We start from the raw sequence: 57,268 nt of genomic DNA, 5'->3' as shown, positions 1-57,268 counted from the left end.
ATAAAGGTCGAGGTCGTGGCAGCACTTTTCCAGCATGAAACTGCCAGAATAGCGCTCGTAGCGGCGCCAGTCTCGCATGAAGAAGGCGCCGTGATAGGGCTCGATATGTTCGCTGGCTTCGATGGAAACGATATGGCCGAGCTTGCCTGCGGCCTGAATGGCGCGCAGATCCTTGTAAAGCGGCGAGTAGCGCAACACGAGACCGACCATCAGCCGCTCATGGCCGAACTTCGCCATCAGGTGAGCAAGTTCGATGCTCTCGCCGATTGTCGTAACGATCGGCTTTTCGCAGAAGACCTTGAGGCCAGCCTCGAGACCGAGGCGAATATGATCGAGATGCATGTGGTTGGGAGAGCCGATCATCAGGAGATCGAGCTTTTCTGAAGCGAGGAGCTCTTGCGGCGAGTCATAAGCCTTGCCGACGGGGATGCCTTTTTCCGTCAGTCCGGGAAGTCCCGCAGGGTCGGGATCGAAGTAGCCGACAATCTCGAAGCTGTTGTCGATAGTTTTGAAAACATGGCCAAGATAGCCGAGCCGGAAGCCTAGCCCAATGATTCCCACTCTCATGCCAAAATGTTCCCAACTCGTAATTTATTTTCTTCAAGTTGGGACAAAAAACGAAGCCCGTCAACTAAAAATGGGGTTAGAGCGGAAATGATGAAATTAATTTTCATCATCGATGATGTAAGCGTTATTTTGCGGCGAGACGCAAGTAAGACGTGCAGCGGCACAAGCACCAGCGCCTTTCGCGTGAGAAGTGTTCCTGGGCAGGACAAGCAAGCTCGCCCCACGGATGGCCGCCCTTCTTCCTGGAAATGCACCCTAATCCCTTCAGTCAGTTCAGAGCGACGCGCGGTAATGTCACCACGATGAAGATATTCGACAGTATCGATAGCGGCAGGATCAACCATTCTGTTCCTGTTGGAATCCTCGCCAACGCGGCCGCCGCGCGCGGAGGAATCGATTTTTGCTGTGCTGCCTGCGGCGCAGGCAAGATTGGGGGTGCCGCGATGTCCTCAACGGCGGAACGGAGGGCGCAAAATGGAAAGTCAGAGAGGTAAATCCGCGCCCTCAAGGGACGCGGCCGCTTGCCATCATCGATGGCCAGACACGTCGGCCCCGCATCCGCAAGAAGGCTGGAAGCGGCTTCGATACCGGCTCCGAAGCCCATGTTTCGGAAGGCCCCGCCTCTCCGGCGGTGCCGGCTCGTGTCAGTCCTGGCTGACGTGGCGCGACCAGATCAGGCCGGCAGCCGAGCAGCATTCACTCATTGCTCACGTCCAAACTAGTCGGCCCCTGGCGGCTACTCCGACATCTCTGCCGCTATCCAACTGGATTTGGAGGTGGAAGAGATGCACTCCCCACAGGCGCTCAGCCGGATCAGCAGCTCTCCCTCGGGATAAAGCGCCACGGTGTGAAAAAACGCTTCGGTGAAGATGGCTCGTTCGTTAAGAGGCAGTCGATGAGATATTGGCCGGCTTCCTCCAGCGGCAACCATTCCGGGCCGATCGTCGAAAGACGTGGCTGGCAATAGTAGCCCTCCTCCGCATTGCCGCAGCCGACGACGGCAATGTCGGTCGGAACCTTGACGCCAAGCCGCGCGAATTCCTCGATAACCGTCACGGCCGTAAAGTCGGATTCCAGCAGGACGGCGGTCGGACGTTTGCGCATCTTCGCAATGTCCTGGGCACAGCTTGCAGCCGCGGCCCGGCTTTCGGCTCCCAACATCGCCTTGATGCTGACGGAGACACCGGCGCGTTCAGCACTATTCAACATAGCGACGAGCCGTGGGTTTTCATCCGCACCTGCGTTCTGAATATAGGTGAAATCCCTGTGGCCCTTGGCGAGCAGCGCGTCGAATGCCGCTTCGAGGGCGGATACGAGGCCGTTGTTCAGCACGCTGAAAGACGATGGGCGGGCCGTTGCGTGGATGACCAGACATTTTCTGGTAAGTCCGCTGAAGACCTCCTCGACCTCCTCTTCGGTGAGATAGCCGACATCGGCGACAACACCATCAGCCAGACCGGCTTCAACTTCACCCAGCACCTTCTGCAGTTCAGCTACGCTTGAGGCGGTTGATACGATCGGCAGCAGACTACTTGCGACGGCAGCGCGACCGAGATCCTGGATCATCTTATCGGCATAGGGAATGCCAAGCTTCGGAAGGATGATGCAGAGCCGCTCACTTTTGAGGCGACGCAGATGCCGGGCGGTCTTGTTTGGTACATAACCCAGCACATCGACGGCAGCACGGATGCGTTCCCGCGCTTCCGCTCCGACGCGTTTCAAATGTTCCGCCCGGTCACTGAAGTAAAATGAGACCGCAGCTGTCGAGACATTGGCGAGACGCGCGACATCCGCAACGGTCGCCGATCGTTCATGTCGAGTAGGAGCGGAACGATCAGTCATGCTTGCGTACTCATTCAGATCGGAACAATCTCAGGTCGAGGCTCTCCGGCCTCGACAATGCGACGCGACAGGTCCCTTCGCAAGATCTCGCGTACATCAGCATATTCTCCATGCCGGCACAGGTTGTCCAGTTCGTATGGATCATTCTCCAGATCATAGAGATGTGTTTCCACGTATCGCGACGCGTTCTTGTCATCCCAGCCGCTGAGCTCAGGCGCCCCAACCTCATATTTCCATCGTCGCGTGCGAAGCGCCCTCCCGACATGGTGTTCGCTGATCTGTATGAAGACGGCCTCATCGTCAGAGACCTTCCTGCCCAGAATCGACTGACCCTGCATCTCTGGCGGAACCGGAAGGCCGGCGGCCGCAAGCAAGGTCGGTGGCAGATCGATCAGGCTGACCAGGCCTTCATGCGGTCCACGGCCCATGAAGCCGGGGCCGTGAAAGAATGTTGGCACCCTGATCGACGCCTCGTGGCAGGAACGCTTGTATTCGCTGTTGCGGGTCTTGAAGTGACATCCGTGATCGGACGTGAAGAGGATGATCGTATTGTCGAGCTGGTTGAGACTGATCAAGGCGTCGACGAGGCGTCCGAGTGCTTCGTCGAGCCGTTGGATCATTCCCATATAACCGGGGTAATGCTGATCGGACGATCCGCCGAGCGCGGCGAGATCCATCGGCAGTTGCATCTGCTTGCGGATCCGGTCTTCGTAGCCGACCGGTGCCGGATAATTGTCGAACTCGTTCTGGTGATGCGGCTCGATAAAGGACAAAAATAAGAAATAGGGATTCTCCCGCGGCCGCGAGATGTAACGGATAGCGGCGTCCGCCAGTGCGTCGACGCGGTATCCCGGCAGCTTGACCGGTTGGCCTGCCGCGTCAAACATCGTCGTATCATAGGCATAGGAGGTGAACTCGAGAATGTTCGAGGCCAGCCAATGCTGATAACCACCACGCTGATCCGCTGGCACCGGCTCCTGCGACGCCAAATGCCATTTGCCGATGTAACTCGTCTCATAGCCGCCCTCGGCAAACCGGTGAGCCAGAGTCTTCTGCTCCTTCGGCAGCGGAATATCGTTGCGGTAGCATCCGGTAGTGGTGGGATAAAGTCCGGTCTGCAGTGCGGAGCGCGCCGGAGCACAGACAGGCTGGCAGGTAAAGGAATTCGGTACAAACATGCCGCCTTGAGCCAGACGGTCGAAATTCGGCGTCAGCTTCAACGGGTGACCGTGCAGGCCGACAGTATCCCAGCGCTGCTGATCGGTGAAGAAGACGATGACGTTCGGAGAGCTCTTCATGGATTCCTCATCTTGACTACTTCATGCCGGACATCATCACCGACTGGACGAAAAAGCGCTGCATGAACACGAAGAGCAGCAGGCTCGGAACGAACAGGATTACCCCTCCCGTCGCCGTGAGGTTCCACTGGGTGAAGAATTCCGAATTGAACAGGGTCAGGCCCGTTGTAATGGGCCGCATCTCGACCGAGCTGACGACGACCAGCGGCCAGAGAAACTCGTTAAACTGGAAGACGAAGGTCAATAGTCCGAGCGTAGCCATCGGCGGCCCGAGTTGCGGCAAGACGATGGCGCGGTAGATCCGCCATTCCGATGCCCCGTCAAGCCTTGCCGCGTCGAGAAGATCGACCGGGATCGGGCGGATGAACTGCCGCATCATGAAGATACCATAGGCGCTCATCGCAAACGGCATGATGAGCCCTTGATAGGTATCGAGCCAGCCAAGCTCAGCCGTCAGAATGTAAAGCGGGATCATGCGGATGAAGAAAGGCAGCATCAGCGTCGACAGAAGGGACGCGAACATGAAGCGCTTGCCGGGAAATTCGAGCTTCGCAAAGACATAGCCGACGAGCGGATCGAAGAGCAGGTGAAGAAACGTGATGCCGCCGGCGATCACAAAGCTGTTGACGATGAAGCGGGCGAATGGCGCCTTGTCCCAGATCGTAACGTAGTTGGAAAACTGCAGCTGCGAGGGGATGATGACTGGAACACCGCTGAACAGGTCGGCATCGCTCTGCAGCGATAGCGATAGCATGTAGAAGAACGGAAACAGGGCGAGAAGGACGAACACGCCGAGGACCAAGTAGGTCAATATCGATATGGCGGGGGGCCGCCGGTTCACGACACGCGTCATCAGTAGGTAATCTCCCGGTTCAGAAACTTGAACTGGAGGGCAGTCACAACCAGGATCACGATCAGCATCAGGAACGAAAGCGCCGAGGCATAGCCGATGTTGAGCTCGACGAAAGCGGTATTGTAGACGTGCAGCGCGTAGAGACGCGTTGCCTCTGCCGGTCCGCCTCCCGTCAGAAGATAGGGAGCAGACAGATCCTGCAGATGGGCAATCATGCTGATGACGGCGAGAAACAATGTCGTCGGAGTAAGGAGCGGCACCGTAATACGTACGAACTTCTGCAGTGGCGACGCGCCGTCGACGTCGGCCGCCTCATAGAGATCCTTGGGGATGGACTGGATGGCGGCGATATAGATCAGCATCGCATAGCCGATGTCCTTCCAGACGGTCATACCGATGATGACGGACAATGCAGTCGAGGGCGTGCTCAACCAGCTCTGCATAGGCAGGCCGAGGGTGGCGAGGACCGCATTGAGCATACCGGTATAGGGATCGAGAATGCTCTTCCACATCAGCGCGACGATGACGAAAGAGATGATATACGGAAAGAAGATGATCGCACGGATTGTCGTGGCCGCCTTCACGGGGCCACTCAGGATCGCCGCCAGACCTAAGGCAGGTAACAGAGTGAAGATGGTCCCACAGGTCGCAAAGATCGCGGTTCTGAAGAATGCGTCACGGACACGTTGGTCCGTGAGCGCCTGTATATAATTGTCGAAGCCGGCAAACTGGGACTCCCCGATCAGCGGCTGTCCCCGATAGAAACTGGCCCAGAGTTCGACCGCAATCGGGTAGAAGAAATAGATGACGAAATAGAGGATCGCCGGCGATAGAACGATGTAGGCAAAGGCTGCCTGACGGCCGCTATGACTTGCAAAGAACTTCATGCCGACGAACTCCGTCGTTGGTTTCGATCACTTCTTTTGAAGTTCCGCGTTTGCCTTGGCGGCATAGTCCGACAGCACGGCCTGCGCTGGCTTGTTGTTGTAGAGGATGTCCTGGACGGCTGCCGTAAAGAGGTCCTGCACGCTGGCGTTTTTGCCGGTAAGCGAAATATCGGCACTGTAATCGACGGCATACGGGAGGCACTGGCTGAATTTGCCGAGCACCGGATCTGCCTTGACCTTCGGATCTGCAGCCCAGGATTTGCGCGGCATTGTCATCCCGTTGGGGATGGAAGCGGCAAGCTCGGTGTCAAGCGCGACGAAACGCTTCAACAGATCCCATGCCTCGGCAGGATGCTTGGCATCTTTCGGAATGAAGAGACTGACGCCACCGGACATCGTCGCCTGACGCTTCTCCGTCAGGGACGGGGCAACATCCCAGTGAAGATTCGGATTGCCGGTTTTGATCGGACCGACGTCCCAGGGACCGGTCAGGATCATGGCGGCACGGCCGGCGGTGAAAAGTTTTTGCGGCCCTTCGTAGTCGGCACCGGCGACCGGAGCGGTCGCAGCCTTGTCCTTGTGGATCAGATCGGCAACGAACTGCAGCGCCTCGGCCGATTGCGGACTATCGAAGGCAACTTTATTCGATGCCCTGTCGTAGAACTTGCCGTCATTCTGATAGATCCACGGCGTGAAATAGGCGGCGACCTGATTGGGCGCAAAACCAAAGCGCCCCGTCTTGGTCACAGCGATCGCCGCATCGCGAAATTCCTGCCAGTTGGATGGCGGCTTCTCGATCCCTGCCGCCTTCAGGAGGTCGGTATTATAGACGAGGGTGGCGCAGGTCAGATGCAGCTGGATGCCATAATATTTGCCGTCGATCGTATTTCGGGCGACCGAAAAATCTTGCCAATCGTCGGGATAGCCCATCGCCTTCCCGTCCTTGGCGATATAATCGTTGAGTGGCGTTATTTTTCCCTGAAGGGCAAATTCCGGAACCCAACCACCCGGTTCAGCGACAAGATCCGGTGCATTACCCACGGAAAGGTCCGCCACCAGCTTGGTGCGCAGGTCGGGCCATTGGAACCGCCCCCACTCGACGTTCCATCCCGGATGATCCTTCTCGAACTGCTTTATGACATCGGCGTAGGCCGGATAGGCGTGGCCAGCGTTCCAATAGATTTTTAAAGTCTCGGCCTTTACAGTCGTTGCGACACTTGCGAGCGCGAGCCCGAATGCGCCGACCATCAGTCGTTCAGCGAGTTTCATGCTATCTCCTCCCTAGCATATGGCAAGCCGCTACCGGACCGGTCACCCCTCCTCAAGAATGCCGGAATGCCAATAAGTTAATGGATTAACTTAGAAACATTGAAAAGTCAATTCTTCAGCCGACTCAGAAATCTCGAGCGCGTGGGATAACCGCAGATTGGACGCGCAATCAGTTAATCAGGCCGGATGCTGCTGAACGCTCAAGCCGCCATCGACGGTTAGGCAGGTAGCGTTCATAAACGGGCACTCGTCGGAGATCATGAAGACGGCCGCCATGGCGATCTCCTCCGGCGCGGCAATTCGCCCGCCAGGATGTAGTTTCATAGTCTCGGCTTTGGCCGCTTCCGGATCGGGAAAACCGGCCCAATAGTCGATGACTTTCTGGGTCGCGACATAGCCAGGAGCAAGCGCGTTAACCCGGATGTTCTTCGGTGCATATTCGAGCCCAAGAGACTTGGTCATGCCAAGAAGCGCGTGCTTGGCGAGCGGATATGGGAACGTATGCGGGATGATCGTGAAGGAGTGCGTCGAGGTAATATTCAGGATCACGCCGCCGCCCTGTTCGATCAGCCCGGGCAGCACGGCTTTCGAGCAGTTCCACGCACCCTTGAGATTGATATCGAAACAGCGGTTCCATTCCTCGTCGCTGGTCTCCAGCGGCTCGGCAAAGACGTTGACGCCGGCGTTGTTGACGAGCGCGTTAATCCGTCCGATCTCTGATTGCGCCTGGGAGACGGCAGCGGCGATGGCTTTCGCGTCGGTGATATCAGCCGCTTGAGCGCCGACGCGATATCCCTCGTTCTTAAGCTTTGCAGCCTCTTGGTAAAGCAGAGTCTCATCGCGATCGATGAGAAAGATGCTCGCGTCCTCGCGGACAAAAGCATTTGCGATCGCAAGACCAATTCCTTGGGCCGCGCCTGTAATCAGGATGCGTTTGTTGCTTAGGCGCCTCGACATAGGACCCTCTCTTCTCACCATTCGGCAAAGCTGCCGTCTTCATGACGCCAGATCGGATTGCGCCAGCGGTGGCTTTGCTTGGCGCGCTCGATGACATAGGCTTCGTCCACTTCGACGCCGAGGCCGGCGCCTTGCGGAATGGAGACGAAACCGTCGGCATATTGGAAGACGTCCTTGTTGGAGATGTAGTCCAGAATGTCATTGCCCTTGTTGTAGTGGATGCCGAGGCTCTGCTCCTGAATGAAGGCATTATAGGAGACGGCATCGACCTGCAGGCAGGCAGCAAGTGCGATCGGCCCGAGCGGGCAGTGGGGCGCCAGCGCTACATCATAGGCCTCGGCCATGGCGGCGATCTTGCGGCATTCGGTAATGCCGCCGGCATGCGACAGATCCGGCTGGATGATGTCGACATAGCCGTCCGACAGGACCGACTTGAAGTCCCAGCGCGAATAGAGGCGTTCGCCGAGCGCGATCGGCGTCGAGCAATGGTTGGCGATTTCCTTCAGGGTTTCGCGGTGTTCGGAGAGAACCGGCTCCTCGATGAACATCAGCTTGTAGGGCTCGAGTTCCTTGGCGAGAACTTTTGCCATGGGCTTGTGCACACGGCCGTGGAAATCGACGCCGATGCCGATATGCGGGCCGATCGCCTCGCGGATCGTGGCGATGGTCTCGACCGCCTTGTCGATCTTCTCGTTGCTATCGACGATCTGCATTTCCTCGCAGCCATTGAGCTTGATGGCTTTGAAGCCGCGGGCGACGACATCCTTGGCGTTGCGGGCGACATCGGAGGGACGGTCGCCGCCGATCCAGGAATAGACCTTGATGCGGTCGCGCACCTGGCCGCCAAGCAGCGAATGAATCGGCTGGCCGAGCGCCTTGCCCTTGATGTCCCAGAGCGCCTGGTCGATACCCGAGATCGCTGACATGTGGATCGCGCCGCCGCGATAGAAACCACCGCGATACATCACCGTCCAGTGGTCTTCGATTAGGAAGGGATCCTTCCCGATAAGGTAATCGGCGAGTTCGTGGACGGCGGCCTCGACGGTCAGCGCACGGCCTTCGACGACCGGTTCACCCCAGCCGACGATGCCTTCATCGGTTTCGATCTTCAGAAACAGCCAGCGCGGCGGGACGATATAGGTGGTCAGCTTGGTGATTTTCATCTTGGAACCTATTAGCTAAGGATCAGGTCGGCGGCCTTTCCGGCCGCCGCCATAACGGCTGCGTTGGTATTCCCGCTGACGATTGTCGGCATCAGCGAGGCGTCGACGACGCGCAGACCGCGCGTTCCGCGAACCCGAAGATTGGTATCAAGCACCGCCTCCGGATCGGCGTCAGTCCCCATCTTGCAAGTCCCGACCGGATGGTATCCCGTCTTTACGGTCCGCTTACAGTGAGCGGCGATCGCCTCATCGCTGGTTACGTCTGGACCCGGGAATATCTCCTTGTCGATGAACTCCTTCATGGGCATCGCCTCCAGCACCGTTCGAGCGAAACGGAAGCCAGCCATTGTCAGACGCAAGTCGTCCGGATGGCCAAAAATCTGGGTATCAACGATCGGATCAGCGAATGGATCACTGGAGGCCAAGGTCACTGAGCCGCGCGCCTTGGGACGAAGCAGGAGCGAATTGATGGTCACACCGTCACCCGGCTCTGTCCCCATGACGTCACGGTCTAGATAAACGGTTGGCACGCAGAACATCTGGATCGTTGGCCGGTCGTTGTTTCCATCGGGATCGTAAAAAGCGCAGGTCTCGACTCCAGTAGTCGAGACAGGTCCCGACTTGAACATGAGATACTGCAATCCTGCCTTGATCATTGGCCATCCGCGATCCTGCCCGTAGTAGCCGAACGAGCCCCTGGTGGTCGCGACGACCGGGCATTCGTAGTGATCCTGCAGATTTTTTCCGACGCCTGGCAAGGCGACGGTAGTTTTTAAACCGTGGCGCTTCAGGTCCTCCTGCGGGCCGATACCGGAAAGCATCATCAGCTTGGGAGTTTGATACGCACCGGCAGCAAGAATGACTTCGTTGCCGGCCTTGGCTTGCTTCCGCGCACCCTTCTGCACATAGAAAACGCCCACGGCGCGGTCACCATCCATTTCAAGAGACGTGACGGTCGCCTCAGTCTCGATCGTCAGCAACGGGTCGTTGATGACGGGAGCGAGGAAAGCGTCGACGGCGCTCGAGCGCTTTCGTGTCGTCCAGTCGATCGTATGCTGCATGAATCCGACGCCGAACTGATGCGCGCCGTTGAAGTCGGGATTGTACGGTATGCCCATTGCCTGAAGCGTTTTCACATAGGTTCGCGTCATCGGGCTGGTGTGACCGAGATGGGAAATCTTGAGCGGCCCACCAACCCCGTGAAATTCGTTGGCGAGATGGTCGTTGTCTTCCTGGGCCTTGAAGTATGGGAGCAGATCGGCGTAGGACCACGCATTGTCATTCGATCCTTCCGGCTTGATCAGCGCGTTCCAGAGGTCGAAATCTGCTGCCTGCCCGCGCATATAAACCATGGCATTGACCGTGCTGCCGCCGCCGAGCACCTTACCTTGCGGGACGATCGGGCCGCGTCCGTTCAACTGCGGCTGCGGCTTCGTCTGATGCATGGACAGGTAGGTGTCTTTGGCAAGGAACTTCATGTAGCCGGCAGGAAAATGCATGATTGGGCTTGCCTTGGCGGGTCCCCGCTCAAGCAGAAGGACTTTCGCCTTTCCTTCTCGAACAAGCTTAGCCGCGACCACACAGGCGGAGCTTCCGCCGCCAACGATAATGTAGTCGTAACGGTCTTCCGTAGACATTCATGAACTCCGATATGGATATCTGTTAGATATTTTCGGGATGCAATCGGACACTTCCGGACAGGTGCCCGCCCGGGCCAAGAACCTTCAGGCCGCCAAGATCGGGAAGGTTATGGCCGTTGGCCAGATGCGTCATGGGCTCGAAGCAGAAGTAATCACGCTCGAAGTTCGGATCGAAGGCCGTATCAGACACGAAAACAAACGCATGCTTGAAGATCGGATCCGCCGAAAGCCTCAGCGCGGTGCGGCGTTCGGGCCATGCGATCCTCGCCTCGCCATTCCAGTCCTCGAATCCGTTATTGACCCATCGATGCGGCAATTCGGCAGGTTTGCTGAAATCAAGATCGGCCGGAATATCGGTGTGCTCACCTGGCAACCACTCGTCCACTTCGGTCCAGAATTTCTCCGATCGAGCCTGAAGCGTTGTTTCCGGCGTCATCGGGAAATACGGATGCCAGCCAAGACCAAACGGCATAGCCCGTTCACCAAGGTTCTCGACTATAAGCGTCATCGTGAGGCCGTCGTCGTCCAGCACAAAACTCTGGCTCGCGCGGTAAGCGTAAGGCGTATTGCCTCCACGGTGGAGGAAACTCATTTCGACTGAAGTCTCTGTTTGCCCGTCGATCGACCAGTCCGCCTGCCAGCCTTCGCCGTGCAGGTAATGCTTATCCCACTTGGTATTTGGCTCGAACCGATATTCGATGCCCTCAAACGCGAACCGGTTGCCTTTGACACGGTTGCCAAAGGGGATCAATGGATAGCAGGAGGACGAGAGTGCATCAGCCTCGGCCGATGGCGCAGGCCGCAATAGCGGCACTTTGCCGACATCTGCTTCTTTCCAGAAACCCAGCACCAGCCCACCCTTCGATGAAACACGAAGCGAGAGCGGTCCGGACTGCAGGTCCACGATCGTCATCGCCCTCACCCCCTGTTGCGTGACATGCTGCGCTTGATCGCCTGGATATTGGCGAGAACGGCGATGACGATGATGAGACCACGGACAACCTGCTGGAAGAACGGGTTGATACCGAGAAGAACCAGGCCGTTTCCAATCAGGGTGATGACGAGAACGCCAAGCAGCGTGCCAAGCATCGACCCGCGTCCGCCCGAAAGCGAGGTGCCGCCCACGACGACAGCCGCGATGACGTCAAACTCCAGTCCCGTTGCTGCCGTGGCATTACCAGAGCCCAGACGTGAGACAAGAAGGATGCCCGAGATTGCAGCCATTGCTCCCGCGATCGCAAAGAGCGCTACGCGGATGCTCGAGACTCTGATACCGCTCAGAAAAGCCGCATGCGCATTGCCGCCGATTGCAAATACGGAGCGGCCGAATGCGGTTTTCCGGCTCACAAAGGCAAAGATCGCGAACAAGACCAACATGATGATTGCGGCTGGCGGTATCCCCAGAACCGAGCGATCGAGGGCGTCCAGCGTGTCGTTTCGACCGATGGAAACTGGCAGCGCGTCCGTTACGAACAGAGCCGTGCCCCTGAGCGCGCTCCAGAGCCCGAGCGTCGCGACGAATGAGGGAACGTCACAATATGCTCGCAAGGCTCCGGCGATGGAGCCGAGCAATGCTCCAACCACGATCGCAAAAGCAAAGGAAATTGGTGTCGGCACACCCCATTGAAGCAGGAACGCCAGCACGACCGAAATAAAGGCGACCATGGGGCCGACGCTGACGTCGATTTCGCCGGCGATGATGATCAGCGTCGCCGCCCAAGCCGCAATACCAATCGTGGCCGCATCACGCAGGATATTGATCTGGTTATTGAAGGAAAGGAAACCATTGGCAGTCGATGTGAAGACCACGTAGAGCACGAGGATTGCCACAAACAGGCTTAGCTCGTTCATGTGCTGCGAAAATGTAAAACCCGATTTCTTGGAAGTCCGGGCGGATGTGGGCTTTGCAGCCTGGTCGAGTGACATCATATGTCTCCCTCAATGTCCGGCGATGCAGGCAGCCATCAAGGCATCCTGATCGATGTTTGGCGATTTGAATTCTTCGCGAAGCCTACCGTCCCGGAGCACCAGCACACGGTCGCAAACGAGTGGCAATTCTTCGATTTCGCTGGAGACGAAGATGATGCTGCGTCCTTCAGCCGCCAACTGACGGATGATCGCGTAAATCTGCGCCTTCGCCTCCACGTCAACGCCTCTGGTGGGCTCATCGAGCAAAAGGACGCGGCTGTCAGCGTAGACCCAGCGCCCGATGACGACCTTTTGCTGGTTTCCGCCTGACAGCGTGCCGATCGGAGTATTTGTCCGCGCCGTCTTGACGTGCAGCCTTTCGATAACCCTGCGTGTCGCATCGGCCATCATCCTGGCGGAGAGAATCCCGCTCCTGCTCACTCCGGAAAAATTTGTCGCCAGAGTGTTTTCGTCGACACCCAAAAGTGGGATGATGCCCTCCTCCTTCCGGCTTTCCGGCGTGTAACCGAAACCCCTGGAGATCATCCGCTTGTAGTGCCCTGGCCTAACCGTAACACCATCGACCAGCACGTCGCCTTGGTCTTGCGTTCGCACCCCCATGATAGCCTGGAGCAGTTCGGTCCGGCCAGCGCCGAGAAGACCTGCAATACCGAGAACCTCACCCTCCTTGAGCTCGAAGGATACCGAGCTCAGTTTCGGGGCAAGCGCAAGGTCCCTGACTTCAAGCACGGTCTTCTCAAGGCTTCTGTTTTCCAGCCCATCGGCTTGCGAAGCGTCCGACCCGAGCATGAGCCTGACGATCTCGCGGGTATCAGCACCCTTCACATCGACCGTGTCGATGATGCGCCCGTCCCGCATGATCGTCGCGGAATGCGCGATCTGGCGTATCTCGTTCATCCTGTGGCTGACATAGATGACCGCGATGCCTTGCGAAGCGATCCGTTTCACGGCCGCCATCACCTTCTCGGCCTCCGCCGCTGCGAGCGAGCTCGTCGGCTCATCAAGAATAACGAGTTTGGGTTTTCCGAGCAGGACACGGGCGATTTCCAGCAACTGACGCTCTGCGGGGCTTAAGCTCGCAACCAGCGTATTGGGAGCTCGATCGAGACCAAGGCGGCTCATTGCCTCGGATGCCTCAGCTTCCATATCGGCATATTGGATGACGCCAGCCCTTCCCGGCCATCGCCCAAGGAACAGGTTTTCGGCAAGCGTCATTCCAGGCACCAGGCTTAGCTCCTGGTAGACGACGCGGACACCTTTGTCGAACGCATCCTGAGCACGGCTCGAACCGCTGTGCCGCAGCTCTTCGCCATCGATCTCCACGGTTCCGGCATCCGGAATTTCGGCTCCTGTCAGCAGACGAATGAGCGTCGATTTGCCAGCGCCGTTTTTGCCAAGTAGCGCCCGCACCTCACCGCCGGCCACTTCAAACGTCGCATTGTCAAGAGCAAGCACACCGGGATACTGCCGGGTGCAGCCTCTAACCGATGCAAGTGGGCGATGCGGCCCTTTGCTCGAACGGGATGTCTGCATAATACCTTCCACCGATCAGACGCGCCGCCGGTTTCCCGGCGGCCTCAATATATGACCTTCAGACGGGGCCTCACGGAATTCCGTCGGCATGAGCCTTGAGCCAAGCCTTGCCATCTTCCGATGACTTGTACAGATCGATGTCGTAAGGAACCTTGATGTCGGCGGGAGCTTGGCCATCGATCGACTTGATTGCCTGCGCAAGCGCGAGCTTGCCAAGACCCTGACCCGAGATGTCGACGACAGCCTTGATGACCGTAAAGTCTGCGAGTTCCTGGGCGATCTCGGTCGTCATGTCGCCGCCGAAGACCACGACCTTACCGGTTTTGCCCTGGCTCTTGACGGCCCTAGCTGCGCCAAGCGTGGCACCGCCGGCTTCGCCAAAGAACGCATCGATGTCAGGATTCGAGGACAACATCGTGCTGGCGACCGAGACCGCCTTGTCGAGAATTGCGCCTTCCTGATTGGCAACGATTTGAGCGCCTGGAACCTTTGCCTTCAGTGCGTCTTCAAAGCCCTTGCGGCGCGTTACGCAAACCTCGACGAACTCGCAGTTCAGGACCGCGATCTTAGGTGCATCCTTCTTCTCAGCGACGAAGTAGTCGGCCGCGGCATCGCCGAGCTTGTGACCAAAATCGTATGGGTCGCCGACGGCGTAAGCGGAGATGTATTGCTTCATGTCGGCATCGTTCAGGCACGTATTGTAGCACACGACCGGGATGCCCGCGTCATGCGCCCGGCGGATCGCGCGATAGGAGCCGTCCGCCGAAACCGGGGAGACGATGATCGCCTGCACGCCTGACGAAATCAGCGAGTCGATAAACGAAGATTCTTTGCTGACATCACCCTGAGCGTTGGTCTCGACAATGTCCAGCTTCCGGCCGGCATCGCTCGCTCCGGTCTGAATACCCTTGCGAACGCCGGCATAAAAGCCTTGAGCGTCCATATAGATCGCACCCACCTTGAGGTCCTTATCCTGCGCAAAGGCAGGCGTTGCGCCAGCTGCTACAAGTGTTCCCAGCGCCAGCATGGCGGCGCGCGTGATGAGCTTCATCGCTCCCTCCCTTTAAGATCGACGGCATCATTGAACTCGGACGCATCCGGTCCCTCCAGCCGGACCCACCATAGTCCGGGTCGTATCAATGTCAATATAAGTACGATTTATTTTTTCAAACGTGTGGTTTTTGGTTGGATTTCTATGATAAATGATTTCTTAGAATGGAATGCGCGTGGAGATACATAATATTTTGGCACCAGCGCTTGACTGGCCTCCGGCCGGAAGCAAGTTGGAGCCAACCGAATGGGGAGGGAAATCGGTGGCGATTACGCGAACTGATTGGAAATTGACTGAAGGCGGAGATGAGATTCTCTCCCGAGGAAAAAGGACAGTTCGCGAATCCCTCCTGTCCCGCTTCGTTCACATGATTGTGGCGGGGGAGTTCGTCGAGGGATCAACGCTTCCCAATGAAGCCGAGTTGGCCGAAAAGTTCGACGTCAGCCGGACGAGCCTGCGTGAAGCGATGCAATATCTGGCCGCTCTCGGAATGGTCCGGTCTCGCACGAGAGCAGGGACAATCGTTCTGCATCGGGAGAACTGGAACTACCTCGACCCACTGGTGCTCGACGTTATGCTTTCAATTGGCGGCGACGAAGCATTCTACACTTCGCTGATCGATGCTCGCCAGCTTCTGGAACCGGCCGCAGCCGCACAGGCGGCGGCCAAAGCCACGGCCAAGCAGCTGGCGCGAATTGCCCAGGCGTTTGAGGACATGGTTGACGCAAACGCGCGCGATAACGAAGAATGGAGCCGGGCGGACCTCGAGTTCCATACGGCAATTATCAATGCCAGCGGCAATTGGGTGTATCGCCAGTTTGCCAGCGCAATACGCGCAGCGCTCCTTGCAAGCTTCCGCCTGACAAATCGCGCCAGCCAATCGCACGAGCAGGCGATCCAAAAACACCAGGACGTTTTAGAAGCCATTCGCATGCGCAATCCTGAAGATGCAAGGCACGCAATGGAAGTCCTGATCGGGGTTGCCCGCGCCGAAATCACAGACGCCCTCAAGCGAAACATCTGAATTGCGATGATGTCGCGCGTGGGAAGGTCATGGCAGCGCATCAAAAGGACACTGACGTTCCGGACAACTGGGCGCTCGACGGCGATGGGAAACCAACCACAAGCCCCGGCAACGCTTTGAATGGTTCGATGATGCTGCTTGGCAAAGCGAGGGACACTGCACTGCGCTTATGGCGAAATCCTTGCGGCGGGCATTATCGGCAGCAATTACTGCTTTGAAGCTACCTCTCTCTTCGATGACCGCGGCAACCGCCTGAGCTTGGGCAGATGATCTTCGCGATCGATCGCAAGGCAACGGGCGGCGCCGGGACGGTCCCCCGCCTTACTCTGCTTGCGTCTGCGATTACGGCCGATCCGAAGGTCAGCCTGCCGGCCCGACGCAGCCAATGGTCCGCTGACTATTCGAAGAGAATGAGGCTTGCCGGAGTTGGCGGCATCGGTTTGACCATGACGCCGGCAAGGCCAGCCAATCTTGCCATCTCTGTCAGTTCGCTCTGCGAATAGGCCTGACCTGCAGGCGTGCCGGCGAGCATCTCCCAAGAGAACGCCGCGGGAAAAGGAGGCGAAACGCCATCTTCATTCGGCACGAAATCGACCGCGACAATCCGACCATCCTCTGCAAGGCTCGCTCTGATCTTTCGTAAGAGCTGGGCACATGTTGGCAGATCGAAATGGTGCAGAAAATTCGGAAGCAGGACGAGATCATAACCCGTACCCCATTCCACATCGAAGGCACTGCCGGTGATCGTCCGGTACCGGTTAGCCACGCCGGCTTTTTCCGCATTCTGCTTCGACAGCTCCAATACGGCCGCCCAGTCGACGGCGACGATCTCGGCAGACGGAAAGGCCTTCGCAATTTCGATCCCGAAAACACCTGGACCTGCAGCGATGTCTAAAACCTTTTGGGGAGGCTTAGTCCAGCCGGAGATTTCGTCCGCCAGTATTTTGGCGCTTAGACCCGTAAAGGAGCCCATGCCGCGCGCAAACTTCACCCAGACGGGGTTGTCTGGCGACATGTTCGCAAGCCCGGCCGAACCGCCGTTTCGCACAACGGCGGCCGGATCGCGCAAAAAGTTATCCAATATTTCGGGCGCGGCTGTGAACTCGACGGCAGCGCCCATATAAGCCGGCGAATTGCGATCCAGGAACATTCTGGTCGAGGGCGTCATTCGGTACTGCCCGCTATCCTTTGTCAGAAAACCATGGACCACGAGGTAGTCGCACAGGATGCGCACCCCACGCTCCGAGGCGCTTATTGCCGCTGCCAGCTGCGCTGCAGACTTGCCCTCGCCAATATGAGTGAAGAGATCGAGCTCGATGGCCGCCCTGATCGCTGCAGTCTTTCGACATGCAAACAGTGCATCGACCACGAGTTCCGGTGACACGACGCCCGCATGGGCATCCTCAACGATTGTTTCCATGAGACCCTCCCAGAGCTCTCGATTGCTCTTGCCTGGCAGCGCCAGCCCGAGAAATTATGCGTGCATTCGCATATTCTACAATACTTACCGAGCTAACCCTATCTGGTACCCCCTCGTCCGCATAAACTACTAGTCTGATCGTACCACGTTGGCGTGTGCCGGAATCCATTCCGTTTGCGATAGACGCCGCGGCAGCTCTTCGCCTGGCGGCTGCCGCGCCCATCGATAATATGGACGACGTCGCCGGCGCTACCAAACATATGCCTTTCGTGCGATGAAAAAAGGAATCGCAACACAGGGTAGTATTCGCGTATGATTTGATTTAGCGAGCACTAAAGGGAAAAGCCGATGACCGCGATCGTCCAGACAGTGAAGAAGCTCGATCTCGAACATCTAAAAGTCTCGCCGGAGCAGATCAGGACCTGTCCGTGCCGCACGAAGTATTGATAGCGGAAGAGTAGACGGGGCGCCTATGTCGACCGTAATTGCCATTCTCGGCGGCGTCGGGCTGTTTCTGCTCGGGATGACCGTCATGACCGACGGACTGAAGGCGCTGGCCGGCTCGGCCCTGCGCTCGGTCCTCGGCAAAGCGGCGGCCAACCCGTTCACAGGCGCCTTCTGGGGCGCCCTCATCACGCTGCTCGTGCAATCGTCGAGCGCTGTGACGATGACGACGATCGGCCTCGTCAATGCCGGGCTCCTGACCTTCCCACAAGGGCTCGGCCTCGTGCTCGGAGCCAATGTCGGAACGACGGGCACCGGCTGGCTCGTGGCGTTGCTGGGTGTGCGCGTCTCGCTGTCCGCCTACGCCCTGCCCATGATCTTCGCCGGCGCGCTGGCCAAGCTGTTGGGCGGCGGGCGGACTGCGGCAGCGGGCGGCGCGGTCGCAGGCTTTGCGTTGGTGCTCTACGGGCTCACGACACTGCAGCAGGGCATGGGGGGCCTTGCGGAAAGCCTGCACCCATCCGATTTGCCTGCTGTGCTGGGTGTGCCAGGAGTTGGCTGGATCTCAGGCTCGATCGGTCTCCTGACGCTGATCGTCGTCGGCCTGGCGATGACTGCGGTCATGCAGTCATCGACGGCTGCCATCGCCGTCACCATTGCGGCTTTCTATGCCGGAGCAATCAGCCTCGAGCAGGGCTCTGCCCTGATCATCGGCCAGAATATCGGAACGGCGACGAGCTCTGCATTGGCAGCCATCGGCGCCAGCTCAACGGCCAAGCGCCTGGCGCTTGCCTATGTGCTGTTCAAGCTCATAGCCGCACTCATTGCAATTATCTCCTTTCCTTTTACTGCGAGTGCGATGAAGGCATTTGCCGCGTCCGCCGACGGGACGACGCTCCTGGCCGCCTACCACACGGCCTATAATATCGTCGGTGTCGCGGTTCTCCTTCCGGCAACGCAATGGTTCACCCGTGTCGTGGAGCGACTTCTGCCTTCCCGGGAGACGCCGCTCGAGCGTGCACTCGATCCAAGCGCGCTCGTCAATCCGGTGATCGCGGTCGAAACCACACGACGCGTCGTGGCGGAAATCCTGAAGACATCGGCTGCTTCAATCGCCGCCGCCCTTTCGTCCGAGGGCGGCCGCGGGATGCAGGATACGGCAGCGGCAGCCGCCGCACTCTCACAGGCACGGGATTTTCTGTCCGAGCTGAAAGAACCACCCGAGACGGAAGAGGAGCGGCTGCGCATGACGAGCACGCTGCACGCGCTGGAACACGCCTCCAGGCTCGTGGAGATCCTCGGCGAAGGCGGAATCCCTGGACGAACGCCCGGTGCTTCCGACGATCTGAGCGCTACTGAGCTTTGCAGACAGGCGATGCGGGCGACGCAGATGGTCAGTGATTCGATTACCGCCGAGTCTGCACTCACGGCACGAGCCGAGCCGATCGGCTGGACCGTTTCGGCCGAGGTTGACGCCTCGTTCGCAGACATTGAACGCGCGGCGAAGGATCTTGATGCCAAGCAGCGCGATCACCGCGCCGAAACTCTCGCCGCCGTTGCGCCCGGAAAATTGACCGCTACCGAAGCCTTTGCCCGCGTCGACGCTGTTCGGCGGCTCGATCGGATCACGCATCATGCCTGGCGCTCGGCGGCGCATCTCCTCGGCCGACACGAGGCGATCGATCCCTGAACCTGGCAATCGAGACCAGTGGCCCGACCTGAAACCCAGCAACAGGAAGGGAAGACGATGCGTCAGGAGAGACGATAGCGATAGGTTCGGAGGCCTAACGTCCTCTGGTTTCCCGTGATGCCGGCAGCGTCGTGCTTTCCCAATGCCATTCGACATTTCCGGGTACAAATCCGAGCTTGGGGTTCCTGCGGCCGATAATTCGACGGCTTCCGGTATTCGGCGCCAGGTGATCGACGTCGATCAGAAAGGCGTCAAAACTGTCGCGCCAACGTGGATCGATGTGGTGGTCGGACGCAAGCATGCGTCGATACTGTTCCCGCAGGAACTTGTGTTTATGAGTTTTTGGCATGGCGCTCAGGTGGGATGCTGGGAGTGTCGAAGCAATAGTGAGCGGGCCGTATAATTTGAGTTTACACGCGTTGTAAAGTGCCTCTTTTCGACGAGATGGGTTAGCCGCCGCTTTCGTCGGGCTCGCTGCGTCCCGCTGAGTCTGGCCGCGAGGCGACGTATGCAGCGCAAGCCAGGATGAATGCACCGACGATGATCGCGAGAAGAAGAGAGGGTCCCGCGGTCACAAGGAAAATCGCGTATCCAGCCAACATCCCCACCAGGGCCAGCATCTTGGATTTCCGGGAAATTGCGCCATTCTCACGCCAGTCACGTAACGAGCTGCCGAAACGACTGTCCATCAGATAGGCCTCCAGACGAGGCGATGACCGGCTGAAGAACCACGCGGCCAGGATGAAGAAGATCGTCGTCGGCATGAGCGGAAGGATGGCACCAATAATTCCAAGGCCGACCATCAGGAGACCAAGGCAAATGTAGATCGCTCGTCGGAGCGAACTGCGCGATGGACTTGGTGTAGAATTCAATTCGCGCACTCCTCATCGGGATGATTGACATCGACGCTCACCTGGTTGACGCGTAAGCTCATCGAACCACAGGATCGCTTCGCGCAAAACATTCCAAACATCTGATCGGAACATCTACAATGACGACCCACCATTTCGTCGCAACCGCCTTTTACAATGTCATTGGGACCATGCCTCCGGCCTTGGAGATCGCGAGCGGCGACACCGTCGTGACCCGCACTATCGATGCATGGGGCTATGATGAGAATAACGTGCAGCGGGCACACGGCCCCAACCCCATGAACGGGCCGATCTTCGTCGAAGGTGCGGAGCCTGGAGATGCCCTCAAGGTCGAAATCCTGGAAATGAAACCCACCAGGGATACCGGCTTTACGCGAAGCGTATTGGCGGCAAATGTCATTGATCCGGAGGCGGTTCGCGATCTTCCAAGGCCAGAGAAGACGCTTTGGGACATCGACCGGCAAGCAATGACTGTGAAGCTCAGGGAACCCGTTGCCGGCATCGAAAACCTTGTGCTGCCGCTGTCGCCGATGATCGGATGCTTCGGCGTAGCGCCGAGCCATGGCCAGGCGATCTCGACGGCGACCAGTGGCGCCTACGGTGGAAACATGGACTACCGCCTGCTGGGCCCGGGCGCAACAATCTGGTTTCCGGTCTCCGCGCCCGGTGCCTTGTTCTTTCTCGGCGATTGCCATGCAGTCCAGGGAGATGGAGAAATTGTCGGCACTGGCGTCGAGACCACGTTCGAAGTTACCGTCCGTCTGACCGTTGAAAAGGGAAGGCCGATCTCCTGGCCAAGGGCCGACGTTGCTGACGATATCGTCACTATCGGCAATGCGAGACCGCTGGATCAGGCTCTGCAGCATGCAACGAGCGAAATGCTGAACGTGCTTGTCGCCGACTACGGTCTGACGAAGGTCGCGGCCAGCCATTTGCTCGGCCAGGTCGTCCGCTACGACATAGGCAACGTCTTCGACCCCGCCTATACGGTTGCCTGCCGGGTTGCAAAGAAATGGCTTCCAGTGCGCTGATTAATCCAGATAGATCGGTGCCGAACTTCCGAGCCTTCATCAGGGAGCCAGACCAGCCCATGCGGGAAAGTGATTTCGTCAGCGGCTTCGCCCGCGGCCTCAAAGTGATCGAAGCCTTCGGCGAAATGCACCGCCGGCTGTCTATCACCGATGCCGCAAAGCTGACCGGCCTCGATCGGGCAACCGTCCGCCGTTCGCTGCTGACGCTTGCTGAACTCGGTTATGCCGACTACGACGGCAAGTTCTTCACCCTGACGCCCAGGATCCTGCGGCTCGGTCACGCCTATCTGGAAGCGACACCGCTGCCGGTGCTGATCCAACCGCATCTCGATGCGCTCTCCGAAAAGGCCGGCCAAAGCGCCTCGGCCTCGGTGCTTGAAGGCACAGAGATCGTCTATATCGCCCGCGCCTCGCAGCGCCGCGTCATGTCGATCAATCTGACACCTGGCAGCCGGCTTCCCGCCTATTGCGCTTCGATGGGCCGGGTCCTGCTTGCCGCTTTGCCTCAAGCTGAAGCCCTGGCCGTTCTTTCCAGGAGCGAACTGAAAGCGAATACGCCGAAAACCAAGACCGATATTCAGGAACTGATGGCTGAGCTCCATAAGATTCGTGCGCAGGGCTACGCCTTGATCGATCAGGAACTGGAGCTGGGCCTCTGCTCCATTGCCGTACCGGTCCAGAACGAGCGTAGCCAGACAGTTGCCGCGATCAATATCGGTGCGCCGGCCGCTCATGTGCCGGCAAGCGAGATGGTCGCGCGCTACCTGTCGCTGTTGCGGGAAGCCCAAGTCACCCTGCGCACAGTGCTACGCTAGATGATGAAATGTTCTAAAAATGCCGGACCATCCAGCCGGCGGAAATCAGGGCGCCGTTCCAGATCAGACAACCGAGGAAGGTGGCGATCGCAAAGCGGGCAGCATCGATCGTGACAACCGCCGAGGCGAGGCCTGAGTAGACGCGGGCGGCCGGCACGAGCTGCACCAGCGCCATGCGCGTCACGCTTTCCGAGTACCAACCCGAAGCCTGCCGCACGGCCGAGAAGCGCCCAAGCCAGTTCGACAGCAGCCGCAACTGTGGATGGGCGCCCGAGAACCGGGCCAGATAATACCAGCAGAGCGAACCCGACATCGAGCCAAAAGCCGAGATGACGATGAGCGGCACCACCGCGGAAAACTCCGAACCCGCCGTCAGCCCGAAGAGGAGATAGAGGCCGAAAGAAGGGACGACAGGCACAAGCTTTTCCAGCATAGCGACGATCATCACGCCTCCGAGCCCTGTTGCGAGCAGGCAGGTGACGAAGTTCGGTAAGACCATCTTCGCTCACTCCTCTATGCGCGAGATACGGAAGACGCTTGCGGGCGGGAGATTCAGGCGCACCCGGCCGAGCCTCTCCGCCCGCAGGCCGAGTTCGCCGAGCACATCTGACGGCACCGAACAGGATTGTCCGTAGGTGAACTGGTAGAAGGCACCGCCACGTTCCAGCAGACTGAATCCACCGCCGACGATGGCGGTAATGACCTCGATCGGCATGTTACGAAAAGGCAGACCGCTGACGATTGCCACCTGTAACCCGAGCTCAGCCCTGCAGGAGGCAAGTTCGCGCGCATCCCGCTGAAGAACGGTCACATTCGGAAAGCGCTGCTGCAGCGGAGCGATGAAACGGGTTTCGAGCTCCACCAATGTCAGGTCTCGGGCCGGCAAGCCACGTTTGAGAAGTGCCGCTGTGAAAACCCCCGTGCCCGGGCCAAGCTCCAGCACTTTACCTGCCGTGGGCTCGATCTCGCTAGTCATCAGCCGCGCCAGCCGCCCTCCGGAGGGCACAATCGCGCCGATTTTCCTGGGCTCGGCGAGAAGTGCGCCAAAGAAGGCGGCCAGCGGCGGCTGTTTCATGCAGTTCTCCGGTATCGATCGGTCGACGCCCGATATCAGCTCTTCAAATGATGCGAGCATGACGCCCTTCCTCAGCGCCAAAAGATTTAAGCATTCTGGATCGCTGGTTCGAAGCTCATATTGAACGCCGCTCCGCCGCCAGCCGCATCCGATACCCACACCCGCCCGTGATGTATTTTGACGATCTCACGCACAAGGTGGAGGCCGAGGCCAATACCCTGGCCGCCCGCGTTGGCGCGCTGGAAGGGTTCGAAAATCCGCTCCCGGTCTTCCGGCGCAATGCCTAGGCCCTCATCGCTGACGCAAATCTGCGCCGGACGCTCCACGGCAATGGTGATCGTGCCGCTCCTGCCGCCGTGCTGAATAGCATTCTGCACCAGATTGGCGATTGCCCGTTCCAGCGCGGTCTCGTCGCCGAGAATGCGTTCCGGCATCGAGCGCAGCTCGAAATTGGCCTGATAGCCGGCAGCGATGATCAGCGGCGCAAGCTCCGCTGCCTGTCGTCTTGCGACCGACGCAAGGTCGATCGTGCAGTTTGGCACCGGTTCCTGATTAAGCCGCTGCAGGTCGAGCAATTGCTGGGCTAACGTCGAGAGGCGAGCGACATCCTCCAGGAGCCGATTGGTCGCGTCCGTTGGCGGCATGGTCTCCAGCCGGTTCTGCAGGATGGCAATCGGTGTGCGCAATTCATGGGCAGCGGCCAGCATGAAACGCCTCTGTTTGTTGTGATCATCGTCGAGGCGCTGTAGCGTTTCGTTCATGGCAATGACCAGCGGCGCCACTTCCTCCGGCACGTTTTCGAGCGGCAGGCGATAGCCGCGTGTCGTTCCGTCAATACCTTGTGCTGCCTGCGCCACCTCATTCAATCCTTGGTGGATACCGCGCGCAACGAAGGGCGTAACCGCCAGTGTGATCAGACCCGTCAGCAAAATGACCGGCAGAACAACACCGGAGGCGATCGCCACGAAGACGACAAGAAGTTTTCCGGCCGAGAGACTGCCCTGACGTCCGACGATGACGAGGAGATCACCGTGATCGGTCTTCACCTTTTGGAGGCGCGCGGCAATTGTCGCCGGATTGTCCTCATCACCGTTGAAACGCGCCTCGGCGATATCCGTGCCCGAGTTCGCTATGGCTAGATATTGCGCCGGCACATTGCCGTCTGTCAGCACCTGCCCCTGCTGATCACGCACCAGGAACCAGAAATCGGCTGCTTTGTCGCGCTGGTAATCCAGATCATCCGTGTTGGTGATGCGCATCGAACCATCGGGATTCCAGGCTAGCGATTGCGTCACCGCGTCGATTGCATGTTCATCTGGAGCGAAAATCCCGCTCATGCCCGAGATCCAGAAGACGAAGGCGAAGGCAATCGCGATCAGCACAAGCGTCGCGGCCTGCAACGCCACCAGCCGGCGGATCAACCGCCATTTTAGCGAGTAGAACTTCATCTTCTTCATGGCCGGGCCTGTCGGATCAGGTAGCCCACGCCACGGATCGTATGGATTTCGACACGCGCGCCTGCCGTATCGAGCTTGCGGCGCACACGGGAGACATGCGCATCGAGCGCATTAGACTGGATCTCGTCATCCATGCCGTAGACTGCCTCTTCCAGGCTCGATCGCTCAACCGTACGGCCGGCGCGGCGCATAAGCGCTTCCAGCACCAGCAATTCACGCCGCGGCAATTCCAGCGGAACGTCGCCGACACGCGCCTCGCGGTTACGCAGGTCGAAATATAGCCGGCCGAGGCAAAGGCTCTCGATCTCGATGTTGCCCGGGCGGCGTAGGATGGCTCTCAGACGCGCCATCAGCTCCTCGACGGCGAAGGGTTTGGCAAGATAATCGTCGGCGCCGAGATCGAGCCCCTCGATCCGGTCCTTCAGATCGCCGCGCGCCGTCAGCATAATAACGGGAACGGCGGCCTGAATGCGGCGCGCTTCGGCGATCAGTTCGAGCCCATCACCATCGGGCAGGCTGCGATCGAGCAGCAGGGCATCGTAGCTGTTCAGCCGTACGGCCTCCTCGGCCGCCTCAATGGTTGAAACGTGGTCCGTGATGATATTGTTGTTACGAAGCGCCGCCGTCAGCACGGCGGCCATTTCCGGTTCATCTTCCGCCAGCAAGACGCGCATTCGATCGTCCAACTTCAAAAGCCGCTCTCTGCACAGACAAGATTGCGTCAGCATGACGCGAAAGACTAGAGCCACGCGGCGTTTCAGTCTCCGAATGGCAGCTTCAGTTCTTCCGTCCGGGCTTCGAGGGCGTAAATGACGGCCGCCATGTCCTCGCGCCCGAATCCTAGGCTTTCGGTTTCGGCGTAGAGCTGATGACAGGCATCGAGCAGCGGCGAAGCAATGCCCGCCTGCCGCGCCGCTTCGGCCACCAGCCTGTTGTTCTTCAAAACGTCCGATATTGCCGCCTGCACGGAGAAATCCCGTTCGACAAGCTTGCCGCTCTTGATCCGCGATATGCCGCTTGCCATCTGGCCGGCATCGACCACCGCCTTGAAAAGCCCCATATCCAGCCCCTGGCGGCCGGCAAAGTGTGCTGCTTCGGCAAGCCCCGTGACCGTGCTGATCAGGAAGATATTGACGGCAAGCTTCATCAGAAGTGCATTGGGCACGGCGCCGCAGACGACCGTCTCCCGGCACATCGGCCTCAGGAGCAGGTTGAAGCTTAGTGCTCAGGCGCGGGCTCGCCTGAAATTTCCAGCGCCGCCTCGCGGATCGTCTGCATGAGGATGGAAAGCGGAAGCGAGGGAATGGAATCGGCGCGCATCGTCAACCCGACAGGCCCTTTCGTTTCACCGGTATCGATCGGAAGAGCGGCAAGCACGCCATCGGCGATATCCCGCGCGACCACACCATTGGAAATGATCCAAATCGCGTCGCTATCGCGCACGAAAGCGCGCCCGAAGGCATCGGAAACGGTTTCGATCTGACTCGGCAGGCTGGCGACACCATTGGCAATGAGGAAATTCTCGACAACCGGCCGGATAATCGAACTGCGGGTCGGCATCAGGAGCGTATAGCGACCAAGTTCGGCAAAGAGCGATTTTCTGGCGTTAAGCAACGGATGGCCGGCGCGCACGGCAAAGACAACTTGTTCGGAATACAGATGCTCGAAGGAAAAGCCTGCCATCCTTTCCGCTCCCGCCAGGCGCCCGACAACGAGATCGAGATCGCCAACACGCAACTGCTCCAGGAGCACGGCATTGTCACCAGTGACGATCTTCACCCGGCTCCAGGTCTTTTCCTTCAGAAACAGATCCATCGCCCGCGGCATGATGCGCGTCGAAACCGTCGGCAGCGCGCCGACACGGATCGGCGGGGCGTCACCGAACTGCTCCTGAGAGACGGAGTCGAGCCCTTGCCGAAGCGCCGTCAGCGCAGCACCCGCATGGCGCAGGAAGACTTCCCCGTGACGAGTGATCCTGATGCCACGCCCCTCGCGCTCGAAGACGCCGACGCCGAGCGCCTGTTCCAGCTCACGGATCGTCTTCGTCACCGCCGGCTGGCTGACATGCAGGAGTTCAGCCGCCTTCATGACGCTTTTCTGCCGCGCCACCTCGACAAAGGTCTGGAGATGGCGAAACTTGATGCGGCTATCGATCATTGCTTTCATAACTCATGAGTTATCGGAAAGCCAAGAAATATCATTTTACTTAACCGGATCAACTCATCAAAATTGGTGTCGAGGAGATTTAAAGTGCAGTTTGCCCGTATCAACGATGTAACGATCCACTACCAGCTCATTAGTGCGCCGGCGGACCGACCGGTTATTGTCTTTGCCAATTCGCTCGGCACCGATTTCCGTATCTGGCGTGACGTGATCGTGCGTCTTGCCGGCGATTTTGGCATCATCCTATACGACATGCGCGGCCACGGTCTCTCCGACGTTGGCCAGGTGCCCTACGCCATGGAGGATCATGCCACCGATCTTGCCGGCCTGCTTGATCTGCTTTCGGTCAAGGATGCCCTCATCTGCGGGCTCTCGGTCGGCGGCCTGATCGCCCAGTCGCTCTACCAGCGCCGCCCGGATCTGGTGAAAGCGCTCATCCTCTGCGACACCGCCCACAAGATCGGCACCGCCGATAGCTGGAACAGCCGTATCGCCGCCGTCGAGGCGAATGGCATTGCCAGCATCGTCGACATGGTCATGGAACGGTGGTTCACGCCGGCGTTCCGCAGACCGGAGAACATCGCCTATGCCGGCTATTGTAACATGCTGATCCGCCAGCCCGTTGAAGGTTACAACGCGACCTGTGCGGCGATCCGCGACGCTGATTTCACCGAAGCCGCGGCCAGGATCAAGGTGCCGACCATCTGCATCGTCGGCGATCAGGACGGCTCGACGCCACCGGATCTGGTGCTCTCTACGGCCAAGATGATCCCGCACGCGCGCTACGAAGTCATCAAGGATTGCGCCCATATTCCGCCCGTCGAGCAGCCTGAAGCGCTCACCGCAATCATCCGCGCCTTCCTCTCATCCATTGGAGACAAGAGCCCATGAGCGACACAGCGTCCGAACGCTTCAGGCAGGGCATGGCAACCCGTCGTTCCGTTCTCGGCGATGCCCATGTCGACCGCGCCCAAGCCGCTGCGACCGAATTCGACAAACCGTTCCAGGAGCTGATCACTGAGGCCGCCTGGGGCCATGTCTGGTCCCGTCCGGCACTGACGAAGCGTGAGCGCTCGATGATCACGATCGCGCTGCTTGCCGCGCTCGGCCAGGACGACGAGGTGGCCATGCATGTGCGCGCCACCGCCAATACCGGCGCCTCCCGGGAGGATATTCGCGAGGCGCTGTTGCATGTGGCAATCTATGCCGGCGTGCCGGCAGCCAATCATGCGATCAAGATCGCAAAACAGGTTTTCGAGCAGATGGACGCCGGCAAGGCGGCCTGAGGGGGAGCGAATGTCCGACTTACCGAACCGCAAGCCAGAAACCGGCGCCTTCTTCGCCCGCGACCGCGCCTGGCATCCGCCAGCCTATGCGCCGGGTTACAAGACCTCCATCCTGCGTTCGCCGCAGCGCGCGCTGCTGTCGCTGGACGGCACCATCTCCGAAATCACCGGCCCGGTTTTCGGTCACTCGATGATCGGCGAGATGGATAACGACCTGATCCATAATTTTGCGCGGCCCGGCGAGAGCGCCATCGGTGAACGCATCATCGTGCACGGCAGAGTGCTCGATGAACGCGGCCGTCCGCAATCCGGCGTTCTGGTGGAATTCTGGCAGGCCAATGCCGGCGGCCGTTATCGCCACAAGAAAGAGACCTATCTTGCCGCCATCGACCCGAATTTCGGCGGCTGCGGCCGCTTCGTCACCGACGAGGAGGGCCGCTACTTCTTCCGCACCGTGCGCCCCGGCGCCTATCCCTGGCCGAACGGCGTCAACGATTGGCGCCCGGCCCACATCCATTTCTCGATCTTCGGCCATGGCTTCTCGCAGCGCCTGATCACCCAGATGTATTTCGAGGGTGATCCAATGATCTGGAAATGTCCGATCGTCGGTACGATCCCTGACAAGGCGGCGATTGAGCAGCTCATTGCGCCGCTCGATTGGGGCAATACGATCCCAATGGACAGCCGCGCCTACAAGTTCGATATCGTGTTGCGCGGTCGCCGCTCGACCATGTTCGAAAACAAGATGGAGGGGAACTGACATGCAGGAACTCGGCTACCTCAAAGAAACCCCGTCCCAGACCGCCGGCCCCTATGTGCATATCGGCCTGACGCCGAATTTCTGCGACATCACCGGCGTCTATGACAGCGATCTCGGCACGCAGATGGTCAATGACAAGACGCTCGGTGAGCGGATTACCGTCAGCGGACGTATCTTCGACGGCGCCGGCGCCCTCGTTCGCGATGCCGTCGTCGAGATCTGGCACGCCGACAGCGCCGGTCTCTACAACAGCCCCTCGGAAATGCGTGGCACGGCCGACCCGAATTTCACCGGCTGGGGCCGCTGCCCAACCCGCGCCGAAGACGGCGTCTACTCTTTCGAAACCATCAAGCCCGGCAAGGTCCCGTTCAAGGACGGCCGCAAGATGGCGCCGCACATCACCTTCTGGATCGTCGCCCGCGGCATCAATATCGGCCTGCACACACGCATGTATTTCCCGGAAGAGCAGGATGCCAATGCGGCAGACCCAATTCTGGCGCGGATCGAACACCGCGAGCGTGTGGCAACGCTGATTGCCGCTCGCGATGGCGCGAAGCTGAGCTTCGATATCCACCTGCAGGGACCGAAGGAAACGGTGTTCCTGGATATTTAAGCGATCTCGACTGGCGACTTGCCCGCGGTCCGTCGGGCAAGTAGCGTCGGCTTCGCCCTTCCGTGTTTGGGTCGAGATAAGCCGACGAGTGGACGGGGATTGCCATGAAACGAGTTGCCACATGACCACATCCCCTTTCGACCATCCCTTCCTTTCCGGCCTGCTCGGCGACGCTGAAATCGCCGCCTATTTCTCAGCCGAGGCTGATATCAGGGCGATGCTCTCCTTCGAAGCGGCACTTGCACGCTCCGAGGCAACGCATGGTATCATTCCGGCGGAAGCCGCGCTAACGATCGGCGAGGCCTGCGCTGGCTTTACCGCAGATATGCAAAGCCTGAAGGTTGCAACGGCCAGAGACGGTGTCGTTATTCCCGACCTCGTCAAGCAACTGAGAGAAGCGGTCGGCAACGAGGCGGGCGAGCATGTCCATTTCGGCGCGACCAGCCAGGATGTCATCGACACCAGCCTGATGTTGCGGCTGAAATCCGTGACCTTCCTGTTCGGCGGACGGTTGCATGCCATCGTCACGAAACTGGCAGCGCTCGAGCGGCAGCTCGGCGCCAACCGCCTGATGGGCCACACGCGCATGCAGGCGGCAATCCCCATTACCGCCGCCGACCGCATCGCCGCCTGGCGGATGCCGCTGGAGATCTATCGCGACCGGCTGACGGAGCAAACTTTCCCCGTGCAATTCGGCGGTGCTGCCGGCACACTCGAAAAGTTAGGAGCCGAGGCGTCCGCTGTGCGCGCCTCGCTGGCGCAGGAACTGGGATTGACCGATGAGCCGCAGTGGCACAGCCGCCGTAGCCGCATTGCCGATCTCGCCAATCTCTATTCCTTGATCTCAGGCAGTCTCGGAAAATTCGGGCAGGATATCGCATTGCTCGCCGAAGCCGGAGGCGAGATCGAGCTTGCGGGTGGCGGCACGTCCTCGGCCATGGCCCACAAGCAGAATCCGGTCGCCGCCGAAACGCTTGTTGCGCTCGCCCGCTTCAACGCCACACAGCTTTCTGCCATTCACCATTCGCTTGTCCACGAACAGGAACGCTCGGGGGCAGCCTGGACGCTCGAATGGCTGGTGCTGCCGCAGATGGCCATGGCGACTGCAGCCTCGCTGCGGCTGGCGGCGGAACTTATCGGCAATATCAAGCGTCTGGGGGCAGGCTGATCGCCTTTGCAAGAAAGCGGCAAAACCGGCTATGCAGGGGCGTTGATTTCAGGAGTGATCCCGTGACCTTTCCCCTCTTCGATCTTTCCGGCCGCCGCGCACTAGTGACGGGCTCCAGCCAGGGCATCGGTTATGCGCTCGCACTCGGGCTTGCTGAACACGGCGCCTCCATCATCATCAACGGCCGCAACGCCCAGAAGGCGGAGGCTGCCGCCGAGACGATCCGCGAGCACAAACATCACGCCGTCAGCGCTGCCTTCGACGTGACCGACGCCGAGGCCTGCCGCTCGGCAATTGCCTATATCGAAGCCGAGATCGGCCCGATCGATATCCTCATCAACAATGCCGGCATGCAGTTCCGCACGCCGCTGGAGAGCTTTCCCGTTGAAAAGTGGGACGAGCTCTTCCGCACTAATGTCTCCAGCGTCTTCTACGTCAGCCAACCGGTCGCGCAGGCGATGATCAGCCGCGGTCGCGGCAAGATCATCAACATCGCCTCGGTGCAGGCCGAGCTCGCCCGGCCCGGTATCGCGCCCTATACGGCAACCAAGGGTGCCATCCGCAATCTCACCCGCGGCATGGCAACCGACTGGGCAAAGCATGGCCTGCAGGTCAATGCCATTGCGCCTGGCTATTTCAAGACGCCGCTCAACCAAGCCCTCGTCGATGATCCGAAATTCTCGGGCTGGCTTGAAAGCCGCACGCCGGCTGGCCGCTGGGGCGATGTCGAGGAGCTCGTCGGCGCGGCCGTCTTCCTGGCCTCCGACGCGTCGTCCTTCGTCAACGGTCATACGCTGATGGTCGACGGTGGGATTACGGCATCGCTCTGATGTTAATCGCCTCCTCCGTCACCGCCGCCATCACCTCCATCGTCGCAGTCAAAACTCACTTCGAGGCCGCCCTCGCCTTGGCCAAGAACGAAACGCCCTGGAATACGAAGGCTCCTCCACCAGCTAGGGTTCCAAGACAGGAATACGGCAAATGCGACGATGAGGATGGAGACGACCGCGAGGCCTATAAGGATCTCCGTGACAGGAGCCATGTTCACTCCAAAGGTTGTGCGAGGAAATTATCTCAGCAATTTCCGCGAGAAACAAGAACGTTTCGATGTCGCTCGCGCCTCAATCCGCAACCATATTGCCGCGGCGCATCAGCCCCATCAGGATCAGTGGCAGCAGCGTGGTAATGCAAATGGCGATGAAGGCCATCGCCATGCCAAGGCCGATCGAGCCTTGCTCGAACTGACGCCAGATGAAGGTCGCGATCGTCTGCATGCCAACGGGTGCGACGACGACGGAAGCGACGAGTTCACGGGAGGCAAGCGCAAACACAAGCAGCATGGAGGAGGCAAGGCTCGGGAAGACGAGCGGCAACAGGATACGACGGAAGGCCGTGACTCCGCTAGCACCGCAAACGCGGGCAGCCGCCTCCAGATTGTCGCCGATCTGCTGGAAAGCTGCGGTGGTATAGCGTACCGGCTGCGGCAGCAGGATGCAGCAATAGGCCAAGAGCAGGATGAAAGCAGTATTGTAGGGCGTGATGGGTAGGCCCGGCATGTTCCAGGCGAGGATGAGGCCGACAGCAACGACGATACCGGGCAGAGCATTCGGCAGGACGGTCATGACATCGATCGCCATGCGGCCGGGCATTTTCGTCTTCACGCCGGTATAAGCGGCCGTGACCCCGATCAGGCCCGTTATCAGCGCCGTGCCGATACCGAGCGAGAAGCTGTTGACCAGCGCCGTCACGGCGCCGGCACTGTTGCCGAACACTGCCATGAAATTGTCGAGGCTGACATTGTCGAAGGATAGGCCACCGGAGATCGTGCGCGCCAGCGCCGTTGCGAGGATCGCAAGCAACGGCACGCCGGTCGCAAGGAAGGCGACGACGCTGAAAGCTATCATCACGGGCGCCTTCAGCGCGCCGAGCGGTCGCTTGTCTTTCGCCGTCGGCTTGCCGCTGACCGTCTGGTAGGAGCGGCGCGCGAGAATCCAGCGCTGCAGCAGGAAGGCGGCGAGCGACATGGCGACCAGCACCAGCGACAGGATGGCCGCACCTGGCAGGTCGATCGGCCAGTCGGTAACCCGCAGGTCGATGCCGGTCACCAGCACCTGGAAACCAGCGCGGCGGCCCAGCGCTGCCGGTGTGCCGTATTCTTCTATCGCGGCGGCAAAGACCAGCATTAGGCTTGCCGTCAGGCCCGGTGCAGACAACGGCAGCGTGATGCGCCAGAAGGCGCGTGCCGGCGAGGCGCCAAAGACGCGGCCGACCTCGGCATAACGCGCACCGACGGCCTCGACCGTGCGCGATACGGCGAAATAGACGACCGGAAAAGTATTGAAGGCCATGACGAGCGTCATGCCAAAAATCGAAAACAGGAAAGGTGCCAGATTGAAGCCTGCAAACTGCTGCAGATAACCGCGCGGCTGCAGGGTCATGATCCAGCCGAGTGTGGCGATATAGGGCGGGATCATGAAGGGTACGAGCAGAAGCACGTCCCAGAGAGGCGCAAAAGGAATTCTATAGAGAGCGCGAAAGACACCGAGCGGCACAGCGAGGAGAGCCGAGGCAAGCACGACGCAGGCACCGAGCAGGATAGTGTTCCCACCCATGCGGATCAGCGAACTGTCGGCAAGCGTCGCATAGAGTGAAGAGAAAGGGCCTGCAAAGGAGCCCTGTCCGAGTTCAGGAAAAATTCCTTGCAGCACCACCGCGATAAAGGGAACGGCAACGACGAGAACAAGACCCGCTGTTGCCAGCCAGGCGGCCGGAGCCGTGCCGCCGATGCCGTTTCCTCTCATATGCCAAGACCTTACTTCGCGCCGTAGAGATCGGCGAAGGCCTTCAGCGTTTCCTTGCGCTTGCCGTAGACAGCAGCCGTGTCATACTTCAGCAGCGTCAGGTCGCCGATCAGCGGACGGCTGGCAGCTACGTCGGTGCGCGACGGCATCAGCATCTCGTCGGCAACCAGCTTCTGGCCTTCCTCAGAGAGCATGTAGTCGATGAACTTCTTGGCGTCGTCCTGGTTCTTGGACCAGTTCATGATCATGGCCGGGCGCGGGGCGATAACCGTGCCGGACTTCGGGAACACGACTTCGATATTCTCGCCCTTCTTCTGGGCGGCGAGAGCGATGTAGTCGACGGCGCCGAAAACAACGGCCTTTGCGCCCTGCAGAACCGGGTTCAGGGCGTCGGCGTTGGCGCCGGCAATGATTGCGCCGTTGGCCTGCAGAGACTTGAAGAGCTTCCAGTCGTCCCGGCCGGCGAGAGCGGCGGTCAGTTCGAAGGAAGAGCCGGACTGTGCCGGATCCGGAATATTGACGAGGTCCTTGTATTCCGGCTTCGTCAGGTCAGCCCATTCGGCCGGCTTCGGCGTACCGCTCTTGGTGTTCCAGACGATGCCGAGAGCAGAGATGCCCTGAGCGACAGCGCCTTCAGATTTCAGAAACTCGGGAACCTTGGCAGCGTTGGGGCTGGAATAGTTGACGAGCCAGCCGCGCTTGGCGAAATCTTTTGCCGTATCCCACGAAGCCGAAATGACGACGTCAACAACCGGGTTGGCGGCTTCGGCCTCGATACGGGCCATGACCTTACCGGTCGTTGCCTGGAAAACATTGACCTTGACGCCGGTCTGCTTGGTAAAGCCGGCCGACAGCTTGTCGATCAGGCTCTGCGGGCCAGCGGTGTAAACGGTGACGTCGGCATGGGCGACGCCTGCCATCAGGGCGGCGGCGACGATGCCAAAAGTAATGCTCTTCAATGACTTAAACATGCTCCAGCTTCTCCTCTATGGATTGGGGTATTTTTTGTCGAAACCAGCGGATCTGTGCAGCGTCGATCGCTAGGCCGATCGTCTCACCGGCACGCAGCTTAACTCGGCTCAGAACCTGCAATTTCAGGCCCGGCAAACCGGGGAGCGAAACGCTTGCCAGATGCCCGTCGCCGCGAAACTGCGAGCGAAGCACTGTGGCCGCGAGCCGATCGGAAGAGGCCTCGCCGGCCGAGATCGAGGCGACCGGGATCAGCACGCGAGCGGTGGCTCCCGCTATGCCTTCGGCTTCGGAGAGCACGATGTCGCTGCCCTTGAAATGCCAGGCTGGTCCGCGCCGCTCGACTTCGGCAAGGCAGCCAAGCCGCAGGAAATCCGCGACCTCAGGCGTTGCAGGCCGTTCGATAAGATCGTCGGGTGAAGCAAGTTGCTCGATCAGGCCGGCGCGCATGACAGCGACCTCATCGGCGAGCGTCAACGCTTCGCTATGGTCGTGTGTCACATAAATGGCCGTCAGGCCGAGCGAGGAGATGAGCTCGGCAAGCTCGCCCACCATGTTTTCCCGCAGTTCGCGGTCGAGATTTGAGAGCGGTTCGTCGAAGAGGATGAGCTGCGGCTCGGCAACAATGGCGCGGGCTATCGCCACGCGTTGTTGCTGGCCGCCCGAGAGATCGCTCGGCCGCCGGTCGGCATAGGCTGAGAGACCGACGCGTTCGAGCGCCCGCATCGTCCGGGTCTGACGCTCGGCTTTGCTTACGCCGCGCATTTCCAGCGGAAAGGAAACGTTGCCGCCGACCGTCAGATGTGGCCAGAGCGCATAGTCCTGGAAAACCATGCCGAGCCCGCGCCGCTCCGGCGGAGCGAAAGCGCCGGTCGCGCCATCAGCAACTGTCGTACCAGCGATTGAAACGGACCCCTTCGTCGGCGCAAGCAGGCCAGCCACCAACCGCAGAAGCGTGGTCTTGCCGCAGCCAGATGGGCCGAGCAGCGCCAGCGTCTTGCCCTTTTCAAGAGAAAAATCAATACCTTTGAGAATCTGCGTCGACCCGTAACTCAATTCCAGGCCCGCCGTGGCAACGGCAGAAGACGATCGGATTGAGGGGGCGTTCATGGGCAGACCAAATGTCGCTTTAAAGAAAGTATGGCGACATTTAGGCACGGCAGATGACAGCTTTGCGACGGTTTGGTTTCGGTTTCGTGACAATATCGTCGGCAGAAAGAGCCTCGGCTCTTTAGCGCAGTAATTGTAATCCCGGTGCCAACATGCCGGCTTTTCCGACATATCGTTTGATCAGGCAGCCTATCGTTCACACGGCATCAAAACCGGTAAAAGCCAAGAATTTGCATTTTCAGTCGCGCGCAACCATTTAAGATGCATGATCCGCGGAAATGTCGCGAGCTCGCCCATGCCGGAACGTTTACAGAAAACAAACCATACCGGCTTGCATTCTGAGCCAAAAGCCGATTGCTTAGGAAAATCTACTTCTTCTTCGGCTAGCCGTTGGAAGAGTGCGAGGAGACATAGGCAAACCCGTGGAATTCTGCAGCTTCGCATCGGGATCGATGGTGACTACGATGGTGAAGCGGGAAAGCTGGTTTGAAAGAAGATGAGTAACGATCTGTTTCAGGTAAAATTTTGGGGCGTACGGGGCAGTATCCCCGTGTCAGGCCCAGAATTCGACCGCTATGGAGGCAACACCTCCTGCGTTGAAATCCGCTGTGGGGAGCACCGGATGCTGTTCGACGCAGGCTCCGGCCTGCGTGAAGCCGGCCTGTCTCTCATTGCTGATGACGTCCACGATGTCGATCTCTTCTTCAGCCACTGCCATTACGATCACATCATCGGCCTACCCTTCTTCAAGGCCATCTACTACCCGTCGATCAACGTCAACATCTGGTCTGGTCATCTCGACGGCAAGATGAGCACGCGCGAAATGGTCGAGCAGTTCATCAGCCCGCCCTGGTTCCCGGTAAAGACCGATATCTGTCAGGCGACGATGAATTTCCGCGATTTCCATGCGGGCCAGACACTGACCCCGCATGACGGTGTAGAGATGCAGACCTATATGCTGAACCATCCCGGCGGGGCGATCGGCTATCGCATCCGCTGGAAGGGCCGCACCGTTTCGCTGATCTACGACATCGAGCACACGCCCGGTACCTGCGATCCGGTAGCCCTCGAAATGATGAAGGACGCCGATCTGGTCGTCTACGACTGCACCTACAATGAAGACGAGATGCAGCGCTTCAAGGGCTTCGGCCATTCCACATGGCAGCACGGCACCGAACTTGCAAAGATGGCCGGCGCCAAGCGTTTCGCTCTCTTCCATCATGCGCCTTCGCGCACCGATGAACAGCTTGGCATCATGGAAAGCCAGGCCCAGGCCGCCTTTGCCGGCGCCTTCGCTGCCCGCGACAATCAGGTTCTCGATATCTGATCCTGCACGAGTGCGGCAGCGGAGGCCCATTCCACCGCCGGATGGCCCGACGTCGCCTCGAAGAATTCGGCAAGGAAGTCCCAGGCCGCCGCATCATGCACCAGATGATGCCCGAGTATGCCGATGGGCTCGTTGCGACCGTTAAACCGATCCTGCAGTTCCGCGACCACTTCGCCGATCAGGTCTGCCGCCGGCCGCCCGCCGCGCGTGCCGTGCCAGTCCATGAGGTCAACATGGGAATTGACGATGGCGAGGGGGCTTTCGCCCCTGATGCGTCCGTAGGTGGAGAGGGATTCAAATCCGAGCGCAGGCAGCTTGCGAATGAGGCCGTTGTCGATCCGATTCCATGGCGGAACCAGCATGGCGAGAAAATGCGACGGATAGAGCCCCTTCAACTTCAGGAAGCCCTCATAGAGCTCGCCGAGAATCGCCTCTTCCGGGCGTGCTCCGCCGAGCTCCTGCTTCTTTTCGTGGGGTCCGGCATAATTGTGATGCGCCCAGCCGTGAACGGCCACGCCGACATGCACCTCATCTGCAAGCCGCGCGGCCAGCGCCTCTCCGGTCGACGCCGGGATGACCGCGAGCGTAACAGGAATGCCATAGCTCTTCGTCTCGGAAAGCAGCCGCTCCAGGGCCGCCGTCGGCTCGACCGCATCGTCATCCCGCAGCCAAAGCCGCGCCATGCGGCCGGCGTCGTGCCAGCGATCCAGCTCCCGATATAGCGGCTCGCGGATGGTGCTATCGATCATGTGCTGCTCCTGCATGATTACGTAGGATCATATCCAGTTCTCGTGCCGCGCCGGCAAGCGAACGTTTGTCGATGACGAAGCGGCGGGCGGCGGCGGCCAAGGCGTCACGGCGCGCCCGGTCATCCAGCAGTCCGGCAATAGCCTGCGCAAAAGCTTCCACATCGCCATCGGGCGTCAAGAACCCTGTCATATCGGCTTCCACCACGGCAGGCACACCTGCGGTCCTTTGCGCCACAACAGGAAGGCCTGCCGCCTGCGCCTCGAGATAGGCAAGTCCGTAGGCTTCTCCGCAGCCCGGCCAGACATAGATGCCGCCCTTCGAAAGCAATAGGGCGATCTCTTCCGGCCCCCTTTGGCCGAGCCAGTCGATTCGGCCGGGCGCAAAGCCGGCAAACAGCGCCTCCACCTCAGTCCTGAGCGGACCGTCGCCGATAATCTCGAGCGTCCAGGGCCGATCCTCGATTACGTGCAGTGCCGTTGCGAGCAGCTTGTAGCTCTCCATCTTGTCACCGGCCCGCATCATGGCCACGGTCATCAAGCGTAGCGGATCGGGCGCGGGCGTGATCGCTTCGAACAGCGCCGCGTCGATGAACGGCCTTACTTCAGCAATTCGCGCTTCTGGAAAGACCTCTTCCAATCCTTTCCGGTCGCGTTCGGTGAAGGCGATATTAACCGCTGCCTGGCGGATCGCGTCCCCCACCGGTTTCTGGAAGAAGGCCCAGCCCATCCCGTCCCGCTTGCGCGAATAAGAGGCTTCCGCCGTGACATAGGGAATGGCGAACTGTTCCGCGAACGCGGGACCGAAGAGATCCGGGGACTTGTAATAGGGATGGTAACTGAACCAGAGTTCCGGCCTCGTCTCGTTGCGCCATTTGCGTCGCAGTCGCTCGAATTCTTCTTCCGTCTTCGCAAGCACACCGGCCGCCGCCTCCGACGTGCCGGCGTGGACGCGGAACTCGGACACGACTTCGACCGTATGTCCGGCCATCTCCAGGGCACGGATCAACAGCCGCGCCATCAGCCGGTCGCCTGAAGGCACTGGATGATTTGGCGATTTCATCGGCGCATAGAAAGCAATCCGCATCGGACACTCCGCGTATGACAGTGTGTTTCCAATCGGCGCTCACGCCGTAAGCGAAAATTTCCGCTATTGTCACTATCCTTGAGCGATACGGGCAGGCATATCGAAGCAATCGTGATCAGACGAGACGATAATTCCACCCTTTTCGTCTTCTCTAGTGCATTTGCGATTTGAGCTTCAAGAACAGGAATTGATGACGACGGACTGGGCCACAGGGATTTTTTCGGAACGTACGATCAGGAGGGCCAGACTCGCTTCCGGCCTCGTGATGTTCGTCTTCATTATCCTGCATATGTCGAACCATGCGCTGGGGCTCGTTTCGCTGTCAGCTGCCGATGACGGGCGCCGGCTCTTTCTGGCGATCTGGCGCAATCCGCTGGGCACCCTGGTTTTCTATGCCTCCGTCCTCGTCCACATGACGCTCGTGCTGCGTGGCCTCTATGTGCGCCGCAGCCTCGTCATGCCAAAAAACGAGATGGCGCAGATCGCCCTCGGCCTTTTGATCCCGCTACTGCTCATCGACCATGTCGTCGGCACGCGCATCGTCCATGCGCTCTACAGCTATACCGACAATTACGAGACGATCGTCCGCACGCTCTGGATCAACTCGCCCGATAATGGCGTACGCCAGACTTTCGCGCTGCTCGTCGTGTGGATCCACGGCTGCATTGGCGTACATTTCTGGCTGCGCTATCGGCCCTGGTACGACAATTCCGCTTCGCTGCTTCTGGCGGTCGCCATCCTTCTGCCGGTGCTGGCGCTGCTCGGCTTCGTCGAGATGGGCCGCACGCTGTCCGATCCCTCCTTTATCAAGGCGGAATCCGGTCACTATGAGGAAACGATCAACACCCTCTATTACAACGATCCGGAGGCGCGCGAGCAAGTCGCGACGATCCGCGCCGGGCTCTATGGCAGCTTCTCCGCTGCCCTTGGCATCGTCATTCTGGCACGCGCGCGCCGCAGGCTGAAGGAGCGGGCGAACCAGGTAGCGGTTCGCTATGCCGGCGGAGAGACAGTTCGAGTACCCCGCGGTTTCACCGTGCTGGAAGCAAGCCGGCTCGGGGGCCTGCCGCATTATTCGGTCTGCGGCGGCAAGGGCCAGTGCTCCACCTGCCGCGTGCAGATCCTCAGCGATTATTGGACCCTGCCGCCGCCCGACAAGCTGGAGCAGACGACATTGAAGCGTATAAATGCCGCACCGGACGTGCGCCTTGCCTGTCAGCTCCGCCCGGACAGGGACGTGACCGTCGCACCGCTGCTCGTGCCACAGACCGAAGCTGCCCTTCCTGCCAACAGCCAGGAAACCAGCCCCGGCCGCGAGCGCGAGATCGCCGTGCTCTTCTGTGACATGCGGCATTTCACGACGCTCACCGAAACCCGCCTGCCTTTCGACGTCGTTTTCCTGCTCAACCGCTATTTCGGCATCGTCGGCAAGGCGGTGGAACAGGCCGGCGGACGGCTCGACAAGTTCATCGGCGACGGCGCAATGGCACTCTTCGGCCTCAATGCGTCACCCGAGGAAGCCTGCCGGCAAGCAATTTCGGCCGCGACCACGATCGTTGCCGAAGTGGACAAGCTCGCCGCCGAACTCTCCGACGAACTGCCTTTGCCGCTTCAGATCGTCATCGGCATCCACACCGGCCCAGCTGTCGTCGGCACGATGGGCTACGGGCGCGTGCGCAGCCTCACTGCCGTCGGCGACACGGTCAATGTCGCCAGCCGTCTGGAGACGGCCGCCAAAGAACTCGACGCCGCGATCGTCATATCCGAGCCGGTCGCGACGCGTGCCGGCATCGACCCTCGTACAGTTGAAAGCTGCGAAATCAACGTGCGCGGCCGGGCCCTGCCCTTGAAAGTCTATGTCATTCCGAGAGAGAAGGCGGCAGAACCGCTCGAAGGAAAAGCCTGATGTCCGGCAAGCCCTGGCTTACCGCCAAATACTGGAGCCGCCGCCTCCGCAAGGCGCGCAATGCCGCTGCCTCGCGCCTCTTCGATACCCGTTTCGGCCGCCGCCTGCTGATCGAGAACATCGGCCCGCGCGTGGTCTCGATGACGGTCGACGCCGGCGACCATCTGATGACTTTCTCGCCCTCGGATTATATCGGTCGCAAGATCTTCCGAAAGGGCCATTTCGAGCGCGAGGCGGTTGACCGCCTCATTGTCATCCTGCGCGAACGTGGCCTATTGAGAAAGGACACGACACTGCTTGAGATCGGCGCCAATATCGGCACCCAGACCGTCTATTTCGCGCTGAGCGGCGCCTACGCCCACATAGTCAGCATCGAGCCCGACCCGCGCAACTTCCCGCTGCTTGCGCTCAATATCCGCCAGAACCGGCTGGAAGAGAAAGTCCGGCTCGTCAATTGCGCTGCCGGCGAGATCGAAGGCGAGATCGACTTCTTCCTGAACAGCGCCAATCACGGCAAGAGCAGCGCCATCCGCCAGAGCCCCAGGGATGCGAAGATCAGCGTGCCGGTGAAGCCGGTTCCCGAAATTCTTGCCGAACTTTCCGTCGATTCGGACTCGATTGGTCTTGTCTGGATGGATATCGAAGGTTACGAGCCGGTCGCCTGCCGATCGATGCAGTCGCTGCTTGCTCGCCGCGTGCCACTTTATATGGAATTCTCCCCTCTCTTTTACGGCCCGGAAGGCACGAAGGCCTTCATCGATATGCTTGCAGGCTTCTACGAGCATTGTCTCGTCGTCTTCGAGGACCGCGAGGATGAAATGAAGGTCCGCGACCTGCCTGGCAGTTTCGATCAATACAACGTGCTTTTCCTGCCCTAGCTCTCCAGGTCCGAAGCAACGGGGCTGTATTGAGCCGGCATTATTTCCTGCGGTAGAGGAAATAACGGCCTTCCTTGATGCCATCGGGCAATGGCAGAGACAGAAGCTCGGGATGGTCCAGCGGCAGGCCGCTGACGGCAATGCCGCGATGGGTAAGCACGCCGGCGATCAACTGCGGCAGCCAGGTCAGCGTCACCGCGTCGATTTCATCATGGCCGGTGCCGATATCGGCATGGGCGAGCGCTGCATTGATCCCAAGGAACGCCTGGCCGGTATCGCGGATATTACCCGTCACGATGTTTTCCGCTGGCGGCGTGGAGGCGGAATAGGAGCGTATTTCCCAATCGAAGGCAATGATACGGCGGTCGGAAAAATGCTCACGCAGATGGTCGTAGGTGCGTCCGTTGCCGAGGCCGAATTCGAGCACCGGCCCGTCAACTTCGTCTACCAGATCGATGATGGCGTTGAGAATATCGCGTTGAGCCGTCAATCGGCGAATGAAACTGTCGAGGCGGCTCATCTTGTCCCGTCCGTAATAAAATATGTCAGCGGTGCTACCATATCGAGACGGTGCAAGTCGATTGCCACAAACGCAAATTGCCGTTGCAGCGGTAATGCGGGTCTGTGATAAACTCGACGCGATGAACGAGATGTCCAACGACGCATTCTTCGCCGGCGTACCGGTCTTTACCGATTTCGAGGGCGTGACCGATGAGAGCAATTACCAGCCGCTCCCCGAAGGATGGGTGCTGGCGATGGCTGATATTGTCGGTTCGACCAAGGCGATCGCCGGCGGGCGCTACAAGGACGTCAACATGGCCGGCGCCAGCGTCATCTCAGCGGTGCTGAATGCCGTCAGCAAGGGTGATTATCCCTTCGTCTTCGGCGGCGACGGGGCGCTGATCGCCTTGCCTGGATCACTCGAGGCGGCCGCCCGCGAGGCACTCGCCGCTACGCAGGTCTGGGTGAAGGAGGACCTTGACCTCGATCTGCGCATCGCCATCGTGCCGATCGCCGATATCCGCTCGGAAGGTCTCGATGTGCGGGTGGCCCGCTATTCGGCAAGTCCTTATGTCACCTATGCGATGTTTTCAGGCGGCGGCACGAGCTGGGCCGAGAAGAACATGAAGATGGGCCGCTATGGCGTCGAGAAGGCCGCGCCGGGCACCCGGCCGGACCTCGCCGGCCTCTCTTGCCGCTGGAGCCCGATCGAGGCGCATAATGGCGCAATCGTCTCGATCATTGCCGTGCCGGGCGAAGCCGGGCCGGGGCCGGAATTCCAGGCCCTCGTTGCCGGCATCGTTTCCATCACCGCCGAACAGAACCGCAATGGTCATCCGGTGCCGGAAGATGGGCCGGAGCTTGCCTTTTCGATGAAGGGCATCAATCGCGAGGCGAATGCCACGGCGCCTAAAGGCAAACGGCTGCGGCAAAAGCTGTTCATCCTCCTGCAAACCGGCCTGATCATTTTCCTGCACAAATTCGGCATCACCTTCGCCCATTTCAACGCGCGCCGCTACAAGCGGGACGTCTCGGGCAATTCGGATTTCCGAAAGTTCGACGACGGCCTGAAGATGACCATCGATGTGGATGCAGCCCACCTCGCCCGCATCGAGACGCTGCTGAAACAGGCACAGGAAAAAGGCGTGGCGCGCTACGGCCTGCACCGCCAGTCGTCGGCCTTAATGACCTGCTTCGTGCCCACTCCCCTGTCGCGCGATCACATGCACTTCATCGACGGCGCCGCCGGCGGCTATGCCGTCGCCGCCAGCCAGATCACCGGCAAGCAGCTTTCCGGCGTGCTCGTCACGCCTTGATGACGTGATCGGCCGAGAGACCGAGGCGGCTGAGGACGTTCCGGGTGTCGACGATCAGTTTGGCGCTCTTTGAAAGAGCTGCATAATCGATGATGTCGTGATCGGTCGCGATGAGAACCGCGTCATATCCCGCAATGGCATCCGGCGTCAGACCGATGGATTTGCGGCCCTTCAGCGCCTGGTATTCACGGGTAGGCGGAATCTCCGCGACGAAGGGATCATGATAATCCGCCTTGCCGCCGCGCTCCTCGATGATTTCGATCAGCCGCAGTGACGGGCTTTCCCTGATATCGGCAACGTTCTTCTTGTAGGCAAGACCAAGGACAAGGACGCGAGAGCGGCTGAGCGCCTTGCCCGCCTGGATATCCAGAGCCTCAGCCAGCTTGCCGACGACATAACGCGGCATTGCCGAGTTGATTTCGCCGGCAAGTTCGATGAACCGGGTCGGCAGCTCATATTCACGCGATTTCCAGGTGAGATAGAAAGGATCGATCGGAATGCAGTGGCCGCCGAGGCCGGGGCCGGGATAGAAGGGCATATAGCCGAAGGGTTTGGTCTTCGCCGCATCGATGACTTCCCAGATATCGATGCCCATCGCCGCATAAACGGTCTTCAACTCGTTGACGAGGGCAATATTGACCGAACGGAAGATGTTTTCGGTGAGCTTCACAGCCTCAGCTGTCGCGTTGGAGGAGACGGGAACGACGGTCGAGACGGCTGCCCCATAGAAGGATTTCATCAGCGACAGGGCTTCCGCGCCATCCCCGGCGACGACCTTTGGGATGGTCGCGGTGCGGTAATGCTGATTGCCAGGATCCTCGCGCTCCGGCGAAAAGCCGATGAAGAAGTCGGAACCGGATTTGAGCCCCGTCTCTTCGAGAATGACCTTCACGATATCATCGGTCGTACCGGGATAGGTGGTTGATTCCAGCACGATCAGCTGACCCGGCCGCAAGTGGGCGCCGATCGAACGCGACGTCGTTTCCACGAAGGAAAGATCGGGATCGCGATGTTTGGTGAGCGGCGTCGGAACGCAGATGACGATCACGTCGCAATCCGCAAGACCGGCGAAATCGGTCGTCGAGAAAAAACGTCCCGCATCGATCTCGGCTGCCAATACCTCATTGGTCACCGCATCGATATAGGAGTGGCGCGCATCCAGCGCGACGATCTTCTTCGGGTCGATATCGAAGCCGATCACTGCAAAGCCGCTGCGCGCCACAGCCATCGCCAAGGGCAAACCGACATAACCAAGGCCGATAATGCCGGCGCGTGCCGTGCGGTCCTCAATCCTTTTTGACAGCGTTTCGAAGGTGGAAGAGCGTGCGTCCAAGGCCGTGCCTCATGCGAAAAGTGAATCCGACCGTTGATCTAATGCATGATCGCGGCAAATTAAACCCGGCTCCGTTGCGCCGCCTGTCCGTGCCGCGCGCTGGCCTCCTTAGCCGGGTGTGGCGGAAATGACTCGGCTTGGCCAATCCCGACAACCAAGACGCACAAAAAATTCTAAATCCCATTGTTTCGCATCTACCGCGTGCCTATCTGGCAGTCGATAATAAACCATTTGCGAAGATTGCTCGCCCCGTTTCCAGGAGGTCGGAAGCCGGCGGGTGTCATGGCTGAGCCATAGGCATATCGTTGACACGATAATACCGCTCGTACATCCTGAATTCCTTTGATCTGCGCGTCATGAACGTGCAGGTCCGGGCGTTTTTTGTTTTCAGGATGGACGTGCGCCATGAGGATAATACCAAGAATGAGCACGATCGAATCCAGCGTATCCTCCATTTTGTTGGACCGTGTTGCTGAATGGCTGACGAATTCATCGCTGGCCGGCGACGACCTTGAAAACATCGTGCGCGGTTTCTGCGAGCGGCTTGCCGCCGCCGGCCTGCCACTCGCGCGCGTGCACCTGACGTTCTCGATGCTGCATCCGCTCTACGACGCGCTGAGCTTTACCTGGAAGCGCGCGAGCGGGGTCACGATCGAGGGCTTCCGCATGCCGGCCGGCCAGAAGCCGGACCGCTTCCTGCAGAGCCCCTATTTCTATCTTCTCGACAACAATCTGCAGCATATCCGCCGTCGCATCATGCCTGACGGCCCGAATGAATTTCCGATTTTCGAGGATCTGAGGCAGGAAAAGATCACCGACTATCTCGCCTTCGTGCAACCGTTCGGGGATGGCTCCGTGCAGGGCATGATGGGTTCATGGTCGACCGACAGCCCGGCCGGTTTTTCCGACGACATGATCGACGCGCTGCTGCGCATGCAGAACCATCTGGCGGTCGCCGCCAAGATGGCGGTGCTTGCCAAACTCGCCAACAATATGCTGACCACCTATCTCGGCGGCGATGCCGGCAAACGCGTGCTGAACGGCCAGGTCCGCCGCGGTGACGGCGAAACGATCCGTGCGGCCCTCGTCATGGCCGACATGCGCGAATCGACCATGTATGCCGAGAAGGAAGGCCGGCAGGCCTATATCGATACGCTGAACCAGTTCTTCGACGCGATCGCCGCGCCCTTCAACCGCAATGGCGGCGAAATCCTGAGCTTTCTCGGTGATGGCTTTCTCGCGGTCTACCCCTGTGGCCGGCACAAGGATCCGTCCAAGATCGCTTGCGAGGCCGCACTTTCCGCCGTGCACCATGCGCAGGCGCGCGTTGCAGAGCTTAACAAGGATCGCGAGTTCAAGGGGCTCCCGAAGATTGGCTATGGCATCGGCCTGCATGTCGGCAACGTCATGTTCGGCAACGTCGGCTTGAAAGACCGGCTCACCTTCTCCGCTTTTGGTTCGGCAGTGAACGAGGTACAGCGCCTGCAGATTCTGACGAAGAAATATAACCGCGAAGTCGTCGCGAGTCAGGCCTTCGCCGGCTATTGCGGCGGCGAGTGGATCACCCTCGGCGAGGAGAAACTGCGCGGCATCCGCCAGAAAGTGACGGTACTGCAACCGCGTGCGCCGGCATCTACCATCCATGTCGACGAAGGCTTCCGCGAATCCGTTCAGAATGGTCTTTCTGAAGCCGAGCAGGTCATCATGCTTCACCGCGACAAGAAACAGGTAAAACGCACACCGATCGAAAAGTTCATTCAGTAAATACGCGCTGACATTGCGGCCGCTTTAGCGGTTGCATCGTATAATGAGATCCTTCGCACCCGACGCCTCGTAAAACAGGCGCAAGGTGCTGCTTTTTCCTCACGCCTGTCATCAACTGGACACCCCGTTTACTGTACGATAGTGTGCCTTAACGGGAACACATAAGGACTGGGGAATTTCATTGGTATGGCGTCTGCAGCCGATCTGTTGCGTATTGAGAATCTGGATGTCGCCTTCTCCGTTTTCGGCGATCGGCTACGCGTCGTAAAGGAAGCCAATCTTCGCATACTGCCGGGGAAAGTGACTGCCCTCGTGGGCGAAAGCGGTTCCGGCAAATCCGTCATCAGCCAGTCGATCATGGGCATCCTGCCGGCGCCGGCAGACGCGAGCGGTCGCATCCTTTTTACCGATCCGCTGGATGGTAAGGCGACGGACATCTTGGCTCTGTCACGTGACAGTCCTGAGATGCGCGACCTGCGCGGCCGTCGCATGGCGACCATCTTCCAGGAGCCGATGACGTCGCTCTCACCGCTCCACACGGTCGGCAACCAGATCAGCGAAGTGCTCCTGATCCACACGGACGCCGACAAGAGGGAAGCGCGCGAGCGCACCGAGGAAATGCTCGGGCTTGTCGGTTTTTCCAATCCAAAGCGCACTTACGACATGTATCCGTTCGAGCTTTCCGGCGGCATGCGCCAGCGCGCCATGATCGCGATGGCGCTGATCTGTAAGCCGGCGCTGCTGATTGCCGACGAGCCGACGACAGCACTCGACGTGACGATACAGGCGCAGATCCTCGAATTGCTTCGCGACCTGCAGGCCAAGCTCGGCATGGCCATGCTGCTCATCACCCACGATCTCGGGGTTGTCGCCAATATGGCAGACGAGGTGGTGGTGATCTATCACGGCGAGATCATGGAAGCCGGCCCCGTCGATGCGATCTTCCGTAATCCGCAGCATCCCTACCTCAAAGCGCTGATGGCTGCGGTTCCGCATTTTGACATGAAGCCGGGCGAGCGGCTGAAGGCGCTTCGCGAGGTCCCGGTCAATCTGGAATCGCTGATCGGCAAAAAGAAGCTCGTCGAGAAGGAAGCACCCGGCGTGCTGCTTTCCGTCTCCAATCTTTCCAAAACCTACAAGACGCGCAAACGCGGTTTCTTCGGTGGGCAGGAAGCGGCCGTCGTACACGCCGTCGATGACGTCAGTTTCGATATTCGTCGCGGCGAGTGCCTGGGACTGGTTGGTGAGTCCGGCTGCGGCAAGACGACGGTGAGCAAGATCCTGATGCGCGCAGTGACACCGGATCGCGGCGCGGTCGTCTTCAACGACGGCAAGGAAGCCATCGACGTCCTCTCAGTCAAGGGCTCGGAACTGCAAGAGCTGCGCACCAAGATTCAGATGGTCTTTCAGGACCCGGTCTCCTCGCTCTCGCCGCGCATGACAGTGCGCAACATCCTGAGCGAACCGCTCGAGATTCACGACCGTGGTAACAGTGCCGAACGCCAGCGGAAGGTCGAAGCGTTGATGGGCGCAATCGGCCTAGACCGGCGCTATCTCAACCGCTATCCGCATAGCTTCTCCGGCGGCCAGCGCCAGCGCATCGGTATCGCCCGCGCGCTCGCCCTCGGCCCCAAGCTCATCATTCTGGATGAACCTGTCTCGGCTCTCGACGTTTCGGTCCAAGCACAGATCCTCAACCTTCTGAAGGACCTGCAGAAGGAGCTAGGGCTGACCTATCTCTTCATCTCGCATAATCTCGCCGTCGTCGACTATATGGCTGATCGTATCGCCGTCATGTGCAAGGGCCATATCGTCGAGATCGCGCCGCGCGAGATCATCCTGCGCAACCCGATCCATCCCTATACGAAATCGCTGCTTGCCGCCGTTCCCTTCCCGGATCTCGACCGACCGCTCGACTTCAAGGCGCTGCAGGAAAACGGCGCAGCCGAAAAGCAGAATTGGGGTCGCGTCTTCTCGCCCGATCATGACGACGCCTCGGAACTCGCCTTTGCCGATCTTGGTGGCGGTCATCTGGTGCGTGCCCGCAAGGGCGCCGATGCCAAGGAGCTGGTCTGATGGTGACCCGCCGCATCTTTCTCGGCGGCCTAGTCGGCTCGGCCATCGCGCCTTCGCTGCTTCGAGCACAGCAGATCGACGAACCAGAATTCCTGAAGGCGAAGCTCGCCGACGGTAGCCTGCCCCCGATGGCTGAGCGCATTCCGAGCGAACCGCGTATCGTCAATCTCAAGGACATGGGTCGGGTGCCTGGCACCTACGGCGGCAACGTGCGGACCATCATCGGCGGTGCGCGCGATATCCGCTATATGACCGTCTACGGCTATTCTCGGCTTGTCGGCTACGATACCAAGCTGCAGTTCCAGCCCGATATCCTGCGCGACTTCACCTCGGAGAATGCTACGGTCTTCACCTTCCGTCTGCGCAAGGGACACAAGTGGTCGGACGGTCATCCCTTCACGGCGGAAGCCTTCCGCTACTGGTGGGAAGACGTCATCCTCAACAAGGAACTGACGCCTGGCGGCGGCGCTCTGGAGCTACGCCCGCACGGTTCCTTGCCCAAGTTCGAAATGCTCGACGAACTAACGGTGCGCTATAGCTGGGACAAGCCCAATCCGGTGTTTCTGTCGTCGCTTGCCGGCCCGTTGCCGCTCGTCATCTATGGTCCCGGCCATTACCTGAAGCAGTTCCACAAAGAATTTCAGGACAAGGCCAAGCTCGACGACCTGATGAAAAAGAACCGGGCTAAGAAATGGGCCGATCTGCACATCAAAATGGCGCTCGCATCCCGGCCGAACAACCCGGACCTGCCGACGCTGGATCCCTGGCAGAACCGCACTGCGCCACCTGCCGACCAGTTCATCTTCGAGCGCAATCCCTTCTTCCATCGCGTCGACGAGAACGGCAGGCAACTCCCCTATCTCGACAAGTTCATTCTCAACGTCTCCTCCTCGTCCATCATCGCCGCCAAGGCGGGCGCGGGCGAATCCGATCTGCAGGCGACCGGCATCGATTTCAACGACTACACCTTCCTGAAGGAGGCTGAAAAGCGCTTCCCGGTAAACGTCGAACTCTGGAAAATGGCGCGGGGCTCGCGCATCACGCTGCTGCCGAACCTCAATGTCGCCGACGAAACCTGGCGCGCCGTCTTCCGCGACGTGCGCTTCCGTCGGGCTTTGTCATTGGCGATCGATCGGCATGAGATCAATATGGTCGCCTTCTACGGTCTCGGCAGGGCGAGCGCCGATACGGTGCTGCCGGAAAGCCCGCTCTTCAGGCAGGAATATGCCGACGCCTTTGTGAATTTCGACCCGGATACCGCCAACAAGCTGCTCGACGAACTCGGCCTCGACAAGCGCGCCAGAGACGGTATCCGTTTGCTGCCAGATGGCCGCCGCTGCGAGATTACCGTCGAGACGGCCGGCGAAAGTAACCTCGACACCGACGTTCTGGAGCTGGTGCACGATCATTGGGCCAATATTGGCCTGGCACTCTTCACCCGCACCTCGCAGCGCGACGTGTTCCGCAACCGCGCCATGAGCGGTTCGATCATGATGTCGATCTGGTACGGGTTGGATAATGGCGTGCCGACCGCCGACATGTCTCCCTATGGACTAGCCCCTACACTGGATGACCAGCTTCAATGGCCGCTCTGGGGCATGTATTATCTTTCGGCCGGCCAGGAGGGCAAGGCGCCCGATCTGCCGGAAGCGGCCGAACTTGTGGACCTTCTGAACCAATGGGGCCGAAGTGCTACGACGCAAGAGCGTGAGGTTATCTGGCACAAGATGCTGTCCCTCTATACCCAACAGGTCTTCTCGATCGGCCTCATCAACAGCACGCTGCAGCCGATCCTCAGATCCGCCAAGATGCAGAACGTGCCGGAGCACGCGCTTTACGGCTTCGATCCAACCTCCTACCTCGGCGTCTATATGCCGGACACCTTCTGGTTCAAGGAGGCCTGAGCGATGATCCGCTATATCCTCTGGCGTATCGCCGCCATGGTGCCTACGCTGCTGGTGATATCGGCGCTGGTCTTCGTCATCATCGAGCTGCCGCCCGGCGACTTCTTTGAAAGCCAGATCGCGGAAATGCGCGCCCAGGGCGAGACCGCAAACCTGCAGGAAATCGAGGAGTTGCGCCATCAATACGGCTTCGACCAGCCGGAGATCGTGCGCTATTTCTATTGGGTCGGCGGCATGTTGCGCGGCGATTTCGGCTATTCCTTCGAATATCAGCTGCCGGTTTCCGACGTGGTGGGCGACCGCTTGTGGTTGACGATCCTCGTCTCCTTCTCGACCATCCTTCTCACCTGGCTGATTGCCTTCCCAATCGGCATCTATTCGGCAACCCATCAATATAGCTGGGGCGATTACGGCCTGACCTTCCTCGGTCTGCTCGGCATCGCGATCCCCAACTTCATGCTGGCGCTGATCCTGATGTACTTCGCCAATGTCTGGTTCGGACTCTCGATCGGCCATCTGATGGACCAGCAATTTCTGAACGAGCCGATGAGTTGGGCGAAGGCGCGGTCCATCCTCGCGCATCTCTGGATCCCAGTGATCATCGTCGGCACTGCGGGTACAGCCGGTATGATCCGCCGCCTGCGCGCCAACCTGCTCGACGAGATGCAGAAGCAATATGTGACGACGGCACGCGCCAAGGGTCTGCACCCGGTGCGCGCGCTTGTCAAATACCCGCTGCGTATGGCGCTCAATTTCTTCGTCGCCGATATCGGCTCAATCCTGCCGTCGATCATTTCCGGTGCCGAGATCGTCGCCATCGTTCTGTCACTGGAAACCACCGGACCGATGCTCATCAAGGCGTTGCAGAGCCAGGACATGTATCTTGCCGGTTCGTTCCTGATGTTCCTCGCCTTCCTGAATGTCATAGGCGTACTGATCTCCGACATAGCACTCGGCTTCCTCGATCCCCGCATCCGTCTGCAAGGCAGGAGCACCAAATAATGTCGCCCCTACCCGCACCTGGCGCAGCACTGCCGCACTACGTCTCGACTGCTCCCTTCGATCCGATAGCAACGGAAACGATGACCTCGGCGCAGTCGCGCATCCACCTTGCCTCGCAAAAGCAGCTCATGTGGTGGAAGTTCAAGCGCCACAGGCTGGCGCTCGTATCCGGCATCTTCCTCGCCGCCGTCTATTTCATGATCCTGATCGTCGAGTTCCTGGCACCCTACGGTCTGCACACTCGCAATGTCGATTTCATCCATTCGCCACCGCAGCGGGTCCGTCTCTTCGATAGCCAGGGCAATTTCGTCGGCCCCTTCGTTTATGGCCGAAAGATGACGCTCGATATCGACACGCTGCATCGCGTCTATACCAACAACGAAAACGACATCCAGCCTATCCGCTTCTTTTGCCGCGGCGATGGCTATAAGTTCTGGGGACTTATCGCGTCCGACTTTCACCTCGTCTGTCCGGCAATCGGCGGACAGATGTTCCTGCTCGGGACCGACCGACTTGGTCGCGATGTGCTGTCGCGTATTCTTTACGGCGCGCGCATTTCGCTCACCATCGGCCTCATCGGCATCGCCATCAGCTTCGTGCTCGGTATCGTCATCGGCGGTCTTGCCGGCTATTGGGGTGGCATCTTCGACCTCGTCGTGCAACGACTGATCGAAGTGCTGCAATCCCTGCCTTCGCTGCCGCTGTGGATGGCACTTGCCGCCATCATGCCGGTGACTTGGAGCCCGATTGTCATCTATTTCGGCATCACCGTCATTCTCGGCATCATCGACTGGACAGGGCTTGCTCGCGCCGTGCGCTCCAAGCTACTGGCGCTGCGCGAGGAGGATTACGTCCAGGCTGCCCAACTGATGGGCGCCAGTACGCCGCGAATCATCGGCCGACATCTGGTGCCGGGCTTCATGTCGCACCTCATCGCGTCCGCCACCATTTCCATTCCGGGCATGATCCTCGGCGAAACGGCGCTCTCCTTCCTCGGCCTCGGCCTGCGACCGCCCATCACCAGCTGGGGCATTCTGCTGACCGAGGCCAAGAGCGTCAGCGTCATCGCCTTCTATCCATGGTTGCTATTCCCAATCGTTCCGGTAGTACTGGTGATATTGGCGTTCAATTTTCTGGGAGATGGCTTGCGTGATGCGGCAGATCCCTACAAATAGCCTCGGGCTGGATAAAGCGCTTCGCGTCTATCGGCTCACGGCCTCCGAACCGCGGGGGTGGTAGAAGTATGTCGTCCACCTCAGAGGGCACGCCTATGGCCAGACGTCTCGAAGATGCACGCATCCTCATGTACAGCCATGATACTTTCGGCCTTGGCCACCTGCGCCGCTGCCGGACAATCGCCCATGCCCTCGTCGAGGATTATCGCGGCCTTAATATCCTGATCATTTCGGGCGCGACGATCGCCGGCGCCTTCGATTACCGCGCCCGCGTCGATTTCGTGAAGATTCCGAGCGTCATCAAGCTTCGCAATGGCGAGTATACGTCGCTCGCCAGTCATATCGATCTTCAGGACACGCTGAAGATGCGCGAGTCGAGCATTCGCCACACCGCCGAGACTTTCCAGCCCGACATCTTCATCGTCGACAAGGAACCGATGGGCCTTAAGGGCGAGGTCGAAGATACGCTTGCCTATCTGAAGGCACAAGGCACCGTTCTCGTGCTGGGCCTTCGTGAAATCATGGACGCGCCGCATCTGCTCGAAGCCGAGTGGAAGAAGAACAGTGTCATGCAGAAGATCGACCAATATTACGATAGCATCTGGGTCTACGGACCGCCGGATTTCTACGATCCGCTTGTTGGTCTCGATGTGCCGGCCGGGGTTCGCCGCAAGATGGATTTCGTTGGTTTTCTGCAGCGCAGCGTTTCCAAGGGCAAGAATTCGCTGAACGCCCGCAAGGACGATTATATCCTCGTCACCACAGGCGGCGGCGGCGACGGCTCCGACCTCGTCCACGACGTGATGAACGCTTATGAAGCCGACGAGACGCTGACGCAGAAGGCGTTGGTGGTGCTCGGTCCCTATATGCCGGCAGCCGAGCGGACGAAACTTGTCAGGAAAGGCGAAAAGATCCCCTATATCGAGGTGATCGAATTCGACAATCATATGGAAGAGCTCATCGATGGCGCGACCGCAGTCGTCGCCATGGGCGGCTACAACACCTATTGCGAGATTCTCTCCTTCGACAAGCCGGCGCTTATCGTGCCGCGCGTCGCTCCCCGCGAGGAGCAGCTTCTGCGCGCCCGCCGCGCGAGCGAACTCGGCCTCATCGATATGCTGCTGCCCGAGCAATCCGCTAACCCGGCCATCATGGCGGAGACGCTGAAGCGGCTCCCCTCACGGCTTCCACCGTCAAAGAGCGGCAGCAATATGCATCTCGAGGGGCTAAATCAGATTTCGCGGACCGTTGGCGCATGGCTGGACGGTCATGGACGTCATCTCTCCCTCGTCGGCGCAGAATAAAAGAGCCTTCCTTTGCCGCCACGCCGCAAGATTCTCGTCGTGCTGAAAGGCTATCCCCGTCTTTCGGAAACCTTCATCGCCCAGGAATTGCTCGGCCTCGAAAAGGCGGGCTTCGACCTGACGCTGATCTCCATGCGCCGACCGACCGACAAGAAGCGTCACCCCGTCCATGACGAGATCAAGGCGCGCGTCGTCTATCTGCCGGAATATTTGCATGAGGAGCCCATCCGCGTGCTGAAGGGCCTTATCGCCGGCTTTTCAAAACCCGGCTTCGGCGCGGCGATGAAGCGTTTCTTTGCCGACCTGCCGCGCGACATATCCCGGAACCGCTTTCGCCGGCTCGGGCAGGCGCTGGTCCTGGCGCGCGAATGGCCCGATCAGGGGGAGTGGCTGCACGCCCATTTCATCCACACCCCGGCCTCCGTTGCCGAATATGCCAGCATCCTGACCGGCACACCCTGGACCTGTTCGGCCCATGCGAAGGATATCTGGACCTCGCCCGACTGGGACCTCGGCCAGAAGCTTGACAGCGCCCGCTGGGCAGTGACCTGCACGCGTAATGGCTACGAGCATATGAAGGCACTGACGGGGCGCAAGGATACTGTGCACCTCAGCTATCATGGCCTTGATCTTGCTCGCTTCGGCCATTTTGCAGGCGAGCGCTCAAACCGCGACGGCAGCGATCCCGCCGACCCAGCTGTCATCCTCAGCGTCGGTCGGGCGGTGGAAAAGAAGGGCTACGACGTGCTGCTGCGCGCCCTCGCCCTACTGCCTGCGGAGATCAACTGGCGCATGGACCACATCGGCGGCGGTGAGCAACTGTCCAAGCTGAAAAAGCTCGCCGCCGAGCTCGGCCTTGCCGAGCGAATTACCTGGAAAGGCGCATTGGCCCAGGAAGACGTGCTCGATCATTACCGTCGCGCCGATCTTTTCGTCCTCGCGTGTCGCATTGCCGCCAATGGCGACCGCGACGGACTACCGAACGTGCTGGTCGAGGCCTGCAGTCAGCGGCTCGTCTGCCTCTCCACCAATGTCTCCGGTGTGCCCGAACTGTTGACCGACGGCGAGAACGGTCTTGTCGTGCCGGCCGAAGACCCGGCAGCCCTCGCAAAGGCACTCGAAACGGCGATCCGCAATCCGGATCTGCGCAAGCGGCTCGGAGATGCGGCCGAAGAGCGCGTGCGCACCCACTTCGATTATCATTCCAGCATCCGGCAGCTGAGCAGCCTCTTCGAGGCAGAATGGCAGAAGGCGTCATGACGGCTCCACGCATCTTCTTTTATGTCCAGCATCTGCTCGGAATCGGCCATATCGCCCGTGCCAGCCGCATTGCCGATGCGATGGCGAGCGACGGTTTCGATGTGACGGTCGTCACCGGCGGCCTGCCAGTACCCGGCTTTCCGGGCGACAATATCAGAACGATCGAGCTCCCACCGGTCGTCGCCAGCAACGTAGGCTTTTCCGGTCTTGCAGATGCCAACGGACAAGCGGCGGGCGAAGAATTCCTCTCCAGGCGCCGCGACCTCCTGCTGCAAGCCTTCGACGAGGCGAAGCCTGATGTGGTCATCATCGAAGCCTTCCCCTTCGGGCGTCGGCAAATGCGCTTCGAACTGCTGCCGCTGATCGATGCGATCGAAAATGCCGAACCCCGGCCGAAGCTTCTGAGTTCGGTCCGCGACATCCTGCAGGAAAATCGCAAGGCTGGACGCGACGAGGAAACAGTCAAACTCATTAAGGACCATTTCGACGCCGTGCTCATCCACGGCGATCCGAATTTCGTGCGCCTGGAAGATACTTTTCCGCTGACGAGCGAAATTGCCGCCCGACTGCGTTACACAGGCCTTGTCGCGCCGCCGCCCGCGCCGGAACCAGCCGAGGTATTCGACATCATCGCGTCAGCCGGCGGCGGTGCCGTCGGTCTTGAACTGATCCGAGCCGCGCGCGACGCAGCTGCGTCGCTCCCTTCTTATCTGAGCTGGCTGCTGATTACCGGCCCCAATCTTCCGGAAGCCGATTTTTCCGCGCTTTCGGACGATGCGCCCGCCAATGTTACGCTGGTCCGCTTCCGCAAGGATTTCCCGTCGCTGCTGCGCGGTGCGAAAGTCTCGATATCGCAGGCCGGCTACAATACGGTCGGCGATCTCCTGCGCAGCGACTGCCGCTCGATCCTGATTCCGTTCGTGGCAGCGGGAGAGACGGAACAGACCGTACGCGCCGAACGACTGAAAGCGCTCGGCCTTGCCGATATCCTGCCGGAAAAGGGGCTGACACTCGAAGTCGTCAAGACTGCTATCGAAAAGGCGCTTGCCGCGCCACGGCGCCCAGCCGTTTCCCTCGATCTCGATGGAGCAAAAAAAACTGCAGCCATCATTCGCTCAATGATCGGCTGAAACCCTCGCCTATTCCAAAATTCATGTGATATAACACAATTTCCGGCGAGAATCGGCGTTTCGACATTAGTCCGCTCCGCCTTGTTTTCGTTGCGATATCGGCGGTCTGACTGCATGATCCTGTACTCGGAGATTTCCCCTTCCTCAGCATCAGGATCGCTGTATGGACTTTCCCCACAGTCTGATGGTTAGCCATGGAAAAAAGCCTCGCGCGCTACATCTGGAAGAACACGCGGCTGCAGCAGCTTTGGATTCTGCTGGTCGTCGCAGCCTCCATGGTACCCTACTTCCTGTCCTTCGACCTGCCGAAGCAGATCGTCAACGGACCCATTCAGGGTGACGGCTTCGAAGGACCGGGCGCAAGACAGACGTTCATGCACATAGCCTACGACATCCCGCTGATCGGGCATGTCGAATTCTTCAAGGGCCTGGAACTCAACCGCTTGCAGATGCTGATGGCGCTGAGCCTCGTCTTCCTGGCGCTCGTCGTGCTGAACGGCCTCTTCAAATTCTACATCAACACCTACAAGGGCCGGCTCGGCGAGCGCATGTTGCGCCGCATCCGCTTCGAACTCATCGATCGCGTGCTGCGCTTTCCGCCCGCCCATTTCAAGCGGGTGAAATCCGCCGAGATCGCCACCATGATCAAGGACGAGGTGGAGCCGATGGGCGGCTTCACAGGCGACGCCTTCGTCTCGCCCGCCCTGCTCGGCGGCCAGGCGATCACCGCGCTTGCCTTCATCATCATCCAGAATTTCTGGCTGGGCATGATTGCGGCTGCAATCGTCGGCGTTCAGGCGGTAGTTATCCCTCGCATGCGCAAGCGCCTGCTGGAGCTCGGCCGTCAGCGCCAGCTGACTGCCCGCGAACTT

General features: G+C 59.6%; 54 protein-coding genes (2 of these 54 only partly in view). 24 read left to right on the top strand and 30 right to left on the bottom strand.

Features of this window, described 5'->3' with window-relative positions; all coding sequences use genetic code 11:
* The 14 genes from FHX08_RS17910 to FHX08_RS17845 form a co-directional block, all read right to left on the bottom strand.
* Positions 1–567, bottom strand: the start of a protein-coding gene (locus FHX08_RS17910) for a Gfo/Idh/MocA family protein (RefSeq protein WP_184327423.1). It extends 591 nt beyond the left edge of the window; only the first 567 of its 1,158 coding nucleotides appear in the window; it begins with the start codon at positions 565–567; the stop codon falls past the left edge of the window.
* Positions 564–911, bottom strand: a complete 348-nt coding sequence (locus FHX08_RS17905) for a hypothetical protein (RefSeq protein ID WP_184327422.1) — start codon at positions 909–911, stop codon at positions 564–566. Before FHX08_RS17905 ends, FHX08_RS17910 begins: the two co-directional genes overlap by 4 nt.
* 469 nt (positions 912–1,380) lie before the next feature.
* Positions 1,381–2,409, bottom strand: a complete 1,029-nt coding sequence (locus tag FHX08_RS17900; protein WP_132654651.1) for a LacI family DNA-binding transcriptional regulator — start codon at positions 2,407–2,409, stop codon at positions 1,381–1,383.
* Positions 2,410–2,423: 14 nt separating this feature from the next.
* Positions 2,424–3,707: a sulfatase-like hydrolase/transferase gene (locus FHX08_RS17895; RefSeq protein ID WP_184327421.1), complete on the bottom strand. Its 1,284-nt coding sequence runs from the start codon at positions 3,705–3,707 to the stop codon at positions 2,424–2,426.
* Positions 3,708–3,723: 16 nt separating this feature from the next.
* A complete protein-coding gene (locus FHX08_RS17890; RefSeq protein ID WP_132654647.1) occupies positions 3,724–4,560 on the bottom strand; it encodes a carbohydrate ABC transporter permease in 837 nt (278 codons plus the stop codon).
* Positions 4,560–5,447, bottom strand: a complete 888-nt coding sequence (locus FHX08_RS17885; RefSeq protein ID WP_184327420.1) for a carbohydrate ABC transporter permease — start codon at positions 5,445–5,447, stop codon at positions 4,560–4,562. Before FHX08_RS17885 ends, FHX08_RS17890 begins: the two co-directional genes overlap by 1 nt.
* 27 nt (positions 5,448–5,474) lie before the next feature.
* Positions 5,475–6,716 carry a sugar ABC transporter substrate-binding protein gene (locus tag FHX08_RS17880; protein WP_184327419.1) on the bottom strand — a complete coding sequence of 414 codons (1,242 nt, stop codon included), beginning with the start codon at positions 6,714–6,716 and terminating at the stop codon, positions 5,475–5,477.
* 177 nt (positions 6,717–6,893) lie between these two features.
* Complete coding sequence (locus FHX08_RS17875; protein ID WP_132654641.1) at positions 6,894–7,673, bottom strand: SDR family oxidoreductase; 780 nt, start codon at positions 7,671–7,673, stop codon at positions 6,894–6,896.
* A 14-nt stretch (positions 7,674–7,687) separates the two neighbouring features.
* Entirely contained in the window at positions 7,688–8,836 is a 1,149-nt protein-coding gene (gene dgoD / locus FHX08_RS17870; RefSeq protein ID WP_132654639.1) for a galactonate dehydratase, read from the bottom strand.
* 11 nt (positions 8,837–8,847) lie between these two features.
* Entirely contained in the window at positions 8,848–10,473 is a 1,626-nt protein-coding gene (locus tag FHX08_RS17865) for a GMC family oxidoreductase (protein ID WP_132654637.1), read from the bottom strand.
* 25 nt (positions 10,474–10,498) lie between these two features.
* On the bottom strand, positions 10,499–11,389 hold the full coding sequence (locus FHX08_RS17860; RefSeq protein ID WP_184327418.1) for an aldose 1-epimerase: 891 nt from the start codon (positions 11,387–11,389) through the stop codon (positions 10,499–10,501).
* A 5-nt stretch (positions 11,390–11,394) separates the two neighbouring features.
* Positions 11,395–12,402, bottom strand: a complete 1,008-nt coding sequence (locus tag FHX08_RS17855) for an ABC transporter permease (protein WP_184327596.1) — start codon at positions 12,400–12,402, stop codon at positions 11,395–11,397.
* A gap of 12 nt (positions 12,403–12,414) precedes the next feature.
* Positions 12,415–13,938 (bottom strand): sugar ABC transporter ATP-binding protein, encoded by a 1,524-nt coding sequence (locus FHX08_RS17850; RefSeq protein WP_210288329.1) that lies wholly within the window; start codon positions 13,936–13,938, stop codon positions 12,415–12,417.
* Positions 13,939–14,008: 70 nt separating this feature from the next.
* Positions 14,009–14,989 (bottom strand): substrate-binding domain-containing protein, encoded by a 981-nt coding sequence (locus FHX08_RS17845; RefSeq protein ID WP_184327417.1) that lies wholly within the window; start codon positions 14,987–14,989, stop codon positions 14,009–14,011.
* Positions 14,990–15,257: 268 nt separating this feature from the next.
* Between FHX08_RS17845 and FHX08_RS17840 the strand changes: the two genes are divergently transcribed.
* Positions 15,258–16,013 (top strand): FadR/GntR family transcriptional regulator, encoded by a 756-nt coding sequence (locus FHX08_RS17840; RefSeq protein ID WP_409527411.1) that lies wholly within the window; start codon positions 15,258–15,260, stop codon positions 16,011–16,013.
* The gene (locus FHX08_RS32055; protein WP_409527410.1) at positions 16,010–16,231 is read left to right on the top strand and encodes an Ldh family oxidoreductase; all 222 of its coding nucleotides are present in this window, start codon (positions 16,010–16,012) and stop codon (positions 16,229–16,231) included. The genes FHX08_RS17840 and FHX08_RS32055 overlap by 4 nt, the downstream gene beginning before the upstream one ends.
* Positions 16,232–16,410: 179 nt before the next feature.
* Here the strand turns inward: FHX08_RS32055 and FHX08_RS17830 are convergent, their stop codons facing one another.
* Complete coding sequence (locus FHX08_RS17830) at positions 16,411–17,433, bottom strand: cyclopropane-fatty-acyl-phospholipid synthase family protein (RefSeq protein WP_184327415.1); 1,023 nt, start codon at positions 17,431–17,433, stop codon at positions 16,411–16,413.
* A gap of 472 nt (positions 17,434–17,905) precedes the next feature.
* On the opposite strand from FHX08_RS17830, the gene FHX08_RS17825 reads away from it, so the two are divergent.
* The gene (locus tag FHX08_RS17825; RefSeq protein WP_184327414.1) at positions 17,906–19,567 is read left to right on the top strand and encodes a Na/Pi cotransporter family protein; all 1,662 of its coding nucleotides are present in this window, start codon (positions 17,906–17,908) and stop codon (positions 19,565–19,567) included.
* A 449-nt stretch (positions 19,568–20,016) separates the two neighbouring features.
* On the opposite strand, the gene FHX08_RS17820 is transcribed toward FHX08_RS17825, so the two are convergent.
* Complete coding sequence (locus tag FHX08_RS17820; RefSeq protein WP_245508318.1) at positions 20,017–20,370, bottom strand: YbaN family protein; 354 nt, start codon at positions 20,368–20,370, stop codon at positions 20,017–20,019.
* Positions 20,371–20,558: 188 nt separating this feature from the next.
* Here FHX08_RS17820 and FHX08_RS17815 point away from each other — a divergent pair, with 188 nt between their 5' ends.
* Together FHX08_RS17815 and FHX08_RS17810 are read left to right on the top strand one after the other, a co-directional pair.
* A complete protein-coding gene (locus FHX08_RS17815) occupies positions 20,559–21,470 on the top strand; it encodes an acetamidase/formamidase family protein (protein ID WP_132654623.1) in 912 nt (303 codons plus the stop codon).
* 59 nt (positions 21,471–21,529) lie between these two features.
* On the top strand, positions 21,530–22,285 hold the full coding sequence (locus FHX08_RS17810; RefSeq protein ID WP_184327413.1) for an IclR family transcriptional regulator C-terminal domain-containing protein: 756 nt from the start codon (positions 21,530–21,532) through the stop codon (positions 22,283–22,285).
* 13 nt (positions 22,286–22,298) lie between these two features.
* Here the strand turns inward: FHX08_RS17810 and FHX08_RS17805 are convergent, their stop codons facing one another.
* From FHX08_RS17805 to pcaQ, 6 genes are all read right to left on the bottom strand, one after another.
* The gene (locus tag FHX08_RS17805) at positions 22,299–22,784 is read right to left on the bottom strand and encodes a DedA family protein (protein WP_184327412.1); all 486 of its coding nucleotides are present in this window, start codon (positions 22,782–22,784) and stop codon (positions 22,299–22,301) included.
* A gap of 6 nt (positions 22,785–22,790) precedes the next feature.
* Positions 22,791–23,420, bottom strand: coding sequence for a class I SAM-dependent methyltransferase (locus tag FHX08_RS17800; protein WP_246698340.1), 630 nt, complete (start codon positions 23,418–23,420; stop codon positions 22,791–22,793).
* Positions 23,421–23,446: 26 nt separating this feature from the next.
* Positions 23,447–24,817: a HAMP domain-containing sensor histidine kinase gene (locus tag FHX08_RS17795; RefSeq protein ID WP_184327411.1), complete on the bottom strand. Its 1,371-nt coding sequence runs from the start codon at positions 24,815–24,817 to the stop codon at positions 23,447–23,449.
* On the bottom strand, positions 24,814–25,491 hold the full coding sequence (locus FHX08_RS17790) for a response regulator transcription factor (RefSeq protein ID WP_184327410.1): 678 nt from the start codon (positions 25,489–25,491) through the stop codon (positions 24,814–24,816). The genes FHX08_RS17795 and FHX08_RS17790 overlap by 4 nt, the downstream gene beginning before the upstream one ends.
* Before the next feature lie 83 nt (positions 25,492–25,574).
* Positions 25,575–26,012, bottom strand: a complete 438-nt coding sequence (locus FHX08_RS17785; protein ID WP_246698339.1) for an NAD-binding protein — start codon at positions 26,010–26,012, stop codon at positions 25,575–25,577.
* A gap of 23 nt (positions 26,013–26,035) precedes the next feature.
* Entirely contained in the window at positions 26,036–26,974 is a 939-nt protein-coding gene (gene pcaQ / locus FHX08_RS17780) for a pca operon transcription factor PcaQ (RefSeq protein ID WP_184327409.1), read from the bottom strand.
* A 93-nt stretch (positions 26,975–27,067) separates the two neighbouring features.
* On the opposite strand from pcaQ, the gene pcaD reads away from it, so the two are divergent.
* From pcaD to FHX08_RS17750, 6 genes are all read left to right on the top strand, one after another.
* Positions 27,068–27,871: a 3-oxoadipate enol-lactonase gene (gene pcaD / locus FHX08_RS17775; protein ID WP_184327408.1), complete on the top strand. Its 804-nt coding sequence runs from the start codon at positions 27,068–27,070 to the stop codon at positions 27,869–27,871.
* A complete protein-coding gene (pcaC, locus tag FHX08_RS17770; protein ID WP_184327407.1) occupies positions 27,868–28,266 on the top strand; it encodes a 4-carboxymuconolactone decarboxylase in 399 nt (132 codons plus the stop codon). The genes pcaD and pcaC overlap by 4 nt, the downstream gene beginning before the upstream one ends.
* 10 nt (positions 28,267–28,276) lie before the next feature.
* Complete coding sequence (gene pcaH / locus FHX08_RS17765) at positions 28,277–29,026, top strand: protocatechuate 3,4-dioxygenase subunit beta (RefSeq protein WP_132654603.1); 750 nt, start codon at positions 28,277–28,279, stop codon at positions 29,024–29,026.
* Position 29,027: 1 nt separating this feature from the next.
* On the top strand, positions 29,028–29,639 hold the full coding sequence (gene pcaG / locus FHX08_RS17760; protein WP_132654601.1) for a protocatechuate 3,4-dioxygenase subunit alpha: 612 nt from the start codon (positions 29,028–29,030) through the stop codon (positions 29,637–29,639).
* 121 nt (positions 29,640–29,760) lie between these two features.
* Positions 29,761–30,807 carry a 3-carboxy-cis,cis-muconate cycloisomerase gene (locus FHX08_RS17755; protein WP_184327406.1) on the top strand — a complete coding sequence of 349 codons (1,047 nt, stop codon included), beginning with the start codon at positions 29,761–29,763 and terminating at the stop codon, positions 30,805–30,807.
* Positions 30,808–30,869: 62 nt separating this feature from the next.
* Positions 30,870–31,637, top strand: a complete 768-nt coding sequence (locus FHX08_RS17750) for an SDR family oxidoreductase (RefSeq protein ID WP_184327405.1) — start codon at positions 30,870–30,872, stop codon at positions 31,635–31,637.
* A gap of 2 nt (positions 31,638–31,639) precedes the next feature.
* Here the strand turns inward: FHX08_RS17750 and FHX08_RS17745 are convergent, their stop codons facing one another.
* The 4 genes from FHX08_RS17745 to FHX08_RS17730 form a co-directional block, all read right to left on the bottom strand.
* Positions 31,640–31,849: a hypothetical protein gene (locus FHX08_RS17745; RefSeq protein ID WP_132654595.1), complete on the bottom strand. Its 210-nt coding sequence runs from the start codon at positions 31,847–31,849 to the stop codon at positions 31,640–31,642.
* Positions 31,850–31,928: 79 nt separating this feature from the next.
* Positions 31,929–33,608: an iron ABC transporter permease gene (locus FHX08_RS17740; protein WP_184327404.1), complete on the bottom strand. Its 1,680-nt coding sequence runs from the start codon at positions 33,606–33,608 to the stop codon at positions 31,929–31,931.
* 11 nt (positions 33,609–33,619) lie between these two features.
* Positions 33,620–34,579, bottom strand: a complete 960-nt coding sequence (locus tag FHX08_RS17735) for an ABC transporter substrate-binding protein (protein WP_184327403.1) — start codon at positions 34,577–34,579, stop codon at positions 33,620–33,622.
* Positions 34,572–35,687 (bottom strand): ABC transporter ATP-binding protein, encoded by a 1,116-nt coding sequence (locus tag FHX08_RS17730; RefSeq protein WP_184327402.1) that lies wholly within the window; start codon positions 35,685–35,687, stop codon positions 34,572–34,574. The genes FHX08_RS17735 and FHX08_RS17730 overlap by 8 nt, the downstream gene beginning before the upstream one ends.
* A 496-nt stretch (positions 35,688–36,183) precedes the next feature.
* Here FHX08_RS17730 and FHX08_RS17725 point away from each other — a divergent pair, with 496 nt between their 5' ends.
* Entirely contained in the window at positions 36,184–37,014 is an 831-nt protein-coding gene (locus tag FHX08_RS17725) for an MBL fold metallo-hydrolase (RefSeq protein ID WP_184327401.1), read from the top strand.
* On the opposite strand, the gene FHX08_RS17720 is transcribed toward FHX08_RS17725, so the two are convergent.
* Complete coding sequence (locus FHX08_RS17720; RefSeq protein ID WP_132654585.1) at positions 36,996–37,763, bottom strand: polysaccharide deacetylase family protein; 768 nt, start codon at positions 37,761–37,763, stop codon at positions 36,996–36,998. The genes FHX08_RS17725 and FHX08_RS17720 overlap by 19 nt on opposite strands.
* Positions 37,753–38,847: a glycosyltransferase family 4 protein gene (locus FHX08_RS17715; protein ID WP_184327400.1), complete on the bottom strand. Its 1,095-nt coding sequence runs from the start codon at positions 38,845–38,847 to the stop codon at positions 37,753–37,755. The genes FHX08_RS17720 and FHX08_RS17715 overlap by 11 nt, the downstream gene beginning before the upstream one ends.
* Before the next feature lie 190 nt (positions 38,848–39,037).
* Here FHX08_RS17715 and FHX08_RS17710 point away from each other — a divergent pair, with 190 nt between their 5' ends.
* Both FHX08_RS17710 and FHX08_RS17705 read left to right on the top strand, forming a co-directional pair.
* A complete protein-coding gene (locus tag FHX08_RS17710) occupies positions 39,038–40,753 on the top strand; it encodes an adenylate/guanylate cyclase domain-containing protein (RefSeq protein ID WP_184327399.1) in 1,716 nt (571 codons plus the stop codon).
* Positions 40,753–41,631, top strand: a complete 879-nt coding sequence (locus FHX08_RS17705) for an FkbM family methyltransferase (RefSeq protein WP_184327398.1) — start codon at positions 40,753–40,755, stop codon at positions 41,629–41,631. The genes FHX08_RS17710 and FHX08_RS17705 overlap by 1 nt, the downstream gene beginning before the upstream one ends.
* Positions 41,632–41,671: 40 nt before the next feature.
* Here FHX08_RS17705 and FHX08_RS17700 read toward each other — a convergent pair whose 3' ends face one another.
* Positions 41,672–42,151, bottom strand: a complete 480-nt coding sequence (locus tag FHX08_RS17700) for a class I SAM-dependent methyltransferase (protein ID WP_132654577.1) — start codon at positions 42,149–42,151, stop codon at positions 41,672–41,674.
* A 121-nt stretch (positions 42,152–42,272) separates the two neighbouring features.
* Here FHX08_RS17700 and FHX08_RS17695 point away from each other — a divergent pair, with 121 nt between their 5' ends.
* A complete protein-coding gene (locus FHX08_RS17695; protein WP_184327582.1) occupies positions 42,273–43,448 on the top strand; it encodes a DUF3095 domain-containing protein in 1,176 nt (391 codons plus the stop codon).
* Here the strand turns inward: FHX08_RS17695 and FHX08_RS17690 are convergent.
* On the bottom strand, positions 43,438–44,781 hold the full coding sequence (locus tag FHX08_RS17690; RefSeq protein ID WP_132654573.1) for a nucleotide sugar dehydrogenase: 1,344 nt from the start codon (positions 44,779–44,781) through the stop codon (positions 43,438–43,440). The genes FHX08_RS17695 and FHX08_RS17690 overlap by 11 nt on opposite strands.
* 423 nt (positions 44,782–45,204) lie before the next feature.
* On the opposite strand from FHX08_RS17690, the gene FHX08_RS17685 reads away from it, so the two are divergent.
* The 9 genes from FHX08_RS17685 to FHX08_RS17645 form a co-directional block, all read left to right on the top strand.
* Positions 45,205–46,545, top strand: coding sequence for an adenylate/guanylate cyclase domain-containing protein (locus FHX08_RS17685; protein WP_132654571.1), 1,341 nt, complete (start codon positions 45,205–45,207; stop codon positions 46,543–46,545).
* A gap of 186 nt (positions 46,546–46,731) precedes the next feature.
* Positions 46,732–48,621 (top strand): ABC transporter ATP-binding protein, encoded by a 1,890-nt coding sequence (locus tag FHX08_RS17680; protein ID WP_184327397.1) that lies wholly within the window; start codon positions 46,732–46,734, stop codon positions 48,619–48,621.
* Entirely contained in the window at positions 48,621–50,525 is a 1,905-nt protein-coding gene (locus FHX08_RS17675; protein WP_184327396.1) for an ABC transporter substrate-binding protein, read from the top strand. Before FHX08_RS17680 ends, FHX08_RS17675 begins: the two co-directional genes overlap by 1 nt.
* Positions 50,526–50,528: 3 nt before the next feature.
* Positions 50,529–51,527, top strand: coding sequence for an ABC transporter permease (locus FHX08_RS17670; protein WP_132654565.1), 999 nt, complete (start codon positions 50,529–50,531; stop codon positions 51,525–51,527).
* On the top strand, positions 51,527–52,702 hold the full coding sequence (locus tag FHX08_RS17665) for an ABC transporter permease (RefSeq protein WP_184327395.1): 1,176 nt from the start codon (positions 51,527–51,529) through the stop codon (positions 52,700–52,702). Before FHX08_RS17670 ends, FHX08_RS17665 begins: the two co-directional genes overlap by 1 nt.
* Before the next feature lie 95 nt (positions 52,703–52,797).
* Positions 52,798–54,006 (top strand): glycosyltransferase family protein, encoded by a 1,209-nt coding sequence (locus FHX08_RS17660; protein WP_132654561.1) that lies wholly within the window; start codon positions 52,798–52,800, stop codon positions 54,004–54,006.
* Between the two features lie 12 nt (positions 54,007–54,018).
* A complete protein-coding gene (locus tag FHX08_RS17655) occupies positions 54,019–55,266 on the top strand; it encodes a glycosyltransferase (RefSeq protein ID WP_184327394.1) in 1,248 nt (415 codons plus the stop codon).
* Entirely contained in the window at positions 55,263–56,396 is a 1,134-nt protein-coding gene (locus FHX08_RS17650; protein WP_184327580.1) for a glycosyltransferase family protein, read from the top strand. Before FHX08_RS17655 ends, FHX08_RS17650 begins: the two co-directional genes overlap by 4 nt.
* Positions 56,397–56,590: 194 nt before the next feature.
* Positions 56,591–57,268: the 5' end (the start) of an ABC transporter ATP-binding protein gene (locus FHX08_RS17645; protein WP_184327393.1), read on the top strand. It continues 2,037 nt past the right edge of the window; 678 of the gene's 2,715 nt are visible here — the first part of the coding sequence; the start codon lies at positions 56,591–56,593; its stop codon lies off the right edge, out of view.

The sequence above is a fragment of the Rhizobium sp. BK529 genome (genome assembly GCF_014194105.1).
Classification (GTDB): domain Bacteria; phylum Pseudomonadota; class Alphaproteobacteria; order Rhizobiales; family Rhizobiaceae; genus Rhizobium.
Note: the sequence above shows the minus strand (reverse complement) of the source record. Positions and strands in the feature narration are given on the sequence as shown.

Bases quoted from the DNA above. Each gene is read 5' to 3' on its own strand.
- FHX08_RS17680 (WP_184327397.1), top strand. From the start codon at position 46,732: ATGGCGTCTGCAGCCGATCTGTTGCGTATTGAGAATCTGGATGTCGCC.
- FHX08_RS17735 (WP_184327403.1), bottom strand. From the start codon at position 34,579: ATGTTTAAGTCATTGAAGAGCATTACTTTTGGCATCGTCGCCGCCGCC.
- FHX08_RS17885 (WP_184327420.1), bottom strand. From the start codon at position 5,447: ATGAAGTTCTTTGCAAGTCATAGCGGCCGTCAGGCAGCCTTTGCCTAC.
- FHX08_RS17755 (WP_184327406.1), top strand. From the start codon at position 29,761: ATGACCACATCCCCTTTCGACCATCCCTTCCTTTCCGGCCTGCTCGGC.
- FHX08_RS17720 (WP_132654585.1), bottom strand. From the start codon at position 37,763: ATGATCGATAGCACCATCCGCGAGCCGCTATATCGGGAGCTGGATCGC.
- pcaQ (WP_184327409.1), bottom strand. From the start codon at position 26,974: ATGATCGATAGCCGCATCAAGTTTCGCCATCTCCAGACCTTTGTCGAG.
- FHX08_RS17820 (WP_245508318.1), bottom strand. From the start codon at position 20,370: ATGGTCGGCCTTGGAATTATTGGTGCCATCCTTCCGCTCATGCCGACG.
- FHX08_RS17670 (WP_132654565.1), top strand. From the start codon at position 50,529: ATGATCCGCTATATCCTCTGGCGTATCGCCGCCATGGTGCCTACGCTG.
- FHX08_RS17900 (WP_132654651.1), bottom strand. From the start codon at position 2,409: ATGACTGATCGTTCCGCTCCTACTCGACATGAACGATCGGCGACCGTT.
- FHX08_RS17875 (WP_132654641.1), bottom strand. From the start codon at position 7,673: ATGTCGAGGCGCCTAAGCAACAAACGCATCCTGATTACAGGCGCGGCC.
- FHX08_RS17800 (WP_246698340.1), bottom strand. From the start codon at position 23,420: ATGCTCGCATCATTTGAAGAGCTGATATCGGGCGTCGACCGATCGATA.
- FHX08_RS17685 (WP_132654571.1), top strand. From the start codon at position 45,205: ATGAGCACGATCGAATCCAGCGTATCCTCCATTTTGTTGGACCGTGTT.
- FHX08_RS17825 (WP_184327414.1), top strand. From the start codon at position 17,906: ATGTCGACCGTAATTGCCATTCTCGGCGGCGTCGGGCTGTTTCTGCTC.
- FHX08_RS17805 (WP_184327412.1), bottom strand. From the start codon at position 22,784: ATGGTCTTACCGAACTTCGTCACCTGCCTGCTCGCAACAGGGCTCGGA.
- FHX08_RS17865 (WP_132654637.1), bottom strand. From the start codon at position 10,473: ATGTCTACGGAAGACCGTTACGACTACATTATCGTTGGCGGCGGAAGC.
- FHX08_RS17845 (WP_184327417.1), bottom strand. From the start codon at position 14,989: ATGAAGCTCATCACGCGCGCCGCCATGCTGGCGCTGGGAACACTTGTA.
- FHX08_RS17725 (WP_184327401.1), top strand. From the start codon at position 36,184: ATGAGTAACGATCTGTTTCAGGTAAAATTTTGGGGCGTACGGGGCAGT.
- FHX08_RS17710 (WP_184327399.1), top strand. From the start codon at position 39,038: ATGACGACGGACTGGGCCACAGGGATTTTTTCGGAACGTACGATCAGG.
- FHX08_RS17715 (WP_184327400.1), bottom strand. From the start codon at position 38,847: ATGCGGATTGCTTTCTATGCGCCGATGAAATCGCCAAATCATCCAGTG.
- FHX08_RS17745 (WP_132654595.1), bottom strand. From the start codon at position 31,849: ATGGCTCCTGTCACGGAGATCCTTATAGGCCTCGCGGTCGTCTCCATC.
- FHX08_RS17830 (WP_184327415.1), bottom strand. From the start codon at position 17,433: ATGGAAACAATCGTTGAGGATGCCCATGCGGGCGTCGTGTCACCGGAA.
- FHX08_RS17810 (WP_184327413.1), top strand. From the start codon at position 21,530: ATGCGGGAAAGTGATTTCGTCAGCGGCTTCGCCCGCGGCCTCAAAGTG.
- FHX08_RS17880 (WP_184327419.1), bottom strand. From the start codon at position 6,716: ATGAAACTCGCTGAACGACTGATGGTCGGCGCATTCGGGCTCGCGCTC.
- FHX08_RS17650 (WP_184327580.1), top strand. From the start codon at position 55,263: ATGACGGCTCCACGCATCTTCTTTTATGTCCAGCATCTGCTCGGAATC.
- FHX08_RS17790 (WP_184327410.1), bottom strand. From the start codon at position 25,491: ATGCGCGTCTTGCTGGCGGAAGATGAACCGGAAATGGCCGCCGTGCTG.
- FHX08_RS17675 (WP_184327396.1), top strand. From the start codon at position 48,621: ATGGTGACCCGCCGCATCTTTCTCGGCGGCCTAGTCGGCTCGGCCATC.
- FHX08_RS17660 (WP_132654561.1), top strand. From the start codon at position 52,798: ATGGCCAGACGTCTCGAAGATGCACGCATCCTCATGTACAGCCATGAT.
- FHX08_RS17905 (WP_184327422.1), bottom strand. From the start codon at position 911: ATGGTTGATCCTGCCGCTATCGATACTGTCGAATATCTTCATCGTGGT.
- dgoD (WP_132654639.1), bottom strand. From the start codon at position 8,836: ATGAAAATCACCAAGCTGACCACCTATATCGTCCCGCCGCGCTGGCTG.
- FHX08_RS17890 (WP_132654647.1), bottom strand. From the start codon at position 4,560: ATGACGCGTGTCGTGAACCGGCGGCCCCCCGCCATATCGATATTGACC.
- FHX08_RS17860 (WP_184327418.1), bottom strand. From the start codon at position 11,389: ATGACGATCGTGGACCTGCAGTCCGGACCGCTCTCGCTTCGTGTTTCA.
- FHX08_RS17785 (WP_246698339.1), bottom strand. From the start codon at position 26,012: ATGTGCCGGGAGACGGTCGTCTGCGGCGCCGTGCCCAATGCACTTCTG.
- pcaC (WP_184327407.1), top strand. From the start codon at position 27,868: ATGAGCGACACAGCGTCCGAACGCTTCAGGCAGGGCATGGCAACCCGT.
- FHX08_RS17705 (WP_184327398.1), top strand. From the start codon at position 40,753: ATGTCCGGCAAGCCCTGGCTTACCGCCAAATACTGGAGCCGCCGCCTC.
- FHX08_RS17815 (WP_132654623.1), top strand. From the start codon at position 20,559: ATGACGACCCACCATTTCGTCGCAACCGCCTTTTACAATGTCATTGGG.
- FHX08_RS17795 (WP_184327411.1), bottom strand. From the start codon at position 24,817: ATGAAGAAGATGAAGTTCTACTCGCTAAAATGGCGGTTGATCCGCCGG.
- FHX08_RS17850 (WP_210288329.1), bottom strand. From the start codon at position 13,938: ATGCAGACATCCCGTTCGAGCAAAGGGCCGCATCGCCCACTTGCATCG.
- FHX08_RS17740 (WP_184327404.1), bottom strand. From the start codon at position 33,608: ATGAGAGGAAACGGCATCGGCGGCACGGCTCCGGCCGCCTGGCTGGCA.
- FHX08_RS17730 (WP_184327402.1), bottom strand. From the start codon at position 35,687: ATGAACGCCCCCTCAATCCGATCGTCTTCTGCCGTTGCCACGGCGGGC.
- FHX08_RS17665 (WP_184327395.1), top strand. From the start codon at position 51,527: ATGTCGCCCCTACCCGCACCTGGCGCAGCACTGCCGCACTACGTCTCG.
- pcaH (WP_132654603.1), top strand. From the start codon at position 28,277: ATGTCCGACTTACCGAACCGCAAGCCAGAAACCGGCGCCTTCTTCGCC.
- FHX08_RS17855 (WP_184327596.1), bottom strand. From the start codon at position 12,402: ATGTCACTCGACCAGGCTGCAAAGCCCACATCCGCCCGGACTTCCAAG.
- pcaG (WP_132654601.1), top strand. From the start codon at position 29,028: ATGCAGGAACTCGGCTACCTCAAAGAAACCCCGTCCCAGACCGCCGGC.
- FHX08_RS17700 (WP_132654577.1), bottom strand. From the start codon at position 42,151: ATGAGCCGCCTCGACAGTTTCATTCGCCGATTGACGGCTCAACGCGAT.
- FHX08_RS17895 (WP_184327421.1), bottom strand. From the start codon at position 3,707: ATGAAGAGCTCTCCGAACGTCATCGTCTTCTTCACCGATCAGCAGCGC.
- FHX08_RS17695 (WP_184327582.1), top strand. From the start codon at position 42,273: ATGAACGAGATGTCCAACGACGCATTCTTCGCCGGCGTACCGGTCTTT.